Genomic DNA, 56,395 nt, shown 5'->3' on the forward strand with positions numbered 1-56,395 from the left:
CGGTGAGGGTAAAGCAGATGCCGGGAGCGAGTTCCGGCAGGTCACTCTCGGCCTCGGCGGTGGTGGCGTCGGCGCGCAAGGACTCTAACCGGTGGCGGGTAAACGGCTTGCCGGAGGCGTCCTTCTTGTAGCGTCCGGGGTAGTCAAAGTGTTCGTAATCCTCCCGCTGGGCGTGTTCGCCCAAGTTGGGAGCGAGGTGCTCGTGGATCTGCGCATAGGCTGGGTTCTTAAAGGTGTAATCCTTGAGCATCGCCGAGGCGGGGCGCACGCGGTTGGCCTGACGCAATTTACGCAGGTGGCGTCGGGGCGGGGTGCCCCCGGCGCGGCCGTGGTAGGTACGCTCGCCCACGCTGGGCAAGACCACCGTGGCGTCCGCAAACACCAGCTGGTGTTTGCCGCCCTCGGCGTTCTCGAACTCATGGAAATAGAAGCAGCCCTCTTCAGCGGCTAAACGCTCGATAAAGGCCAGGTCGGTCTCTCGGTACTGAACCAGAAACTCCCGGTCAAGGGGCGTGCGGGTGGTGGCAAAGCCGATATCGGTGAGGCTGCGCTCGTTGGCTAAAGTGGTGATGGCATCAAAAGGCGAGGTGTCCTGGAAAATACGCGAGTTGTGGCGCAGCGATAACCGCCACAGCGCAGGACGAATCTCCACCCGATAGAAGCTGCGCCGGTGTCCCCTATCGCCGCGGTGAAGCTCTGCGATTATCCCATGCACGCGGCGTAGCGGCTCGCCATCCTGCCAAATGGTAAGGGTGGCGTTTTGATCCAAGCAGTCGCTGGGCGACAGGTTGTGGGTGCGGCTGGCAAACTCAACCGAGAGCGCAAACGGCTCAGAGAGGGCCTCGCGATGGGTAAAGCGCACCACGGCGGTGTCATCGGCCCCGGGTAGGGTCAGGGTAAACTGTAGGCCCGTTTTGTCCGCCATCGCTCCGCTCCTTGGATCATCAACTGCTAATGAGAGGCAGTCAGGATAGCGAGCCAGGGGCAGAGGGCAACCCCTTGAGGGCACGAAGCGTCAATGTCTTACACGCTTGTAAGAGATCTCTTACAAAATAGGGCCGAAGACTCATCAAACAGGCAGCCAGCATTCAATAAGCCACTGACGTTGTGACCAACAAAGTTGCTATGCTTATTGGCTATTTTGACTATGTACACTGGAAGAAACCTTCGTGAAGACAGAATCAAGCACTTTAGCGTTCTCCGCCTTTATGGCGCTGTTAATTGGTTGTGCAGGCATCGTGGCCACACTCGCCTCCAACTCCCAGGCGATCCTACTGGATGGGCTGTTTAATCTGATCTATTTCAGTGTTGCCCTGGTGACGATCAAGGTGAGCAAGTTAGCCAGCCGCCCCGATAGCGAATCCTACCCGTTCGGCTATAGCTACTTTGAGTCGCTGGTGAATTTGTGCAAAGGGCTGCTTATTTTAGGCGTGTCTATTTTTGCCTTGGTCGATGCCATTGCCGCCCTGCTCACCGGCGGCCGTGAGATCGCGGCAGGCTTGGCGGTGCTGTACGCGCTATTCGCCACCGCGGCTTGTTCACTTACGGCTTGGGTAATGCACCGCAGCCAGCGCCACGTAAGCAGCCCACTGGTGGCGGCAGACAAACTCAACTGGCTAGTCAACAGCGTTATCTCTGCCGCTGTACTCGTCGCCTTCTGCCTGGTGATGCTGTTTGAGCGCCTAGGCTGGCAGACTATTCTGCCTTACGTGGATTCGGTGTTGGTCATTGCGGTGGTGTTGCTGTGTTTAGGCGTGCCGGTGCGGATGGCCTCCCAAGCCTTGAATGAGCTACTCAACAAAACTCCGGAAGAGGCTATCGCGGTGCCCATTCGCCAAGCCGTGGCGAATGCCCTGGCAGATACCGACACTCAAGAGGTGCGGGTGCGCATGGTTCGCCCTGGGCGCCTGCTGTATGTGATGGTGCATGTGGTACTGCCCGACGCATCCGATGTTTCGGTCTCCACTCAGGATTTACTCAGGGCACGCGTCGATGACGAAGTGCGCCGCTACTACTCTCCCGTGGTGTGTGACGTGGTGTTTACTGCCGACACCCGCTGGGCAGCGCCCTCCTGTGGTCTATTGGTAGAGAAGCAACCATAGATCAGTTGTCCAAGCTACCGAGCCTTGCGCAATAGAACTAGCGTGGCGATCACGCCCACCAGTAGCGCAAGGCCAAATAGCGTTAACGCCAAGGTATGCCCTACAGCATCAATGAGTACCCCAGTAGTGATCACCGGGATACTGAAGCCCAGATAGGCCATCAGAAAATAGCCCGCGCTGGCTTGGGTGGCTTGTTGGCTAGCCGAGCCGTCCGCAATCGCCAACACGCCGCTTAATCCCCCCAGGTAGATAAACCCATAGCAGGCGCTGCTTGCAGCTACCGTGCCCAGCAGCACCGCCACAAGATTTCCGTGAACAGCGCCCCAAGCGATCAACCCATAGGCAATTGGCAAAATCACCAGACCCAGTTGGGTAGCGCTGCGCGGCGCAAGTCTTCTCGCCCAGGGCTGAAACAGCACCCCGCAGCTGCAGATACCGAAGGTGGCGAAGCCACTCCAGGCGGATAAACCGTGTTGGCTTAATGCCGAAGGCAGAATCGCAATCACTAGCCCCACCAACGCCCAGGCCAACAAAATCGCCAACCCATAGGAGATAGCCCCTTGGGGATAGCTGGGCAAACGCAGCATAGGACTTTTAGTGGTGCTCGGTGCACGATCCTTAAGCGTGGTGACCACCACCAGCGCCAACGAAGCGGTAGCCAAATAAATCCACAGGCTGGGTGGCGATACGCTTGGGGTGTGGAAAACAAACAGGCTAGTCACCGCGGCCCCTAGCCCAAACCCGAGAGCGGTACTGGCCGTTACATAGTTAGTCGCCACACGGTTGTCCTCACCACCCAACAGCATCTGCATATAAGCGGGAGCTACCGCAGACGTTAGCCCCGTACTGATACCCAGCAGAAAGCGTGCAACACCCAGCGCCAGCAAACCGGGCGCTATCAGGGTGATCCCGGTCGCCAAGAGACATAACAACAGCGCAGTCATAATTAGTGGCTTGCGCCCTACCCGATCGGCCAAGCCATTTAACCCCAGCAGCACCGGTATAATACCCACCACATAGCAGGCAAAGGCGATGCTGGTGGCGCCAACGCCCAAACCATCCCGCGCCGCCAGCGCATCGTAAAGTGGAGCCTGTAAATTAACCGCCGTGGTAATCATACATAGCGCAAACGCCAGGCAGGCTGCGCTCCTTCTATTGATCGCGCGATTGACAGTGCGGCTCATAGCTAAGTCCTAAATAAGTACGTCATTGAACCGCTACCCTCCCACGCTTACCTCGCGGCGGTAAGGTACACTTAACCTCCACTTTCCAGACACTGTTCCGCCCTTTTAGCGAACAGTTGAAAGCCATAGGGAACGTTATGAAACTAGAGGTTAATCGGCACGCCACGACGCCCATCGCCCAGCAGCTCGAAGTGGGTATTCGCGCTTGGATTGCAGCGCACGGTGCAGGTGGTGGCCGTCGTTTACCCTCTATTCGTCGCTTAGCCGCCACCCACCACATCAGCCGTAATGCGGTGATTGAAGCCTACGAACGGCTTGTCGCTTCTGGCTTAGTGCGCTCACGACCCGGTTCAGGTTTTTATGTGGCGGATAGCGCGGCAGCACTGGTATCACAACCCGCAGCTACGAGCGGATTGGAAGAGGTCACCAACGGGCTATGGGGGCTTTTCAGTGCAAACGAGCACGCGCTCAAGCTGGGCTGCGGCTGGCTGCCCAGTGATTGGCGCGAAGGCGATGACCTCACTCACGCCATTCGCCAAGTGGCACGTAAAAGCCGTTCGGGGATTTTCGAGTACAGTACCCCTCAAGGGCCGCAGGATTTACGCGGCTTAATCCAGGAACGCCTGCGCCCACTGGCGATTACTGCGGACGCCCAGCAGATCGTGATGACCGGTGGCGGTAGCCATTCGCTGGATCTACTAGTGCGGATGCTTCTTGAGCCTGGCGATGTGGTCTTCGTGGAATCACCAGGCTATTACAATCTGTTCGGCCTGCTGCACTTACAGCGAATCCGCGTGATTGGCGTGCCGCGATTAGCCGATGGGCCTGATATCGAGCGCTTGGAGGTGTTGTTGGCCGAGCACCGCCCAAAGCTGTTCTACATCAATAGCGTTTTTCACAACCCCACGGGCAGTACGCTCACCCCGGCGGTGGCGCACCGAGTGTTACAGCTCGCCGAGCAACACGATTTTCAGATTATTGAAGACGATATCTACGCGGATTTTCAGCACACCCCCACCACCCGCTTGGCAGCGCTAGACGGTTTGAGCCGGGTGTTCTACCTGGGCAGCTTTTCGAAAAGCCTCTCCTCTTCACTGCGAGTAGGCTTTGTCGCCGCCCCCGTGGCTTGGGTGCAGCGCCTTGTGGATATCAAGATGTTGACCAGCATCTCCGCTTCGCGGTTTGCCGAGCAAGTGGTCACGACCCTGCTGCAAAACGGCAGCTACCGGAAGCTTACCGAACGGCTGCGCATCAAGCTCGCCAATCAAATGGCAATGGCACTAACGATGCTGAAAAATGCCGGCTGGGAGGTGTATACCCAACCGGCTGGTGGGATGTTTGTGTGGGCAAAACCACCGGTAGCCATCGCCCCTGAAACCCTGAGTGAACTGGCTAACCGGTGGAAAATCACGCTATCGCCGGGGCATCTGTTTTTCGCCGATCACCAGCCAACGCCCTGGCTCCGGCTTAATGTAGCCTATATACAAGATCCCAGAGCCAAAGGGTTTATTGAGGCGGCAAGTTAGGATTAAAGCGGCTCTTCTGATATCGCTGAAGGGGGCTGGTAACCCCCCGTTAATTACAGCTCGCGTTTGCCGTCAACTAACCGCGACACCTTCAGCGGGTTGCCCTCTTTCAGCGCATCGGGCAGTAAGCCTTCTGGCAGGGACTGGTAACAAACCGGACGTAAGAAGCGGTGAATGGCCGCCGAACCGACGGAGGTCGAGCGCGAATCAGAGGTGGCCGGGAACGGGCCACCGTGCACCATGGCATGGCACACCTCGACACCCGTGGGCCAACCATTGGCGAGAATACGCCCTGCCTTGCGCTCAAGCGTAGGCAGCAGCGCTTTAGCGGCATCCAAATCGGCGTCGTCCATATGCAGTGTGGCGGTGAGCTGGCCTTCCAGCTGTTCAGCAACACGTTTTACTTCCGACGCGTCTTCGCACTCAACAATCAACGAGCTGGCACCGAACACTTCCGCTTGCAGCGCTTCAGATGCGAGGAAATCGCTCGCTGAAGCGGCAAACAGTCCTGTCTGGCACTGATAGTCGCTGCCCGTCTGGCCGCGGGCGATTTCGCGCACTTTAGCTGCGCCGCTCAGGCTGGTCACGCCCTCTTGATAGGCGCGGTGGATACCCGGTGTCAGCATTGTCTGCGCGCCGCTGGCTTCCACGGCGCCTCGCGCTGCCTCAATGAAGGCATCCAACTCAGGACCTTTTTCCGCAATGACCAAGCCAGGATTGGTGCAGAACTGGCCCGCGCCCATATTGAGTGAGCCAACAAAGGCTTCGCCCAGTGCTTTACCGCGCGCTTTAAGTGCCGCCGGTAGCAAGAACACAGGGTTAATACTGCTCATCTCAGCGTAGACCGGGATCGGCTGAGGCCTTGCTTGCGCCGTTTTCATCAGCGCCATACCGCCACTGCGCGAGCCGGTGAAACCAACCGCTTGAATACGCGGATCATCCACCAGCGCCTGGCCAATTTCGTTACCGGCACCAAACAGCAGCGAGAAAACGCCTTCCGGTAAATTGCAGGCTTTTACGGCTTTTTGAATCGCCTGGCCCACCAGCTCAGAGGTGCCTGGGTGCGCAGAATGACCTTTCACCACCACCGGGCAGCCAGCCGCTAGGGCCGAAGCGGTATCACCACCCGCAACCGAAAATGCTAGCGGAAAATTGCTGGCACCGAAGACAGCGACAGGCCCCAGGGCGATATGACGCTGACGGAGATCGGCACGCGGCAGCGGTTGGCGATCCGGCATGGCCGGGTCGATGCGTACATCAAGCCATTCACCGGCACGCACTACTGAAGCGAACAGTCGCAGTTGCCCGCAGGTTCTACCCCGCTCACCCTCGATGCGTGCCTGGGGCAGGCCCGTTTCAGCCATGGCACGCTCAATCAGCTCACTACCGATCGCTTCTATTTCACTGGCGATGGTTTCTAAAAACGTAGCGCGCTCTTCGAGAGACGTTTCGCGGTAGATGGCATAGGCCGTTTCAGCCAGCTCGCAGGCTTGTTCAACATGGGCTCGACTGCCGCCAGTATAGACAGGCTCTAGTTTTTCACCGGTGGCTGGGTTAACAGCTTGAATATTGGCTTGGGTGCCGGTCACTGATTGTTGACCTATCAGCATTTCGCCTCGAATCGTCATATGTTGCTCCTTATATGGGTCAGTGGTATCACTGGTCGCGATACTGGGCGTATGTATTGCGCGCCCGATTAAGGTGCTGGTACATGGTTTCGCGAGCTGCTTGAGCATCACGAGAAAGAATAGCTTCGAGAATGTAGGCGTGCTCTTCCTGAACTCGCTCTAAATAGCGCTCTGAGGAGATCGGGTTAATATCAATACTCAGCAGCTTGGCGCGGGGAATCACGCTCTGACTCCACTGCTTGTAGAAAGATTGAAAGAAAGGATTTTTGGTCGCCGTGGCAATCGCAAAGTGAAACAAATAATCCTCTTCTCGAGCTTGGGTTTTTGCAGCATACGCATTGCTAAAAGCAAGGTGCTGCGCTTCGAGCCGTTGACGATCTTCATCATCATGGCGTAAGGCAGCCAGTTCAGCTGCCGCTGGCTCTAAGGTTAGCCGCAGTTCCAGCAGGTGCAAGATATCTTCCACGGTGGTCGGGTTTATGCGCTCTGCAGGCCGCGCCTCTACCGTAGAAGAGCGCAGCACCGAAGTGCCTACACCACGTCGGGTCTCAACAAGCCCCAGGGATTTAAGGTGTGTGATGGCCTCACGTATGACTGTGCGGCTAACGCCAAAGGAGTCACAAAGACTGTTCTCAGTGGGCAATTTTTCTCCCACGCCTACTTTCCCCTGGGTGATCAACGCTTCCAACTGGTCGGCCACGTGCACGGACAAGCTTCCCTGCTGTGTCACTTTACTTATTTGAAGCGGTTTTAGGGCGGATGCCGCTGCGCTGGTTTTGACCATGGAAGCTATCCTTCATTAATATCCAAGTTGTATTATATCGTACAACCTAGGTCTTGAAAGTACCAATAAACGGCTTCTGAATGACCCCAGACAGCCTGTTTTCTATTTTTAATGCCATCACGAGTAATAACAAATATTTTTTCATACCAGATATAACACATCATACAAGAAAAAAGGTAGGTCTGGTTATTGTGCCAAGCAAGCATAACTAACGAAATCTAAACCAAAGTTAAAGTAGCACTTTGATAAAAATCAAGCTCATCAACATTACGGTCTCACATACCTTATCCCCCCTTGCTTATGGCGCAATCGGTGCATGCTTTTTGTTGCAGTATTGTATGATGTAATACAACATATGGTTAATAGAGGGATCCAAAGGCGATAAGGCTTTACGTAACCCTCATACCGGCGAGATCACACAAGGTTCTTTACTTGCATAGCGCCACCTTGGGTGGATAACCCGCAGCCCTTAATAGAGTAATCATCAAGGAGTATCACCATGCTGTATGACCACCGTACCTATACCTGCACACCTGGCACGTTGAAGAAACAGATGGCGCTCTACGAAAAGCATGGCTGGGCTATCCAAAAACGTCACCTTGGCGAACCTCTGCTATATGGACCGGTAGAAACAGGCAATGTGAATTCCTATGTGCATATCTGGGTGTTTAAAGATGCCGCTGACCGTAGCCAGCGGCGCGCCGCCATGCAGAGTGACCCAGAGTGGGCCGCCTATCTCAAGAAAAGTGCCGAGGCGGGTTATCTAATTAGCCAGGAAAACAAGATTGTTGTCCCCGCCCCCTTCTTTAAAGACTGATTTCTTGATTAGCGGGTCTCTTCATGAAGTGGTTCCTTTATGAACGAGCTTTAGCTGAACGCAGTGCTGTGACGGTAGTGCGTGTTGAAATACGTTCCGGGTCAGTCACAAGCTCGATCACGGCAGAGCGACCCGAGGCCATGGCCCGCTCCAGAGCGGGCTTGAAAGCGGCCGTATCGATAACACGTTCGAAATGCGCGCCAAGCCCTGCTGCCAATTGGCCGAAATCGGGATTCACCAGGTCGGTTCCCGAGACGCGGTTGGGATGTTCACGCTCCTGGTGCATACGAATCGTACCGTAAGTACCGTTATTGAACAGCAGTACGATGGGCCGCCCGCCATGCTGTACGGCGGTGGCAATCTCAATACCGCTCATCATAAAACCACCATCGCCGACAAACGCCAGCACACACTTTTCGGGTTCACGTAAAGAGGCCGCCACGGCGGCAGGAACCGAGTACCCCATCGCACCGCAGGTTGAGCCGATGATCCGACCAGGCCTCTGATAGGCCAAAAAACGCTGCGCCCACCCGGTATGGTTTCCAGCGTCTAGCGTGACGATACACTCCTTCGGCAGGCTATCGCGCAACGCATGCATTGCCGCGCCCATATCGAGCGGGTAATCGTGTGACGGAGGCAAAATATCGGCAAGATACTCATCTCGCAACGTTTTGCACCACTCACTCCAACGGCTGCGCTGCCCCCAGTCGTGAGCGGCTAACGCTGCAGCCAGCTTATCAGGGGCCGAAACAACGCCCAGCGCCGGACTAAACACCCGGCCTATCTCATCCGGGTCAATATGCACGTGTATCAGCGTCTGGCTGGGGTTTGGTGAAGTCAGCGTGGTGTAGGTTCGGGTGGTCATCTCGCCTAACCGGGCTCCGACGACCAACAGCAGGTCTGCCTCCGCAAGGCGCTTAATCAGTGACGGCACCACGGCGGTACCGAAATCACCGACATAGCATTCCGAGGCATTATCGAGAATATCCTGACGGCGAAAGGAGCAGGCGACGGGAATACCGTTAGTTTCAGCGAAGGTGCGTATCTGCCCGCAGGACTCATCTGTCCAGCCCGATCCACCGACCAACATCATCGGACGTTTGGCACAGGAGACCAGGGCAGCGATTTTCTCGATTTCCTCCACGGCAACGCCCGGCCTTGACGGCGTGTAGGGAACAGCGTCTTCGACTTCGACGATATCGGTTAGCATATCTTCAGGTAGCGCCAGCACCACCGGGCCTGGGCGGCCTGACGTCGCTACCCGGAAGGCGCGCGCCATGTATTCGGGAATTCGGCGAGCATCCTCAATCTGTGCCACCCACTTAGCCATACCGCCGAACATCACCCGATAGTCAATTTCCTGAAACGCTTCCCGATCCATCGAGCCACGGTCCACCTGACCGATTAGCAGGATCATTGGCGTCGAATCCTGCTGGGCAATATGAATGCCAATAGCGGCATGGCAAGCGCCAGGCCCGCGTGTCACCAGGCAAATTCCAGGGCGCCCCGTCAGCTTGCCATAAGCCTCGGCCATATTCGCCGCTCCGGCCTCGTGCCGCGCATTGTAGAGGGTGAAGTGTTCACGCTGATCATAAAGCGCATCAAGCACTTCCAGGTAGCTCTCTCCAGGCACACAGTAGCCACTATCAGCCCCGTGGATCAGGAGTTGGTCAACCAGTACTTTTCCCCCGGTACGCGGTAGTGGGCGAGTTTTTGTTGTCATGTTGGCATCCTAATGGCAGAGAAGAGCGCCCCCAGCCGTTCGTGATGATCAATACAGGAGGCGCATAGCGAGTAACAGAAACCAATCTTGTTGTGTACAAATGTTTATTAAGATCACGGAATGGCATCAAGCTTCGGCTTCTTGCGCAGAATCAGACAGGCGAAAACGACGGTTAATGCCAGGAAAGCAAGGCTGTCTAAACTCGTCAGAAAGACTATCGGGTTACCGTCATTGAACGATAAGGAGCGTCGCAAATACTGCTCCAGATCCGGCCCCAAGATGAAGCCTAGCAACATGGCCACAACCGAGTAGTTATGTTTGCGCAGGAAGAAAGCCAACACACCAAACAATAGGGCTAAAAACATCTGAAAAATTGAGTAGGTCGCCACATAACTTCCGACGAGCGCTACCACGGCGATGGCGCTGTAGAGCAGACCACGCGAGATTGAGACGATACGAATAAAGTACGGCCCGAACAGGAACAGCGTCAGCGGGATGAGGATCAAGGCGCTCACAAACAAAGAGGCAAACATGGGCGCTATTAGATCAGCCTGCTGTTCAATGAGACGTGGCCCTGGCTGTAAACCATTGATAACCAAAACGCCAAGTACAATAGCCGTGGTAGGGTCGCCCGGAATCCCGAACATCAGCATTGGCACAAAAGCACCGCCGCACATGGAGTTATTCGCCGATTCAGCCGCGGCAATACCTTCTCGACTGCCGTTGCCATACTCCTCAGGCTTCTTCGAACCGCGTTTGGCATCAGCATAAGCCACAAAAGCGGCCATCGAGCCACCCGCGCCGGGAAGGATGCCAATCGCATAGCCAATGAAGGCGCTCTTAATATAGGTAAAGAACCCCACCTCACGAACTTCAGACCACGGGGGAATAAAGTCGCGCCGACGAATTTTTAAGCTTTTCGCTCGCTTCAGAGTACCCTCTAAAGAGAGGTTCCAATTCTGCGCCTGTACCAGTAGCTCACTGACTGCAAACGCACCGATTACCACCGGCATTAAACCGATACCTTCGACCAGCAGTTCAGTGCCAAACTCAAAGCGTGGAATCGGCTGGAGTACATCAATCCCCACGGTGGCCAGCATAATCCCCAGCGTCGTAGCGACAATGCCCTTAGCAATGGCGCCCTTGTCGACAATGATGATTACCACTAGGGCAAAGAGTACAAGTGAGAACTTGCCGGGCGTGCGAATCAAAAGCGCCAGCTCACCTGCGATCGGCATGAACGCCATCAGCAATAAGGCACCGATTGAACCACCAATCATTGAGCCTAGCGCCGCATGGCCTAGCGCATTGGCACCATGCCCTTTTAACATCAAGGCATTGCCTTCCACAGCGGTCATCATTGAAGAGGGTGCGCCGGGAATATTGATCGTCGTGGCCGTTATGCTGCCGGAGTACATTCCCGCCATAAAGATAGACGCACACATGACCAGCGCGGGTACAACGTCAATCGTGTAAGTAATGGGTAATAGCAAGGCGATCGCCAGCACTGAGGTAAGACCAGGCATCGCACCGAAAAAGGTACCAATTAAGAAGCCGGCAATCATGAAGCCCAGCACTTGCCAACTCAGCAATGCTTCAAAACCGCCCAGGAAACTAACAAAGGTCTCCATTAGAATCCTCCTAACACGGGAGGCAGACGCACCCCGAAAATACCGGCAAATAGTCCGTAAAAGAGCGCTGTAACAGCGATCACATAAAATATAAAGAAGGCGGGACGATGTTTCTCGAAGTCAAAGATAAGAAAGAGCGCTACCACGAAACCCAGTGTCGCTGGCACATACCCCAAGGGACGAAACACGCCGATGTAGATGCCAGTCGCCACTACAATCAACAATGGCCTTAGCAAAGAGCCACCAGTGGTCGCCTCTGCTTCTTTGCGCCACTCCCCTACTATTACAACAACCAGCGCTACATACATGATGAAGGCCATCAGAATAGGCATGAAGCGTGGCCCCACGATGGTGTCACCACCAAACTGCGAGCGTATGCTTAAGGCTTCCGCCAGATAGATCGTGGTCAATATCAGCAAGAAAGCTGGAAACAGTACTGCCGATCTTCTGCAGCGTTCGACGTTGTTCATTGACTCAAAATCCTCTTATTGAGCTAGCCGTGGCACCGGCTACCGGTGCCACGCTCTTTGAGCTGCGAGTTACTTGGACATCACGCCTGCTTCAACAAGCGCATCCATTTCGCTGAAAAGTGACTCAGCCGTTTCATCAGCCCAAGTAGTCACCTCATCGGTACCCAGCCAGTTCGGCGTTACCCCGACGTTGGCAACCCACTCTTGAAACTCATCGCTGTCGTATGCCGTTTTGTAAGCGCTTTCCAATGCGCTAATGGCTTCTTCCGGGGTGTCTGCTGGTGCGGCGAAGACAATAAAGCTGCCAATCTGGAGGTCGACCCCCTCGTCAGCTGTGGTGGGAACATCTGGATACGTCGGGTTTTGCGTATCGGAGAACTCAACGAGACCGCGCACGGTGCCATCTTCCAGGAGATTGGAAAAATCGCCCAGGCTGGTGAGTGCCACATCGACCTCATCGGACAGAATGGCTTCTTTCTGCGGGGCGGCACCACCAGGATAAGAGACGATTCTGAACTCAGTATCGGTCAACTCTTGAAGCTGCAGAATGGCTAAATGGATACGCCCGCCCAGATTCTGAATGGCAACACGAATCTCACCGGGATCAGCCTTAGCCGCCTCGATAAGGTCATGAATCGTTTGATAGTCGGAATTGGCGTCAACGACGATTGCATCAGGCTCGCTGGTGACCCGTGCAATCAGCTTCAACTTATCGATATCGTAACTGGGCAGCATGGCCTGCCAGGGCACAGTAATTAGGCTGTCGTAGGTTAACGCGCCAATGGTATAGCCGTCGGGGCGGGCACTCATAAGCTGGCCAATACCGGTGGCACTCACGCCACCCTCGATGTTTTCTGCATACATGGAAACATCAAGATTTTCTTCAGCGATGGTGGTCAGTTTTCGAACGATTCCATCGGTACCCCCTCCGGCCCCCCAAGGCACAATCACGCGAATATCGCGCTCGGGGTAGTCAGCAAGCGCCACGCCAGTTAGTGAGGATAAAGCGACGGCAGCGGACAGTGTTAGCAGGGCTTTGTTGTTTTTGTACATTGTGTACTCCTTGGTTTAAAACCTATCAGCAAACTATTTCTTATGATCAAGTCATACATCATACAACCTGAAACTTAGAGTGTTCTTGTTAGCGCTACAATAGAGAGATGTAAAAACTAGACCAAAGTCGAGCGCTTACCTAACTGACCACATCTCTCTATCGGTAATACGTCTGGCTAAATCCATCATCATCGAGAAAGTACTTTAACGAACGAGTGCGGGACGCTTAGGATCAAACTCCCACCCAGGAATCAAAAACTGCATCGCCATGGCATCATTTCGCTGTGTGGTATCCAACGATTTATAAAGACTATGCGCCTCCATAAGCTTCTCTTCATCAAGCTCAACCCCCAGCCCTGGGGTGGTGGGCACCTTGAGTTTGCCATTGCGAATGAGCAATGGGTCTTTAGTGATTCGCTGCCCGTCTTGCCAAATCCAGTGGGTATCAATCGCGGTAATCTCACCCGGGCAAGCCGCTGCAACGTGAGTCATCATGGCGAGCGAAATATCGAAGTGGTTATTACTGTGAGAGCCCCAGGTCATGCCCCACTCGTTGCAAAGCTCACCCACTTTTACCGCACCTTGCATGGTCCAGAAATGGCAATCTGCCAAAGGTATATCGACGGAATTTAGCTGAACGGCGTACTGCAGCTGTTTAAAATCTGTCGCAATCATATTGGTGGCGGTAGGTAGGCCGGTGCGTTTCTTAAACTCGGCCATGGTCTCGCGCCCTGAGTAGCTCTCTTCCTGGCCACAGGGGTCTTCGGCGTAGCTCAGCAAGTGTTTGATGGGCTCCAGCACGCGCACCGCTTCATCCAGTTTCCAGGCTCCGTTGGGATCAAGCGTGAGCCGCGCATCGGGGAAGGCATCATGGAGCGCCCGGATGCAGTCGGCTTCGTCTTCACCACGTAATACACCACCTTTTAATTTAAAGTCTTTAAACCCATAGCGCTCATAAGCGGCTTTGGCCAACTTAGCCACGGCCTCGGGTGTTAGCGCTTCTTTGTAGCGTATTTCATCCCAGCTATCTTGTGGGTTATACGCGTTAGGGTATGGCAGGTCTGTCTTGCCCGGGTCACCCAGTAAAAACAGGTAGCCCAATGCCTCGACTTCATCACGCTGACGGCCGTACTGTCCCAGCAGGTCGGCGACGGGTAGCTGTAGTGCTTGCCCATAGAGGTCTAACAGCGCCGACTCAATTCCGGTGATCACGTGTACCGCTACGCGCAAATCAAACGTCTGACGCCCCCGCTCTTCGCGTCCGTTCTGGGCTAAACGCAGGCGAACCTGGTTGAGGGTGTGCTTAATATTATTGATCTGAGAGCCTTCTACCAGCTCACGGCACTGTTCCAGTCCTTTAAGAATACCGCCGCTGGAAGGAATCTCACCAACGCCCTGATTACCCGCGTCATCCTCAAGGATGACCACACAACGGATAAACCAAGGGGCATGACCGCCACTGAGATTTAATAAGAAGCCGTCGTAACCTGCGACTGGTACCACTTTCATTGATTTAATTTTTGGAAACATATGTCGTACACCTCTCTTATTATTGACCCAAGTTGAAACTTTATTCAGGTGATCAAGTCACTGGCGCAGGATTAAACAACACCAAATCGTTATGAATTCCCAGTCGGTCGGCAGCGGCCTGTTGGCGGCCGCTGGCCACGTCCAGGATGAGGTGGAAAAGCTCCCAGCCCACCTCTTCGATACTGGCATCACCGGTGGCAATGCGCCCCGCATCGAGATCGATAATGTCGTGCCACCGTTTTCCCAGAGCTGAGTTGGTGGAAACTTTCAACACCGGCACCATGGCTAGACCATATGGTGTACCCCGACCTGTGGTGAATACCTGCAGATTCATGCCTGCGGCTAACTGAAGCGTGCCACAGATGAAATCGCTGGCCGGGGTCGCGGCGAAGGTCAGCCCCTTACGGCGTAGCCTTTCACCAGGGCCGATGACATCGACAATCGGCGAGTTGCCCGACTTGATCACCGAGCCCAGCGCCTTCTCAACGATATTGGAAAGCCCCCCCTTCTTGTTGCCCGGTGAGGTGTTGGCGCTACGATCAGCCTGGCCTTGAGCCAAATAGTTGTCGTACCACGCCATCTGCTCAATCAGTGCCCTACCCACGTCTTCGTCAATAGCCCGCGGGGTTAACAGATGTATGGCATCGCGCACCTCGGTAACCTCTGAGAACATCACACTGCCACCCGCTCGCACGATCAAATCGGTCGCAAAGCCCACTGCGGGGTTAGCTGTCACCCCCGAAAAGGCATCGCTGCCGCCACACTGCATGCCGACGACGAGCTCGGACGCCGGGCAGGTTTCACGCTGGCGTCGATTGAGTCGCTCAAGGTGTCGTTCGGCCATGGCCAAAATACCCTCAACCATCTCGCCGAAGCCCTGAAAAGAGTCATCCTGAAGGCTCAACACGTTGGCTTCCGGGTCGGCCGCCTCGGTGTTTTCATAAATTTTCACCGGTCGATCGGAAAGCAGTGTCGAGGGTTGCAGCTTCTCGCACCCCAAACCGATGATCATTATTTCGTTGCCGAAGTTGGGATTCAGGGCGATATTTTTAAGCGTTCGAATGGGCACAATAGCCGCAGGCGCATTAATGGCGACCCCACAGCCATAAGAGTGATTAAGCCCCACCACATCATCCACGTTAGGAAATCGCGGCAGCAGCTCGCGTTTGATCCGCTGCACGACGAAGTCGACGGTACCCGCGACACACTGCACGCTGGTGGTGATACCCAGTACATTTTTGGTGCCGACGCTACCGTCAGGGTTACGAAAGCCCTCGAAGGTATAACCTTCAAGCGGGTCGGTTTTCGGTGCTGGCCGAGTCGCCAGCGGTAGATCCGCAAGCGGCGGTGGTGTCGGCATGTGCAAGTTGGTCTCACTGACGTGGCCGCCTTGGGGAATAGGCGTAGCTGCCGTACCGATGACTTCACCGTAGCGAATGATGCGCTCACCCTCCGCCAGATCGACAAGGGCCACCTTATGCCCCTGCGGGACAGCCATTGTGGTGGTAACTCCTCCCTCAATGACGGCACCCTCAGCAAGACCGCCCGGTTCAACCACGATGGCGACATTATCGTTGGGGTGTATGCGAATCACGCGCGTATTAGTCGTTGTCTGTGTCATGACCCTTTCCTGAGGCTGTGCGTGTACTGCCAGTTACCTGGGTCAGCTCCATTTTTTGCCTGGCGCGGGATTTGAAGCCCATGACGATGGCGAACATTACCGAGGCGACAATCAACCCCCACAGCACCATGGCGATGGGACTCTTGGTGAAAAAGATCGAGAAAGTGCCGAACGACTCCAGGCTCTTGACGAAGTAGACCTCGGCTTGGCTGCCCAAGATAAAGCCAATAATTAGCGGGGCCACTTCCAAACCAATTTTCTGCACCAGGTAGCCTAAAATGCCGAAAATAAGCAGCGTCCAGACGTCAAACATAATGCCGTAGTTGATGGCATAGGCCCCCACTACACACATCATCACAATGATGGGGAAGAGAATATGCTTTGGCACCATCACCACTTTGGCGATGTACTTAATGGCATAGAACATTAAGAAGAACATCACGATATTGGCGAACACCAAAGCCGTCATCATGACGTACCAGGTCTCGGTATTCTCAGGAATAAATAGCGGCCCTACCTGGATGCCCTGCAGGGTGAACGCACCAATCAGTACCGCCGTAGTCGAGTCGCCAGGAATACCTAGCGATAGCAGTGGAATCAAAGCCCCACCGGTCAACGCATTATTGGCGGACTCCGAGGCAATAAGCCCCTGAGGCGCCCCTTTACCCATTTGCGATGAATCACGGGTTAAGTTTTTCTCTTGGGTATACGCCAGCACGGAGGCAGCGCTGCCACCGACCCCTGGCAACATGCCAACGAAGGTGCCAATAAACGACGAACGCACCAGATTGGTCAGGCGTCCATTAAAGATTGAAAGCGAAAAGCCGCCTCCTTTGCTGATCTTTATGCGTTCGTTGACTAGCCCGCTCTTTGCCCCCTTTTCCGCCTCAAGCAGAATCGTGGAAATACCAAAGACACCGATCAGCACCGGCAGCAGGGAAAACCCTTCAAATAAGTAGGGTTCCATAAAATCGAACATCAGCCGGGTCTTGCCATTTCCGCCATCAGATATGCTGTAGTCGCCAATCAGGCTCAACCAGATGCCGATAACGCCACTAAAGATGCCAATCAGCATGCTGCTGGACAGCGAAGCAATGACACTCAGCGCTAATAAAATGATCAAAAACTTCTCTACATAAGAGAACTTGATCGAGAAATCGGCCAGCAGAGGCGCAAACAAGAACAGTATAGCGGCGCTAATAAGCCCGCCGACGACTGAAGCGATGACACAGATCTTCAGCGCTTTCTCACCCTCACCCTTTTGAGCCATCGGGTAGCCATCAAAGGTGGTGGTAATGGAAGAGGGAGTGCCGGGAATATTGAGCAGAACGGCGGGCACCATACCGCCCGAGATACCCCCCACGTACAGCCCCAGTAGCAGCGCCAGACCGTGGTGTAGCCCAAGGGCATAGGTGAGCGGTAAGCAAACAGCGACTGCCATGGTGGCGGTCATGCCGGGGATCGCGCCGAAGATGATGCCGACCAGAGCACCGAACCCGGCGAGTAAAAAGAAGGTTATATCGAGAAGTGAGAGGAATTCCATGGTGGCACTCGCTCCGGTCACGGTAAGGTGATAGTGAACAGCTTGGCGAGAACGAACCAGGCCAGACTAGGGGCGACGATGGCATTGACCACGACGATGGTAAGCGCCTTTTTCGTCCAGTCATGCAGATAGAGCAGTGACATCAGGAGAACGAAAACCATCGATACCAGCAGGAAGCCATAGCCTGTGTAGGGGAACATATCGCCCACCACGGCCATGAAGTAAAAATACGCCGCGATCAAGACGAGAGTGCCAATAAAACGGAAATTATCTCGAGCCTCACCCACAATGGGCAGTGTGCGCTCTCCTCGTTTCACTGATGCCATGAAGGGAGCTACCTTTGTCATTAAAATCAAGACAAAGAGTCCCGCCATGATCCAGTGAATAATCCTCGGGAAAAACAGGTGGGAGGTCTCGAAATCGATGGAGACACTAAGCAGACTTGAAAGACCTGATTCCATAACAGCTCCGGGCATTAGCAGCAGATACCCTGCTTACTATTGTTCTATAGCGGCTCATGCATAGGAGAGGCAGCCGCCGCTCACGCAGCGGGCGCCATACCTTTACTTGATGTTGCTGATGATTTCTTCGTAGCGAGCCATTTTATCGGCGAGATACTCAGAGGCTTCATCAGAAGGCTTGAAGTTGGGGATAAAGAAGGCGTTCTTCTGAGTCTCCTGTATTTCACCTTCCGCATAGATATCCGTTAGCGCTTCATCGATTTGCTCAACAATCGCTGGATCCATGTCTTTGTTGTAGAGGAAGAAGAACTCCTTATCGAATGTAAAACTCTCGTCATCGCCCATTGTGACGTGCACGTTTGGCTCTACATACTCCAGCAGTTGCTCACGAGACGTTTGGCCAAGCCCCTCTTCCGGGGCCTGTTCAATGGTATCTTGCCGGGCCGTCAACCAGACAAAACGCATCGCTTTCTGGTCGTCTTCAGGTAACCGCGTGTACTGCTCGTTAGCCTGCACAGTGCCATTAATTACATCGGCTTGGCCGTCAAAAAGCTGCTGGTTTTTGTCGGATTGAGAACCGGTATTGACAGCGACCAGGTTGTCTTCCTGACCAGGATGCTCAATAGCGATGGCATTTTTCAGGGCACTGAAACCAATCTCCGATACGCCACCCGGCTGGATAGCGACCCGCACAGTCTCACCATTGCCTACTGCAGCAATGATGTCGTCAAGGGTTTGGTAAGGTGAGTCTTTAGGCACCAGGTAGGCATTGCCTGGGTTGATTGCAAGCGTCGGCCCGACGGTATATTTCTCAAAAATATCGTCGTAGCCCTCAACCCCATACAGATGGCCAAGATAGGACTGATCGTGGAAGATCATCAGCGTATTGCCACGAGAGTCCCGGTCAAGTGTGCGAAAAGCAGAGCTTGCACCAACGGCATCCACCTTCATGTTGAGATCCAGCCTTTCAGCTAGCTGATCCACCACAATAGTAGAGTTTTGATACGTATCCCCGCCGGTGGACGTTGAACCGATAACCACACGAATATTGCCCCGCAATGGGCCATCTTGGGCCATGGCTACGCCAGCGCTGACGCTCAATGCTGCCATCAGCGCTGCTGAACCGACACGTGTCATTAATCTATTGGAAATGCGCATACTTTCACCTCTTTCGCTCGTTGTTAAATTGTTATAGCTCAGTGGTTTAATGGCTTAGTGAGCTGGCGCTTTATTACTATTTAACGCGATCGATCAACTTTTTAAGCTCCTGACACTCCGCCTGGGTTGGCATTGTCAGCGGCGCGCGAACACTGCCGGCGGGACGGCCAACAATGTCTGCGCCTGCTTTGATCAGGCTAACGGCATAGCCCGCTTTTCGATCCCGGAGGTCTACGAAAGGAATAAAAAAGTCGTTAGTGATCTGTTTCACAACGTTTTTATTACCTTTGCGCAACTCCTTGTAGAACTTCACTGCCATCTCCGGCACGAAGTTGAAAACAGCCGATGAGTAGGTATTTACGCCAATGGAGACATAGGCCTCGGCAAAAATTTCAGCCGTGGGAACGCCGCCGATATACACCAAACGGTCACCCACAGTTTTGACGATTTTGTTGAGCGCCTGAATATCGCCTTTGCCATCTTTTAGCCCCACCAAGTTGGGACACTGGTCGGCGAGCTGCTGAACAGAATGAGCATTCAAAATGCCATTACCGCGGTTGTAATAAATCACGTTGACTGACGTGGCATCACAAATCTGGCGGGCATACTCCACCAAGCCATCCTGCGGGCACTCGGTAAGGTATGGCGGCATCAGTAGAATGCCGTCAGCGCCCGCTTCTTCGGCCGCTTTTGCAAAGGCCTTGCCGGCTTCAACGCTTAAGCCCGCGCTAGCAATAACGGGCAAGCGACCGTCGATTACTTCGACAGCGACGCGAACAATCTCGCGATACTCATCAAGTGACAGGTTAAAAAACTCCCCCGTGCCACCCGCGACGAAGACCGCCGAGATCTCGTGGCTGATAAACCACTCAAGCCGCTTGCGGTAGCTCGCTTCATCGAAACGACCTTGACTATCGAAATCGGTAATCGGGAACGATAGCAGACCATCGCCGATGGCTTTTGTTACTTCTTGTCTTGAAAACGTCACTTTGCGCCCTCTTTAAAATGTGTTGACCACTGAATGAGCAGACATCACTAGCTAGCCAACAACCTTATGTCATACATCATACAACTTAGAAGATAAGTATCCTGCTAGCAGGGTGCAAGCAGAACTCTCGAAATTTAAACCAAAGTAGCAGCCATACCCTGTAAACCTGTTGAGGATTAAAACGCCTTTAACTAATCACCCGCCAGCTCGCAAACAGAGCGCCATAGCATGTCATCGACAACAATCGGCCTCTCTCCATATCGCTGATTAGCGGTCGACTCGCCCGGCCAGCGCACTGTGCGCCCCGGCTCGGCAGGCGTGGTTGCGGCCAGATGAGACTGAATGCCTTCGACAATGCTATCGCAAGCTTCGCGACCACCAAGCTGTTCAGGGTCAAAGACCATAAACACCTGGCTGCAACCGCCGCCACTGCCACGCTGAACCTTATCAATAGCATGGCTAGGACGCCCTTGAGCGAGCAGTGCTGCTAACGCATCCAGTAGAATCGACAACCCAGAGCCTTTCCAGTACCCGGTCGGCAGCAAGCGCCGCGTCGCAGCGATCGCCGCAGGATCACGGCTCAACTCTCCACGCTCATCAAAACCGCCATCAACGGGCAAATGTTCGCCCTTCAGCTGAGTCGTCTGCAGCTTCCCATAGGAGAACTGAGACATCGCCATATCGAGCACCAGAGGCTCGGTGTTATGCGGTACGGCCATCACCAACGGGTTATTGCCAATCGATTGGGAAGCACCACCCCAGGCAGGCATGCACGACTCGGTATTGGTCCACATAATCGTAGCGAACCCCTGCCCAGCCGCATGCCAGCCATAGCTTCCGCCCCGCATCCAGTGGGTTGTATCGCGTAACGCCACCAGCCCCATACCATGTTCACGCGCCAACGCCATGGCACGCTCTGTGGCATGAAGTGCATTGACCACACCTATTCCAAAGCCTCCATCAAGCACCTCAATCGCGCCCAATCGCTGGACAAGGCTTGGCTTAGCGTCGATATCGACCCAGCCTTTCCCGACGTACTCAATGAAACGCGGAACCCGCCCGATACCATGCGAATGTACGCCGTCGCGGGTACTTTCAGCATGGATTTGCGCGCAGGTCTCAGCATCAGCGGGCTTTAGCCCCGCCTTCAATAGTGATTTCTCAATCGTACTGCGCAACGTCTCAAAATCGATATTAGCCATCACTTCCCACCATTAAAAAAGCCCACTCCGCGAGTGGGCTTCAACACCCCAGCCGCCTCGAATGGCGGCCATGGACTTCAAGCAGCGTCAGGCGCCGCGTCTTGTTGACGAGTACGGTAGTTCTGCCACAGTGTCAGCGCCAGCAACCCACAGGCGATGACTAAAAAGGTAACGCTGATGGGCCGGGTGAAAAACGGTGTCCAATCACCACCGAAGGTCTGCAGCCCCCGCCTCAGGTTAGATTCCGCTATAGGCCCCAGAATTAAACCCAGTATTACCGGAGCGGTTCCAAAGCCATATCGGTTGAGAAAATAGCCGAGCAATCCAAAAGCGAGCATTATGTAGAGGTTAAAAACATCACCATCAACTCCGTAAACACCGATGAAACAGAAAACAATGATAGCCGATATCAACTGCTTTCTTGGCACTAGCAGTACACGAACAAACAGCTTGATACCTAAACACATGATGATAAGCATGAAGAAGTTAGCGACTAAGTACGCTAAAAATATCCCGTAAATGATGCCGCTCTGGCTTTCAAATAGCATCGGCCCCGGCGTAACGCCTTGAATCATTAAACCACCCAATAGAACAGCCGTCGCGGCCTCGCCGGGGATGCCCAGCGCAAGCGTAGGAATTAACGCCCCACCTAATAAAGCATTGTTCGCGCTCTCAACGGAGACAATGCCTGCACCATGCCCCTTACCAAACTTTTCAGGTGTTTTAGAAAAACGACGTGCTTGGTCATAGGCTACCAGTGAGGCGATACTGCCCCCAGCGCCAGGCACTGGGCCCACGACAGAACCAGACACAATCCCGACAAGAAGGGCGCGCCAATTGCGCAGCGTTTCAATAAACCGCGGGCGTGCAATATCGACCTTATGGGGGCTATTCTGAAGTTTATTGGAGGGGTCATATTCGAAGGCATCTTTCAGCACTTGTGATACAGCGAATAATCCAATCAGCGCCGGTAAAAGGTTAATCCCGGTCAATAAAGACAGCTGTCCAAACGTAAAACGGTCGACCCCCGCAATAGGATCTGTACCGATGGTAGAGCAAAAGAAACCTATTAGGCCTGCAATCAAACCTTTAAGGAGGGACTTGCCCGCAACAGAAGCAATAATGACTAGCCCGAAAATGCTCAGCGAAAAATACTCCGCAGCACCAAATCGCAATGCAAACTCAGCGATGGGTGGTGCGAGAAGACTTAACACCACCATACTTGCTACACCGCCAAAGAAAGAGGCAACAATTGCCAGCCCCAGGGCTCTCCCCGCTTCCCCCTTTTGAGCCATTGGGAAGCCATCGAACGTAGTCGCGACCGAGGATGGCGTTCCTGGAATATTCAACAATATGGCGGGTATCGAGCCACTGGCACCAGCACCACACAGGGTACCCAGCAGCATACCAATACCCATCACAGGCGGCATTCCAAAGGTTACCGGCAATAATAGGGCTATCGCCATGGCCGATGTTAAGCCTGGCAATACCCCCATGATAATGCCTAGGAAAGTCCCACCGGCAATCGCCAATAATGTACCCAACTGGAAGACCAGCCCCAAACCATCAATATAACCCGTTAGCATCTCACTTCTCCTTCTTCAATCCGGCAGTGGGATATTGAACAGTTCGGTAAATACATAATAGATAACCAATGATAAAGCGAACGCAAAAACTGTATACGCTGCTAGGTTTCGAAGTTTTCGACTATTGCTTAATTTTTGAAATTCACCGCTAGTTATGACAAGGCAAACGACATTTAAAAAGCAAAATATCGCTGTGCTTGCGATATACCCCAGCCGCTCGAAAGAATTGATATAAACAATAATCAAAGCCACGATGGTCAGCCATTGCAAAATGCCTTTCTTCGGAGCAGTGGCATTAAGGGCTGTTGCGTCTTCCCGCACTCGCCTTGCAGCAAGCCATTCGTAAGAATCACGTATTAAGCAGGGCACAGCACACACAAAAATCAAGCCAGAAATCAACTTTGGAAAAGAAGCGGGGGAAAGCCCCCCCGCCATGCTGACGGCTGGCAGCGTAGTGGCCATATAAAACCCAATTGCCGATGCCACCACAAGAAACAGATCAAAGATCGGTTTACCTATATCCTTTGCCATCAGTCGCTAACTCCTTATTTTATTTAGCAGCTAAGTCGCCAGCACTGTCTTTCATCACTTCAGCAGATTCAGCGATAAACGCTTCTAACTCATCTCCATACAGCGGTACAATATCCAAGCCCAGATTCGAGGCAGTCTCTTCGAAGGATCCTTCGTCTACAATTTCTTTAATGGCGTTGACCCACGCTTCCTTAGCCTCTTCCGGTAGGCCATCAGGGCCCGCGATGCCGCGCCATACTGTCAGAGACAGGTTGTAGCCTTCCTCTTGGAAAGTAGGGACATCGGGCAGCGACTCGCTACGCTCTGCGTAGGACATACCCAAGGCTTTCAGACGACCGGACTCTAGCGCCGAGCGAAGTTCCGCCCCACCTAGCACCACGGCATCCACGTGCCCGCCCATAGCAGCGGAGATAGTCTCAGAACCACCGGGATAGGGAATGAAGTTAAAATCGACTTCAGCGGTATCAGCAAAGGCCACCGCCGCGATGTGAGCTGATGACCCTACCCCCGAAACCCCAACTTGCACCGAGGTGCCTTCCTTCGCAGCCTCGACCATAGCGTCCAAGTCGGCGTATTCACTGTCTTCACCAACAGCGATGACGTAGGGTTCTTCAAGAATCTTGGCGACAAAATCAAAATCTTCGTAGGTAAAGTCAACATTACCCAACGCCTCCAAGGTCAGCAGTGCATTGCTGGCGGCAGCTAAGGTATAGCCATCTGAATCTGATGCCTGAGCACGTGTCAGCCCCACGGCTCCGCCGCCGCCCGAGATATTGCGAATGACCAAGTTGGTATCGAGTTTTTCTTCCAGAAGCGGCTGTAGTGCGCGGACGAAGGTGTCGTTGCCGCCACCGGCTGAGAAGGGCACGATCATATCGATGTTTTGCTCAGGATATTCAGCAAATGCACCAGCACTGGCCATCATTGCTGTTGCCACAGATAAGCTTAGCGCTAACTTTTTCATTGTAATGTCCTTCTTTGTCATGTTTAGAGTATTCACTCAGCGCACTAACGCTGGCTTTTTCGGATCAAACTTCCAATCATCTATCAAATATTGCATTGCCATCGCATCATCCCGAGCACCAGCAGGCAGTGAACGATAGAGCTTATTAGCCTCCTCTATGGCCTTCATATCGATGTCGACCCCAAGCCCCGGCGCATCGGTTACGGCCACTTTGCCACCCACAATCTCCGGCGGATTGCGAGTCAGGCGAGCATCGCCCTCCTGCCATATCCAGTGGGTATCAAGCGCGGTTGTGCGCCCCACGGCGGCGGCCCCCACCTGGGCGAACATGGCAAGCGAAATATCGAAATGGTTGTTGGAGTGCGAGCCCCAGGTCATACCATGATCCTGGCAGAGCTGGGAGACACGTACAGCACCGGAAAGTGTCCAGAAGTGCGGGTCGGCTAATGGAATATCGACTGAGCGCAGCATCAGCGCGTGGGCCATTTCCCGCCAGTTGGTGGCTACCATGTTGGTGGCGACAGGCAATCCGGTGGCATGGCGAAACTCAGCTAAAATCTCGCGACCGGAGAAGCCTTGTTCCGCCCCGCATGGATCCTCTGCGTAGGCAATCACACCGTGGAGATCCTTGCACAGTCGGATCGCCTCTTCTAGCGACCAAGCACCGTTAGGGTCAATGGTCGTGCGCGCATCCGGAAACGCATTGTGCAGCGCCGTGACGGCCGCTATTTCTTGCTCGCCAGCCAGAGCCCCGCCCTTTAACTTAAAGTCTTTAAAGCCATATCGATCATGCGCCGCCTGAGCTAGCTCAACAATGTGCTGAGGGGTCATGGCCGCCTCGTCGCGCAAACGGTACCAGTCGTGATCCAAGCCCCCGGTGCCACGTCGAAAATCCAACGGCGTAGCGTGCCCATCACCGATAAAGAATAAGTACCCCAGCACGTCAACGCTGTCACGCTGCTTGCCGTTGCCTAGGAGCTCTGCCACCGGCACTCCCAGAAACTTCCCCATCAAATCAAGTAACGCCGCTTCAAGCGCGGCAACTGCATTGATGCGTAGCTCAAATGTCCAGGATCCTTTACCGAAATCTTCAAAATCGGCACTCCGTCCGGCATTGTGCAACGACGCAATCATGGAGCGCATTTTTCCGATCGACTGACCGACCACCATCTCTCGCGACTGCTCAAGAGACGTTTGAATCGTCTCGCCACCGGGGGCTTCGCCCACCCCTACATTACCGTGACTATCCTTGAGGATAACCAGGTTGCGGGTAAAATACGGCGAGTGCGCTCCACCGATATTGAGTAACATGCTATCGCGCCCTGCCACGGGAATGACCTGCATATCGGTTATCGTGGGAGTGTCGTGACTCGACATAAAACAATTCTCCATATAGGCGGTGTTAGCGCGCAGATCAGCATCCCGCTCATTGCCGCATTAAAATAACGAAGGCGGACAAACGCAGCCCTTGTTGGTCAATCAAAGACTTTTAAACTCAAACCCACTCTTCGCTGCTTGGCATAGGCGATCTAATTATCCGGATCAATATGTCATACATCATACAAATAAGAAGATAAGTAGCATGACTTTCAGACGCAAGCAGCAGTAGTGAAAATTAAACCAAAGTAGCACTTGCTGGCATGACTGCCAGCAAGTGATTAACAACCTAAAAAAGACATTAAATAACTGATTTTATTTATTTTTTATACTTCAACCACCCAGCCTGGCTTAAACACCGCTGGAGTAAACTCATCAGGGTATCCACCAGGGTTGGCAATGATACGCGTGCCGTTACGCAGAATATCCACGGGTTCGTGAACATGTCCGTGCACCCATACATCCATATTGCCCATTAAATGAGGCAAATTGGAGGCAAACGCGGGGGATAACGCGTCGCCCAGATATTGGCCTGGGATACAGTCGTGTAGCGGGGCATGATGGCTAACCACCACCTTAGGGCCATCAAACGGCTGGGACAGCTCTTTTTCGAGCCAAGCAAGCGCTTCAGCATGCACCTGCTGGCTTGCCTGAGGTGTGAATGTCTCCCCTGGCGAGGTTTGAACGATTTTAAAGTCGGGCATGTAGCGCAACGCCTTAGACTCAGTATCGGCGGGGTTTTGCGTTGGGTCACCGGCGTACAACGCAAAGTCAGTCCATAGCGTTGTACCGTAAAAGCGTACGCCATTGAAGGTGACAGCACGATTATCCAGAAGCTCAATGTCGAGCCGCTCGGCTTCGAGCGCCAGCTCATCACGCAGCAGCGGCATGCAGGTACCGTAGAACTCATGGTTGCCTGGTACATAGATAATCGGCGTGTCTGGAAACTGGTGGCGCGCCCAGGCAAGGCCTTCGCACTTACGGTGAATATCCCCCGCCAGAACCACTACATCTGCCTCCACCTCAGGCAGCTCGCGGTTCCCGTCAAAAAACTCCAGGTGCAGGTCAGACAAAATACGCAGACGCATAGGGCTCCTCGTAACAAATACCTATTTAAACGATCTTACCCGGCCTAGGACACGTTGTCGCAGGGCATCGGTGTCACGCCAAGGCATGCTGCATTGCAGCAAAAATAAGCTATAATAACGATGTAGTCCCAATAGGAGGACCGCACAATGACTTTTTTAATAACCCCCCCTGCACGCGATAATGAAGTTCTAGAGTTCTGGAGCTTGAATGCTCAATGGCATCGTGCCGCAGTTGAAGCGCTGAAAGCCTATTTAGGCTAATTCAGGTGCTTTTGCGCCCTTTAGACCAAAAGCTAATCACCGAAGCCGGAATATTTTCCGGCTTTTTTATGACTATGAAAACCTTTTCCATTCAAAGACCTAATATCCAAACACAGATATTTGTAAGCCACGGCTTACGAAAAATGGCAAATCACCTACATCGTTAGGACTAGCCCTGAGTAAAAAAAGCTCTTAATATCCGACCACAGCTAAATTGCTGCTATGCACAACACAGGCTGTGTACAACATAAGCTTTCTACAACTTGAAGGCTTTACAACATAAGTTTTACAACAAGGTCTCATCGCATTCCCTGTCCCCTGAAAGAGGAGTGAACGCCATGCAACACTTAGTCACCCCAACACAAGCGTTGGAAGTAGATGTTATGGAAGTATGGGCACAGCGTGCCCGCCAACAACGTGCGGCACTTGACGCTATTAAAGCTTACCTGCGCTAAGTCCCCAAACGTCATATTGGTTCAACGCCGCTCAACGCCTCGTTTCAGCGAGGCGTTTTTTTACCTAGTTAAATGGACAAGCATCACTATCAGGTCTAAATATACGACCTCCAGGCTATAACTATGCTTTACGCAGCCATGCATTACCCTGCAACATAGTCTCTTGACACAAGACGCCTGTATAAGATAACGCTCTTCTGCTTACCCGCACCCCTTACCAGATGAACCGCTTTAATGCTCGCTACCATTAGGCTTAATTATATTTGTCACCTCTTTAAAAAAACAAATAGTATTGCAATACCTAGTGGATTAATGATAACCACCTCGACGCTTCAGTATACATAGTCCCCCCAAATCATTTACTTCACGGCTGGGTATGGAGTTATATAAAGAAATAGTCTAATATTAATTCGGCTGATAAAGGCGCAATACTCAACGTGCAGACTCTTCTTGTTATGCACGCACATTGACGAAGGAACGGACGATGCAAACACCTTTTTTGGTTCGTAAAACATCTTATGCTTTAGGTTTAGTGGCGACACTCGCCCTTAGCGGCTGTCAATCAGGCGCTGATCTCGGAGGCTTAATGTCTGCGGGCTCCAGCTTAGCCGGCGCTGCCACGATGTCAGATCAGCAAATGCAACAACTAGGCGATCAAACCATCGCCCAGCTTGACTCCCAGAACCACCTTGTTGCAGACGATAGCCAGTATGCAAAACGCTTGGCCGAGTTAACCCAAGGCTGGGAAACAGTCGACGGCCATACGCTTGACTATAACGTTTATCGAATAGAAGAAATGAATGCTTTTGCGGTACCCAACGGATCCATTCGACTGCATAGCGGGCTGATGGATGAGATGACCGACGATGAAGTGCGTTACGTTATCGCCCACGAGATCGGCCACGTCTCGTTAGGACACTCCAAGCGTGCTTTCCAGGTTGCCTATGCTGCTTCCGCTGCACGTGAAGCAGCTGCGGCCAGCGGCAGCACTACCGCCGCCGCACTATCAAGCTCTGAGCTTGGTGACCTGGGCGAAAAACTGATCAATGCTCAGTTCTCTCAAAGCCAAGAGAGTGCAGCTGATGACTATGCCATTGAGCTAATGCAGCGCCACGACATGAATGCAGAGGCTTCAGTTGCAGCTCTACGCAAAATGGAAGCCAAATACGGCAACAACAGCAGCGTCTTCTCCAGCCACCCAGCAGCGGGTGATCGTGCAGAGCGCCTAGAAGCTTCGTTCCAGTAAAGCTCAGGCACTGGTACTCCTGCCAAGTTAGTCTTGATAATGAATGGCAGGAGTATTGGTTGCTTAGGTTTACCGATTTTTCTTACCCCCACTAAGCCCACTCGCCACCCTCTTCTTGCTGTGCGGACAGTTGCGTCAGGTAAGTGCCCTGCAAGATATACATTCGCTTTACATCGCGGTATTTGCCATTGATAAAGAACTCCTGCACCAAGTGGCCCTCTTCTATAAAGCCACTCTCCTCGTAAAGATGAATCGCTTTGACATTATCCACCGCCACAATGAGATATACCTTGTGCAGGTTTAGAATGGTGAACGAGTAATGCAGCGCTTGGCGAATTAACGTGCGCGCAAACCCTTTGCCCTGATGCTCCGGGGTAATAATGATTTGAAACTCGCCGCTGCGATGGATGTAGTCGATCTCGATCAGTTCTACCAGACCGATGGCATTTCCATGGCTATCTTCAGCGACAAAGCGCCGTTCGGCGTTGTCATGGATATGCTTGTTATACAGCTCCTCCAGCTCATCAAATGACTCGTAAGGCTCTTCAAACCAGTACGACATAATGCTCTGGTTATTATTTAGCTCATGAACAAAGCGCAGGTCGTTGCGCTCCAGTGCACGCAAATAAAGTGTATGGCCCATTGCCCGCTTTCCTTATGAATATCCGTTAAGAATACTCGTTTTAAACTTGCCCGCCACTCGGTTCTTGCCTTTAGGTTAGGCCATTTTGGCCAGGCGTCTAAATGAAAACAGCTCCGCCAAAGGGTGTTCTCTACCCTCTATAAGCGCTCGCAGCAGTTTGGCGCCTATCATGCTATAGCTAATGCCGTTGCCGCCGTAGGCCATGGCAAAATGAACGCGTGGGCCTAGGGCGTCATGTGGGCCGAAAAAAGGTAGACCGTCGTCGGTTTCAGCAAAGGTGCCACCCCAAGAGAATGTTGGGTTGATATCGAGCTTAGGCCATAGCGTTGCTATTTTAGCTGTTAGCCCTTCGGCCTTTTCTTCTACCCTCGCATCGCGGCGCTTGGGAATATCTTCATCGTCGTCGTCTCCCCCTACGAGAAGTCGTCCATCGCAGGTAGTGCGCATATACAGGTAGGGGCGCGATGATTCCCACATCATGGTGTGGCGCAGTTTGCCCAATGCCTCTGGCGGTAGTGGGTCGGTAATCAGCGCATAGCTACTGCGATTGACGGACACCTTTTCTGGCAGCCAGGCTTGAGACTCATACCCTGCGGCCATCACTACGTACTGGCAACGCAGCTTGGCGCCATTGGCCAGAGTGAGCGTGACGCCTTGATCATCCGGCGTCATCGTCTCCATCTGTGTGCGGTCATATACTTCTCCCCCACGCGCGACCACCCTGGAAAACAGCTGATATGCCATGCGATAAGGATCAATAGTGGCGGCTAGCTGAGTAAGAATAGCGCCGGGTGCCTCAAAGCCGTACTCCGCCAAAATAGCCTCGCGTTCAAGCCACTCGGCTTCAAAACCGTGTTTTTGACGCAGCGCCAATTCCTCCTGAAGCGATGCGACATCCTCTTCGCTACTGGCATAGTAAAGGCTTTGCTGACGCTCAAAGTCCACATCGCCCAGCCCTGCCGCCAGGGACTCAAGCTCGCCAATGGCCTCTGCACAGGCGCGGTAAGCACGCACTGCATCGGCTTCGCCATAGCGCTCGGCTAGTTCTGTCATATGGGTGTCAATTTCGTACTGCAGCAAAGCAGTACTGGCGGCTGAACTGCCCCACCCAACATCCCGGCGTTCAAGCACCACCACATAGTGGCCACTGCGGCTTAGCTCATCAGCAATCAACGCCCCCGTAATACCGCCACCAATCACAACAACCTCGCATTGGTGATCGCGAGTCAATTGAGGAAAGGTTTTCAACAGGCCATTTTTGACTGCCCAAAAGGGATAACCACTTTTCAGATCCATCTGTTTGCCTTTGCTTGAGAGACTTGCAGTATGCTGTTAACCATAGATGGTTCCCCAGAACTTGCTTGAGAAAACGCTTCCGAGTGATTGCTCCACACAATAAAGGAGATGCGCATGATTGATTTACGCAGTGATACGGTGACCCGTCCGACCTCTGCCATGAAAGACGCCATGATGGCCGCCCCGGTTGGCGATGATGTGTGGGGCGATGACCCAACGGTCAACGCGTTTCAAGCCAACCTGGCCGAGCAGGCAGGTAAAGAAGCGGCGCTGCTGTTTCCTAGCGGGACTCAAAGCAACCTGGTGGCGCTAATGGCCCACTGCGAGCGCGGCGATGAGTACATTGTTGGGCAGTCAGCCCACACTTATCGTTATGAAGGCGGTGGCGCAGCGGTGTTAGGCAGTATCCAGCCACAACCCATCGAGAACGACGCCGATGGCACGCTGCCACTGGAAAAAATCAGTGCCGCGATTAAAGCCGACGATTTTCACTTTGCGCGTACTAAGCTGCTGGCATTAGAAAACACCATTGGCGGCAAAGTGCTGCCCGTAGACTACGTATTAAAAGCCACAGAGCTTGCTCGCGAGCGTGGCCTGGCAACGCATTTAGACGGGGCGCGCTTATTCAATGCCGCTGTCGCAACCGACACCTCGCTCAAGCAGCTCTGCCTACCGTTCGATAGCGTGTCGCTGTGCTTCTCAAAAGGCCTGGGTACGCCAATAGGGTCGGCGCTGGTGGGCTCACAAGCATTGATCGACCACGCTCGGCGCTGGCGTAAAGTGGTGGGTGGTGGCATGCGCCAATCAGGTATTATCGCCGCCGCCTGCCAGTATGCGTTAGATCACCACGTGGCAGACTTAGCCGACGATCACCGCCGTGCAGAGCGCCTTGCAGCGGGCTTAGCAAAGCTGCCAGGAGTCGAGATCAGCGCTCAGGCAACCAATATGGTATTCGCGCATTTTCCCGACGAGCATGTAAAGCCACTCTCCGCCTGGCTAAAAGAACACGGCATTTTGATTGAGCTGCTTTACGCCACGCGTTTCGTTACCCATCGTGATCTTGATGACGCAGATATCGACAAAGTCATCGCGGTGATGGAGGCCTATTTTAGTCGCCATTAAAAACGAGTCGTCATTAACCAGTAAATAGCTTAGCTAAGAGATGACGCCCCTAAAGCAAGATGCACGGCGATGCCTGCCATCATCAAGCCAATCAGGCCATCGATAATGCGCCATGCGATGGGTTTTGAAAGCCAAGGCGAAAGCGCAGCGCCGCCCCAGGCCAGCAGGCTGAACCAGAGGATGGAGGCAGTCGAGGCTCCCGCCACAAAAACACCGGCGCTCTCCTGCTGGGCGCCAATGGCGGGTATCAGCAGCAGCGTATCCAGATACACCTGAGGGTTAAGCACGGTGACGGCAAGGGTGGCGAAAATCACTTTGGTTAAGCTGCGCGCTTTGCCCGCTTCGGCACTTAACCCTTGCCGCCCGCTAAAGGCTCTAAACAGCGCCTGAGCCGCCAGCCAGCTTAAAAACACTACGCCCACCCAGCGCATTGCCTCCAATGCGTTGGGCATCGTCAGCAGAAAAGCACTCACCCCAAACATGCCCGCCGTGAGCAGGATAATATCCGCGCTGATGCACAACCCTGCCGACCACCAGTGGTACTCACGACGAATAGCCAGCCCTAGGATATAGGCGTTTTGCGCCCCAATCGCCATGATAATCCCGCCGCACACCACTAGCCCGGTGATATAACTTTCCCACATTGCCCTGCCCCCATTGCCGGAATTAGCGTCGCGTTAATTAATCTGGCAATAAAGTAACCGGGAATGCTGATTGCTAAAAATCATCCTGCTAATGGGGTATTAGTTTTTCTTATACTCACCCTCTTACACACAGCCTATCTATTTTGATTCCAAGGCTATGGTTTGTTGGAACGTTTGAACTGAAGCGCACGCTCAACACCACGAATTTCCGCCATGCCGCGCAAACGCCCGATTGCCGGGTAGCCAGGTTTAAAGTCGCTGCGCAAATCACTCAACATCGCATGACCATGGTCTGGACGGAAGGGAAGTTGTTCGCCCCTTTTTGCTTCAATGTCCAGAATGATATCGACCAGGCGAACCATATCGGTATCACCCTCTAAATGGGCATCTTCGTGGAAACTGGCCCCATCTGCTTCCAAGGTAGTATTTCGTAAGTGCAAAAAGTGCACTCTATCCGCCTGTTCTTGCAATATTGCAGGCACATCGTTATCAGCTCGTACGCCCAGTGATCCAGAGCAGAGCGTGAAACCATTTACCGGCGAATCGACCATATTCGCAATATCTCTTAAGTCCTGGGCGGTTGAGACCACTCTCGGCAGCCCGAACAGAGAATACGGTGGATCGTCTGGATGAATCGCTAATCGAACGCCTGTATGCGCTATCTTTGGAATGACTCTTGAGAGAAACGAAGCGAGGTTTTCTCTCAAAACCTCGGCGGTAATGTCTTTGTAGGCAGCGAGCCGCTCGCTGAAGCTATCGAGACTGTAGCTTTCTTCAGCACCTGGTAGGCCAGCAATAATAGTATTCGTTAATTCCTCAACCTGATCTGCGTTCATTTCAGATAGGCGAGCCCGGGCTGATTCCTGCGTTTTCTCGTCATAATCTGACGCTGCGCCGGGGCGCTGCAGTATAAGCAAATCAAAAACGACGACGCTAAGCGCGTCATACCTTAAGCATAAGGCCCCATCAGGTAACTCATGGCGCAAGGACGTCCGGGTCCAATCAAGGACGGGCATAAAGTTGTAACAGATGGTTTTTATGCCAGCCTCGGCAAGGTTAATGGCACTTTCAGCCCAGGCATCGGCCAGTGTTTCCCAACCATGGGCGTGAGTCTTTATATCCTCATGAATTGGAATGCTTTCTGCTACTGTCCACTCAAGCCCAGCAGCTTCGATAATAGCTTTACGCTCCATGATTTCACTCAAGGGCCACACACAACCGTTCGGTAAGTGATGCAGAGCCGTCACAACACCAGTCGAGCCCGCTTGTCGTACATCCGACAAGCTGATTGGATCGTCCGGCCCAAACCAGCGCCATGTATGTTTCATCAATCTTCTCCCCCGTATTATTAGTGTTAAATAATGCTCTTATTAAATCGTGCTCTTGTTAAACAGATAACCGTCAAAATTCGGGTCTTCCACGTCGGAAAGCTCCATTAGGGTGTCTCGGACGTTATCTAAATGAACCCACATCGCCTTACGCGCCCCTTCGGCATCTTTTAGCTGCAGTGCAGAGAGAATATCCTGATGATCCTTTAGCCATTTTTCTCGGTAGTTGGTATCAAATATCCGCTCATGCAGTCTGGCCCACATCAAGCTTTGGTCTCTTTTGGCCCACAGTTCAGAGACCATATCGACCAGCACACTGTTTTGCGTCGCCTCTGCTATCAGGCGATGGAATAGCTCATCACTGGAGTAGTCGTTATTCTTTTCTTCAATGCCCTTGCGCTCCATATCAAGCGCTTCCCGCATACGTACAATATCGTTTTTGGTGACTGACACCGCGGCAAAGCCGGCGATGCTGCTTTCCAAAAGCTGCCTTGCCTGTAACAGTTCAAACGGTCCTATATCATCCACAACAGGCTGTGCTACCGAGCGACTGTCCGAAAGCAAATAGATGCCAGACCCTTTTCTCACTTCAACCAGCTCTTCAATTTCAAGCATGAGTATGGCTTCGCGCGCTGCGGATCTGCCCACGCTCAAAGCCTCTGAAATCTGACGCTCAGTCATAATACGATCGCCGACTTTATACCCTTTCTGCTGAATCAAAATCTTTAAGTCGCGAGCCAGCTCTTGGTAACGCCGTAAACCTTTATGCATTAGATTTCATTTCCATTTTTAATCTTTTATAGAGTGGTAAAAAGAAGCTAGAACATTAAATGCTTCTTTTTTTGTAGATTTATCAGCAGCAATTAACCCTTTTCGATTGAATCCTCTCTGGAAGATATTTTGTCTTCGCTCAACTCTAAAATCGTATAGAATCCAAGGCGACATGCCTTTGATATACGCTAATTTTTGCAGCGTATCGATCTGCCGCCGGTAAACATCCGCCATATACTTTTCGCTGAACAGGCCTCCAGATGGGCCTTGAGACGAGTTATCGCCATCCGCCCCCGTTTCAGAAATGATGACGGGGCGATCAGGGTCGGAATTTTTTCCGATGGCGTACAGGTCGTCGAAGTTTTCATCGTACCAACCGTAGTACTCATTAATGCCTATAACGTCTAAATGGTCGACTAACCGATCCTCAATTTTCAATTTTGCATGATTAATCAGGCACGCTGCGGCGACTAAGCGCGTGGGGTCATATAGGCGTGCAGTTTCAGCCAGGTCTCGCATAAAAGAGAGGCGACTATCCGTATCCGGATTCTCGTTGCCAATCGACCAAATAATGACGCTAGCTCTATTGCGATCACGCTTTATTAACTCAATGAGTTGGTTTTTAGCGTCTTTAAGCGTGTTGTGATTATCAAAGTCAATGGCCCAGTAAACGGGTATTTCTTGCCACAGTAAAAAGCCCATCTCCTCGGCTAGTTCAGCTGCGCGTTCATGATGGGGATAGTGCGCGAGGCGAAGAAAATTGCACCCGAGCTCTTTCGCATGAGCGAGCCGTCTGCGAATGTCTTCGTCGGACGTCACTTTCCCTAGGATGTCATCGTCTTCATGGACAGAAATGCCGCGTAGCCAGATAGGCTCACCGTTTAGGAGAATATCGACCCCTTGGCGAACGATGGAGCGGAATCCAACATTGTCAGTGATACGGTCTTCGCCAGCCGTCAGCACCACTTTATATAGGCGTGGGTTTTCAGGCGACCATCGCTCTGGCTCTGCTGCTATTCGGCAAGTACCTTTGCCATGTTCAATGTTAATCTTTTGAGCAATTCCTAATTCAGGTATCTCAAGGTGAGCATGGTGAATGCTGGGGCCATCAACAGCGCTATCAACAGCTCTATCAACAACTACATCAACCTCTATCGCCCTTCCATCCTGAGAAAGGCGAATGAACATATCGCGAATGAATTCTCTGGGTAAGCTAAAGAGCTCGACCTCGCGGTAAACGCCACCGTAATTAAACCAGTCTGTATTGCGCATCGGGACGCGATCCAGCGTACGGGTATTATTGACACACAGCATCAGCCAATTGGTTTCTTCGGCAAGGTCATCCGTCAACTCAACGTAGAAGGGCGTCGAGCCGCCATAGTGATTGCCTAGGAATTTTCCGTTAAGAAATACTTTACAGTCGTACTGAGCCGCACCGACCCTAAGGATGTAGCGTTGGTCTGATTCCGCGTCACTCTCTCGCTTTTTAAAAAGCTCTGGGGGCAGCTTTTTGGTGTACCAAGCACTGCCCTCAAAGAAGTACCATTTTTCCTTTAACATGGCCCAGTTTGAGGGCACCGGGATGGACTCACCCATAAATGGGTCGTAGTCCCAGGGTTCAACGCGGTCGACAGGGTTGGCCGGCTGCATTTCATACCACTTTTGACGCAGACCTGTATCAAGCAAATCCACGCAAAAATTCCAACTGCCGTTAAGCGACGTTGACGTGCGGCCTTTCGTGAACACCATGGTGGAGTGGTTCAGATTTTGCAGATTCAACGGCACGTCGTACTCTTCGTCATGTAACGACGTTAGGGCATTCTCAGCCAAGGATGATCGCTCTAGCATCTCCCACCTCCCCTGCAGCGGTTTTAGTTAGCCTCTGCCTTGATTCGGCTGATTAGGTCGGCCAATTCAGCAGATTGGTTGGCCACTTCATCGTGCATAGGCATGACCGCTTCAATAAAGGGCGCTTTATCTACTTCATTAATCTCAACCCCCATCTCAGTCTCTGCGGTTTCCAATGCTGCCATTGCCGCTTTATTCCAGGAATCGGAATGGAATGCCTGAGCCTCTGATGCCGCCTGTCTCATCGCCGCTTGCTGATCCTCCGACATACGATCCCAGGCGCAGCTGGAGATGACGACCACGGATGGGATGATGGTATGTTCATCAAGCGAAAAATGGCTTGCTACCTCGCCATGACGCGCGTTCGTCAGGGCCGTTGGGTTATTTTCTGCCATCTCGACCACCCCTTGCTGCAGCGCACTGTAAAGCTCGCCCCAATCAATAGGTGTCGGATTGCCTCCCAACAGCTCAACCATTCTTACCGCTGATGGGCTTGGTTGTACTCTTACATTCAGGCCCTCTAGGTCTGCTGGCGATTGAATGGCCCGGTCACCATAAAAGGAGCGAGCCCCCTCGGTTAAAAAGGCAACCCCTATGAATCCTTTATCACGTGACGCGTTAAGAATATCTTGGCCAATATCTCCGTTAATGACCCGTTCAAAATGCTCTTCGCTTTCAAAAATGAAAGGTAAATTCATGGCGCTGTACATTGGCTCGAACGCTTCCAGTTCGGCCGTATTGCTGCGCGCCATATCCAATGTACAGTTTTGTACTAACTCCATGGATTCACGCTGCGAGCCAAGCTGTGCGTTGGCATAAATGCGGATATCCAGTTCACCATCGGTGAGCTCTGAAAGACGTTCACTCATGTACTGCATGCTGACATGAGTAGGATGGTCTTCAGGATTATTGTGGTTCAGCCGCAGTGTCTGGGCTTGAGCTGAGGCCGCTGACACGAACAGCGCCGCACTGATTAGAGCCGTATGTCGCAAGGCTTTTGTTGTCATCAGCTGTTTCTCCTGCTTGTTGTGATTGTTGTCGTGAAAGCCGACTGTCATTGAGGCACTCACTTTCTAGGTTACAGATGCAAGATGGCTTACCGACCATATCATGTCAACCAATAAAACAAATTGGTTGACATCTTTTAGAGTAGAAGCGACTCTCTGCATAATGACTAGGGAGTAAGAAGCTAGTCACCAATACACAAAAATAAAACCAGAGGTCTTACGTATGAAACGCACAATGGACTATGTGCTTGGCACGTCTGTGTTTTTAATACTGTTGATCATCGTCGTCAGTGTGACGTGGCAAGTATTATCCCGGTACGTACTAGGCACCCCAAGCACAGCGACAAGTGAAATCGCTCGCTTGTTGTTCATGTGGTTAGCGCTACTTGGAGGTGCTTACACCTTTGGCCAAGCTCGGCATCTCGCCATCGATATATTGCCCCTTGCCTTAAACGGGCGCTCACGTCAGTTACTAAATACACTCATATTGTTAATCGTGGCTGGCTTTGCCTTCTTTGTAATGGTTTGGGGTGGTTGGCAAATGGTCTCCCGAACGCTGGCATCGGGCCAAATCACACCCACGTTGAGGCTCCCCATGGGCTATGTATATGGCCCCATTCCGATCTCGGGACTGATCATCATTTTTTACTGTTTTATCTTTTTAGGGCGGGTTTGGCTTAACCCTAAGTCGGAGGGCGGCTTCACTATCGATCCGCAACAAGCACCTGCTCCACAAGAGAGAGATTAATATGAATATAACCGTCCTGGTGCTTTTTGGGTCGTTCGCGCTTTTAATGGTCTTAGGCATACCCATTGCGTTCGCAATTGGCGTATCTGCGACACTCACCTTCCTGTTATTCATGAGCGTCGACCAATCCCTCAGCATTGTTGCCCAGCAAATAGCGTCGGGGCTTGATAGCTTTACGTTAATAGCCATCCCCTTCTTCATTTTGGCTGGCAACATTATGAATCGAGGCGGCATCGCACTTCGCCTGATCGATTTAGCAAAAGTGCTTGCCGGAAGGCTTCCCGGCTCGCTTGCCCACGTCAATATCATTTCCAATATGCTGTTCGGCGCTTTATCCGGCTCAGCCGTTGCGTCGGCGGCGGCCGTTGGGGGCGTGATGGCGCCCATCCAGAAGCGTGAGGGCTATGATCCTGCTTTTTCGACAGCCGTTAACGTCACCTCCTGTCCTACGGGTCTGTTGATTCCTCCCAGCACAACACTCATTGTTTACTCGCTGATTACTGGCGGCACGTCGATAGCCGCGCTTTTTTTGGCGGGTTATATCCCCGGCATCATCATGGGCTTATCCCTGATGGTGGTGGCAGGGATCATATCTAAAAGAAAGGGCTACCCCGTCGCGGAGAAACCCTCCCTTGCTGAAGTTAAATCAGCAGTACGCCGGGCGATATTACCTTTAGGCCTTATTATTGTGGTGATTGGCGGGATTATTAGTGGCGTATTTACGGCGACCGAAGCCTCGGCGATCGCTGTTGCTTATTCACTTTTCCTGTCTTTATGTTGGTACAGAGAAATAGGGGTAACGGATCTTCCCAAGATCTTTATCGACTCGGTCGTCACAACGTCTATCGTATTATTTTTAATCGGCTGCTCCATTGCCATGTCCCGCGCCATGGCGTTCGGCGACATACCTTTAACGATCTCTTCTTTTATGATCGGTATATCTGATAATCCGATCATCATTCTACTGTGCATTACCGCCGTACTGCTGGTGATTGGTACTTTTATGGATATGACACCAGCACTGCTTATCTTCACCCCTATCCTTATGCCAGTGATGCAGGATATCGGTATAGACCCGGTTCACTTCGGCATCATCATGACAATCAATCTCTGCGTCGGTATCTGTACCCCGCCAGTGGGCTCAGCACTGTTTGTCGGCTGCTCCATCAGTGGCGTGAGTATTGGTCAAGTGATGAAACCCATCCTGCCATTTTATTTAGTCTTGATAGCCATTGTTCTACTGGTGACCTTCGTTCCACAAATCAGCTTATTTTTGCCCCAGCTTATTTTAGGTTATTAACGAGTTGGTTCCAGGTGATGACCACCGTTAAATCCTGAATTCAGGAATCAAAGGATAAACAATGAAAACCTTAAAAAACTGGCGCCTGGAGCACCACGACGACACGACAGTGCAACTGAGAGTGCACGATAGACATTTAATCTGCATCAACATTCTCGACAACAAATTGTTCCGAGTGCGACTGCTAAAAGATGGTGCATGGCGCCTTAACCGCTCATGGACGGTAAACCCGGATGGCAACACCTTACCAAAGGGCCGCTCACGTGATTCGTTGGCGGGGTTCAGTTGTCCCCAGTACAAGCTTGGGTGGTCGGATGGGCAGTTGCAGATCGAGACAGATGCCTTACGGCTCATCGTCTCTCAGCCACTGCATTTTAGGTGGGAAGCCTTCGTGGGTGAGGGCTGGAAGTATTTAACTGAAGACAGACCCACCGGCGCTTATATGCTGGGCGTTAAGAACCATGCCCACGCCCACTATTTACGCCGACACCCCAATGAGCGGGTTTATGGCTTGGGCGAAAAAGCCGGGCTGTTAGAGCGGACGGGGCGGCGTTTCGAAATGCGCAGTTTAGACGCTATGGGGTATGACGCAGAGCGCACCGACCCGCTGTATAAACACCTGCCGTTCACCCTTACCCAAACCGCGTCCACCGGTAGTTTTAGTATCTTCTACGACACCTTGAACACCTGTGTATTGAACATAGGGCAAGAGCTTGATAACTACCACGCCCCTTATCGCTCCTTTACGGCCGATGATGGCGACCTGGATTACTATTTCCGCTGGTCTCCACAGCTTCTAGACTTGGTGAAGAGCCAGTTGGCCTTAACCGGGGGGATGGCATTTCCGCCACGCTGGTCGCTGGGCTATTCCGGGTCAACCATGGCCTATACCGATGCACCCGACGCTCAGGATCAGCTCATCGGCTTTTTGCGAAAGCTGGAGAACGAGGCTATCCCCTGCGACAGCTTTCATCTGTCTTCGGGTTACACCTCCATTGAAGATAAGCGTTATGTGTTTCATTGGAATAACGACAAGGTGCCCAATCCAACCACGTTGACGAAAGCCTTTAATGATTCCGGGGTGCGATTGATCGCCAACATCAAGCCCTGCTTGTTAAGGAACCACCCGCGCTACGCAGAAGTGGCAAACAATAAATTATTTATCCAAGACAGTGAATCTGACACACCGGAGCTTTCAAGCTTCTGGGACGATGAAGGCTCTCATCTCGACTTCACCAATCCCGATACGCTCAGTTGGTGGAAAGAGAACGTCACTCAACAACTGCTGAACCTCGGCATCACTTCCACTTGGAATGATAACAACGAATTTGAAGTGTGGGATCATGGCGCTCGCTGCGTTGGCTTTGGTGAAGAGGTCGAGGTGGGGCTGATACGGCCCTTGCATTCGCTGTTGATGGTTCATGCTTCATGGGAGGCGCAGTCACAACATGCGCCCCAACATCGCCCATACGTGGTGACCCGCTCAGGCTGTGCTGGCCTACAACAGTTTGCCCAGACCTGGACGGGAGACAACAAAACCAGTTGGGAGAGCCTGCGTTGGAATATCCGCATGGGGCTGGGCCTGTCGCTTTCGGGAATCTACAACATTGGGCATGACGTCGGCGGGTTTGCTGGCCCCCAGCCTGGGCCAGAGCTTTTACTCCGTTGGGTTCAGAACGGCATTTTTCACCCCCGGTTCTCCATTCACAGTTGGAATAACGATGGCTCTGTGACCGAGCCTTGGACGCACCCCAGCGTTGCCGACGGCATCCGTGCCGCTATCCAATTCCGCTACCGCTTGTTGCCTTATTTTTATACCTGCCTTTGGCAGGCGGTAAACAACCACGAACCCATGCTAAGACCCACCTTCCTCGACCATGAGAATGACGCACAGACTTATGCAGACACCGACGATTTTCTTCTAGGTCGAGACCTACTCGTAGCGTCTGTGGTTGAGCAAGGCGCAGATAAGCGGCGCATCTATCTGCCCGACAACCACGCAGGATGGTGGGACTACTGGACAGGCCAACTGCATGCCCCAGGAACATGGTTAGAGAAGCCGGTTTCATTGGCGGATATGCCGCTGTTTGTTAAGGCTGGATCAATACTACCGCTTGCTAATGAAGCCATAAAAGCAACGCCGGAGGCGCAAGTTGGCCGAACGTTGGCACTGTTTCCACAGCCTGGATCGTTTTCCTGCACCTCACTGATTTACGATGATGACGGCGAGCGCAAAGATGGCCCGCACTGCATCACCACTCTGCTGCTTACCGGCGATGAGCATAGTTTGGAACTGCAAATCAGCCATGCTGGGGATATGCCTTTTCCTTTTTCACAACTCAATATAGTGCTACCAGCAGGTGAAAATCGCCCCTTGAATTACGGTGGTCGCGTCATAGAGCATGGCGGGCTCATCACCGTGGGAGAAGCATCGTGAGCAGCGATAACACATTACTTTGGCGCTTTTGCACGAGCCGCTATCGCTGAAATGGTAAACCAGAAGGCTTTTCTATGAATAATTACCTACACACTGATTTCTTGCTGGATACAGAAACAGCACGCCGCCTCTACCATGATGTAGCTGCGGACTTGCCGATTATTGACTACCACAACCATCTTCCGCCCGAAGAAGTGGCTCACAATCGCAGCTGGGACAACCTGGGCGATCTATGGCTGAGCCATGACCATTACAAGTGGCGTGTCATGCGCTGGGCGGGCGTCCCTGAATCTCACATTACCGGTAGCGCAACAGATAAAGAGAAGTTTCTGGCGTTTGCCCAGATTCTGCCTAAGGCAATTGGCAACCCCATGCACCACTGGAGCCATCTCGAACTGTGGCGCTACTTTGGTGATGAAGGCAAGTTGATCAACGGCGACAGCGCAGAGGAGATTTGGCAAAGCACGCAAGCAATGCTGAGCCAGCCTGAGTTCCGCGCCCAGGGTTTGCTAAAAAAGATGAAGGTCGAACTCATTGGCACCACCGATGACCCGCTCGACCGCCTTGAGCACCACCAAGCATTTGCTGCCTCGCCACACAAAGGTGAGCTTTCCATGGTGCCTACCTTTCGCCCGGATCGCGCGCTGGCAATCGAAGGCGCAGGTTTCAATAACTACCTTGAAAAACTGGAGACCCTGACCGGACAGCCCATCAGCACCTTCGAGCATCTGGTAAGCGCACTCACGGATCGCCTGGAGTACTTCATTGCCAACGGCTGCCGTGCCGCCGACCACGGTATTGGCCAGCTAGAACAGGCCGATGAGCTAAGCGCTAGCCAGCTTGACGCCATTCTTGGAAAAGGCCGCCAGAGCAAAGCCTTAGAGCCAAAGGAAGCAGAGAGCTTCCGTATGGCCGTATTGGTAGCACTTGGCCGTGCGTACGCGCGGGCTGACCTGGTGATGCAACTTCACATAGGGCCACTACGTAATAACAGTACGCAAATATTAACGGCGGCGGGCAGCGACTCAGGTGCTGATTCCATTCAAGATAAGCCCATTGCCGAGCCGTTAAACAAATTGCTGGATCGCATGGATAGCACCAATGAGCTACCGCGCACCATTCTTTATGCGCTGGATCCCAGTAAAAACCCCATCATCGTCACCACAGCGGGTAACTTTCAAAGCGGTGGCATAGCAGGCAAGGTACAGGCGGGGACTGCATGGTGGTTCAATGATCAAATTGACGGCATGGAAAACCAGATGAACCATCTGGCGCAAATGGGCCTGTTGTCTACCTTCACCGGCATGCTAACGGACAGTCGCTCCTTCTTGTCCTTTCCCCGACATGAGTATTTCAGAAGGTTGCTTTGCCGTATCGTCGGGCGTTGGGTTACTGATGGACTGGCACCGAATGATCACAAACTGCTTGATGAGATCATTGCGGATATCTGTTACCACAACGCCCGCCGCTGGTTCATTGAATGAAATCATTGAAAATCTTTTTAACGCTTGGGATCACTTGCTCGAACAAGGCTACCTTTTTTGCAAATGTGCGAGCAAGCTTTAGCAGCGATGCTTAGCTGGACAATTTTCAGGCTTCAAAGGGCAGGCGCCGCACAACGGCTCATTTGGAAGGCGATACTTGATGCAGCACAAGCGTCGTACGCGATTGGGAGTATCGCCACCCAATTCAAGATAACGCACTGGTTGATAGAGTGGATTACGCCGCCCATCCGGTAACATGGGTGTATCAAGAAAGCGAAGTAGCGGTTCACCGGCATTGTAAAAAGCTGAATGTCGCGAAAAAGATTGGCCCAAAATTTCCACGTAGTGGCCGAGATTACTCCAGTACACTTTGGGTGAAAGCCCCGATAGCTCAGCTAGCACATCGACTAACGGAGCGCACAGACCCTCGAAAAACGGCGCAAACCGTTCATGAAGAGCCTGAGATGCCAGAGGTTGCCCTCCATCACGTAGCCACAGCCGTTTCACTTGGCTTCGCCCACCCAGTTCCACTCGCAGCTGATCTGGCTGTAACGGAAACTCTTGCCCCAATAGGAGGTTAGCTACCAATGTAGGCGTCGATACCAAACTAAAAAAATGCTTTGACCATATTGATGCTGCCGCCTTGCAATCGGCACTTTCGCCATAACTTGCAGTATGCTGTCGCAGCAACCCATCCATAGTTTTACGTTTAAAGAGCGCCGCGACCGGAAGCGTCGCAGCATCCGGTCGGCCAAAACCAGGTGCCTTCATTTTATCCATGGGCTGTTGGCGATAGAGCGCCAAAAGGGCCTCAATCGGATCACCAAGCCGAATGGAGTCTTCCTTCATTTCCATCATCACACTCCTGCTGGCTTGCCAGAGAATCGTTAGCCACGCATGAACTACTGATCTGTTCACCGACCTCATCAGCGGCTAAGGCATTAACCAAGGATTCGGCGAAGCCTAGAGCAGAAGGAAGAGCACCGAAATGGTTAAAGGCCGCCGGTAGGAAAATAACATCACCGCGTTTTATGATGGGTAAATGTTGCCACATACCATTTGCGGCGAATTGCTCACGACTGGGATTAGTAGAGTAAGGACTTTCTAATATTACTAGGCGGGCATTGATATCCACTAAGGAGTCGATACTAACCATTGTGATTCCAAAGTGACTCTCGGGGCCTTGCCAAGCATTTGACAGCCCCAGCTGTTCAAGGGAACCTTGGAAAAGACTGTTACTACCAAACACCCTGGCATGTTTATGATCCATCAAGCGAACAATCAATAAAGCTGGCATGTGATCACCAGCTATCCTGCTTCTCAACGATTGGAAATGCGACTCGGTTTCCTTAATCATGTCCTCCGCAAGATCCGTAGATCCGATGGCCTCTCCCACCCGTCTTGTGAAAGAGATCATTCGTTGCCAGCTACTTGCTCCGCTTTCTGAGCTATAAGGAGCTAGGCTTTTTACCTTGGCAATACCTGACAGCCGAGGGACCATGTACGTGAATTCCGGCGATGTCAGAACCAGCTCGGGTGAGACTTGATCAAGAAGTTCAAGGTTGGGCTGGATAATGGTTCCGAGATTGATGGCTTGCGCCGCTCCCTCTAGCGTGGAGTAGGGAGTGTCCGGATCTATGACAGCGCTAGGTACTATTCCCATCGACAATAATGTTTCAGTACAACGATAATCAAGAGAACCAATGGAGGGTATGTCACGGGAAGCAATTGCCAAATCAGGAGTAGAGAGTGCAAGGCACGAAGTTGGGATCATTATCACCATGCAGCGATATAGAAGCATACGTAAGATACAGATACGGAGCATGACAGTCCTTGCTTGATCTTAGTAAAGCAACTGCAGTCTTTATCCTGCAGAAAGCGGCCTCTCTAAGCCCATAAGGGTAGGAGCCATTTATCGTTACAGCAGCAACATCTAAGATTTATTAACGATTCGCTACCCCACCGCCATCAGCGGGGTAGCGACTTAATACTAAAACTCCATAGTTGCAGACAGCACCACACTTCTTGGCTCACTGAGGCGAAGGCGTCCGCCGCTCCCCCCAGCAGATTCCCAGTAATCCTTATCTAAGAGATTATTTACATTAGCTCTTACTATTATAGGTTGATCATCAAATTGGTAACCTGCCCCAATATCCCAACGTGTCCACCCTGGGATCTCTAAGGTATTGCTGGCATCAATATATTGCGAGCTGCTGCTGACAACACGTGAATTCAGAGTCAATCCAGGGATAGGGGCATCCCATTCAACACTGACATTACCTAACCATCTTGAAGTGCCCGGTGCTTGGTTTCCGTCATTAACACCATCTTGTGTTTCAGTTAGAGTCGGTTGTAGATAAGCTATACCACCTAAAAGCTTTAAGGTTGATGTGGGTTGGCCAAAGACATTTATTTCGACGCCACGGTTGCGCTGCTCACCATCTTGAGTCGATATAAATGCTCCATCAGTAGAGCCTGGAAGAGTGATTGTGCTCGGCTGCCGAATCTCGAAGGCACTTACTGATCCCCCAAAATCACCGCGGTCTAGCTTTATACCTGCCTCTATTTGCTGTGTTTTAGACGGAGCAAACGTTTCTCCAGCATTTTCCGCTGTTGCTGGGGCTGTATACCCAAGATCCAGCCCTTCAATATAGTTACCATAGATAGAAATATTATCAGAGGGTTTTATGGTTATTCCGATAGCTGGTGCAATAGCACTTTCATCATACAGAGAAGTTCTATTTCCGCTTTCAGTGTCAAAGTTTTCAATCCTGACATTCTGATGACGCGCACCTAGAGTGACAAGTAGTTGATCATCAAGTAATCCTATGACGTTTGCTGCTGCTATGGATGTTAGCTCTCTTTCAAAGGATTTTGGTATGTCTCTGGATAGCTCAAATTGATTAGGAAAGCCAATAACGCCAACATTGTGGAGGTTGGAAAGGCTTATATCGCTGTCCTCATAAAGATATCCGCCTTCTTCCCTTAGTTTGGAAACGTTTATATTGAAGTTATGGGTGATATCACCAGTTGTGAAAAGACCACGAATTCCTGATGTGGCGCTCCTTGTGTCAACATAGTCTGGGTAATAGACAGGAAATGAGGCCAAAGGGCTTGACGCATCTATCAGTGCGTGATTAGTTCTAAGGTTGTAGCGCGTATTGTTACGCCCCCCTAGCCCTCCGTAGAGAGTCCAGTTGGGGGATAGGTCATATTCACCTTGCAAAGCTGCATAAGTGTCTTCATTCTCTATTTCTTCCCATGACTGCGCTGTTTGCTTGCTTGCATCGGGTGCAGAAGGAACTTCTACTCCTTGTCGAAGCTGAAGCCCTGAGCCAAAACCGCTCCCAGCATCTGTTCTATCTTTTTGATAGCCTAGGTCAGCCGATAAACGATAGTTATCCTCTTGGTAATCAAGGCCAAGGCTGGCAACGCTTAACGTCGAGGATTGGCCATCGACCGTCGTGTCCCCTTCTCTGAAGACCCCATTAAAACGTACACCAAGTTGATTGGCCTCTCCAAATCGGCGGCCAGTGTCTATGTGAGTGCCTAACTGTGAGTCGCTTTGATAAACGGCTGAGATTTTTGTTAGAGGAGTATCACTTGCTCGCTTTGGGACAATATTTATTGCGCCACCAACCCTGCCACTAGGTGATACTCCGCCCAATAAGGTGTTGGGCCCTTTAATGATTTCCACACGCTCTACAGTTTCCATGGATATAGTGTTTAGCGGCATCACACCATAGAGCCCATTAAGAGAAATATCACTGTTGAAAAGATCAAAGCCACGAATGTGAAAGGTATCACCTCCCGTGTTGGTGCCTCTTCCGCGCGTGCTAATCTGAATTGAGGGATCATTATCAGTAAGATCGGCTATGCTTCTGGCTTGCTGGCTTTCAATCAACTCGGAGGTGTAACTGGTGATGTTAAAGGGTGCGTCCATGATGTCCATGTTGCCCAGCAAACCAAGGCGCCCACCAGTTGCCACTTGCCCTCCAAAATAAGTAACGGGTAAAGCTTGGCTTGAAAATCGAGAGCCTGTGACTTCCATTAATGATAGTTCCACATCCGCCGCCCGCTCTTCCAGCCGATAACTACCCTCAGCGCTGCGCACTGGCTCAAGGCCGGTACCTGCCAACAAGCGCTTCAAACCTTCGTTCACTCCATAGCTGCCCTGCAGCCCAGCGGTTTGCTTGCCAGCGGTCAACGTAGCATCGAAGGCAATCTCGATGCCTGCACTGACCGCGAAACGGTTTAAAGCCGTATCGAGCTGTCCTGCTTCAATGGAATAGCGTTGCTGAGTCGCGGCACTCTGCCCTTCTGTTTGCTGGGCAAGCGCCGTTGCGGGCAGGGCCACCAAGCAACTGGCGAGCAGGCCATATTGAATGGCTCGCGGAATGGCGCGAGCCAAAGGCGTTCGGATAAAGCGTGAGTGCGCTTGCTGCGTCGTCATGAAGATCCCCGTTGATTTTTATGTCTACATCTTCTATTCCGAACGAGAACGAGAATCCCTCAATGTTTTCTGAAATTTTTCTTTCTAGCTTTCGTTAGTGTTACGCGACGCGACCGTAACCCATAATGGCGTTCGGTAGACCACCTTTAACGACAGCGCATCGGCCAGGCTGGCCAGGGCGCGGTCGGTATCTTGCAGCGAGAACACCCCGCTCACTCGCCGGTCGGCCACCTCCGGTGCACAGCGCACCACGCCATGGCGATATCGGGCCAATATCTCGACTACCTCACTAACCCGCATGTCTTCGGCCACCAGCCGCCCCTGAAAACGGGCTAATCCAGCGGGTTCCAAGGGCGCCGGTGGCGATACCCCATCGGCGCTCATGGCAGCCTGCTGACCAGCATCCAGCGTCGCCCGCTCATCACTTCCACGCCGCTCCAGGGCCACCCGCCCCTCATAAACGGCCACTTGGGTGCTGTCAGTATGCTGTTGCACGCTGAAGCGGGTTCCTAGCGGATAAGAAAGCCCTTCCTGGGTCATAACGCTGAATGCACGGGCATCCGGTGTTTTTGCCGTGGTGATCAGCACCCCACCACGCAGTAGATGGAGTCGTCTTTGGTGGGCATCGAACCTTATGTCGATGGCGGTATCGGTATCCAACACCAGATGAGTGCCATCGCTCAGCGTCAGTTCGCGACTCTCGCCAATACCGGTGGCGTAGTCGGCGAATTGGCGCTGCCACTGGGGCGTGCGCGGTAGCCCAAATCCCAGCCCACCTAGCAGCACGGCCAAGCCGCCCCACTGCAGCAAGCCCCGCCGGGAGACCTCCTGGGAAGACGAAAACAGCTCACTGCGGGCAGCGTGGCGCGGCAGCGCGGCCAACCGGCCATCAATCGCCTGCAACTGCTGCCAGGCGCGCTCATGTTCCGGCGATGCTTGTCGCCAGGCCAGGCAAGCGTCGCGCTGAGCCTCGCTGATGTCGTCGCTCCATAAGCGCGCCATCCACAGGCTGGCCTGCTCAAGCACGGTAGGATCGATGGTCTCATGGGAAGCGTCGGCGGACATGCGGTTCATGGCATTCACTTAAGGTTGAGATTCACTTATCGCGCGGTGGCAGGCCAGCAACGCCCGGGCGATATATTTCTCTACCGAAGAGATCGAGACACTCAGCACCTCGGCGATCTCGTGATAACTCCGGCCGTCCAGGCGACACATAAGAAAGGCCCGGCGAGGCTTGTCGGGAAGCTCATGGAGCAGCGTATCGATCTCTACCAGCACTTCGATAGTGAGTGCTTGCTCCTCGGGAGAAGGCGCGAATGTTTCTGGAAGCAGGCTGAGAGTTTCCAAGTAGGCGGTTTCGATTCGCCGACGGCGGTAATGGTCGACGACCAGCCCTTTAGCGATCTGGGTCAGAAAACGGCGTGACTGTTCGGGCGCTGGCGTAGTGCCTCGCACCAGTATGCGCAGGTAGGCATCGTGCGCGAGATCAGCAGCGGTATCGGAGCAGCCCAGCTTGGCGCTTAACCAGCGCCGCAGCCAGCTATGATGATTGTGATAGAGGGCGTCGAAAGGAACCTCGTTTCCGCCCTGTTGCTTTATCGATACCATCGCCCGTTGCCATTGATTGCCCGTGCCCATTGCCCCCCAAAAAAGGAGGCAAAACCAGACGCAAACAATAAGTGATAATACTTATCATTACAAACGAATTAGTGGTATCGAATTACTTAAGAAGCAGGTGATGTTAGTAGTTCTCGGGCGAGTTCAGTGCTTCGACAAGAGCCTTGGCGAAGCGAAGGGCGGAGGGGTGAACGCCGGCTATCCAAAAAGTAGATGGTAAAACGACATAATCGCCTCGCTGCACACTGGGAAGGTAACGCCACATACCACTAGTTTCGATATTGTTTTCTATACCTATTGGGAATGCACTTTCGAGGACAACCAGTCTCGCTTCTTCCACATTAAAAAGCTCCCTGATGCTTACCATAGAATACCCCCACTGATTGGTTTTTTCTGTCCATGCATTGCTTAAATCCAATTGATGAAGCACACCCTGAAACATACTGTTGCTGCCATACACGCGGGCATATTGCTCAGTGACTAGTTGGACAATAAGTAGTGGGGGCTGAAGGCCTATGTTGCTTTTCAAGGTGTCGAGATGAGATTGCGTGTCTGACACTAGCTGTTCGGCGTTTGCTCTTTGATTGACTGACGTACCAACTTCAAGGGTAAAATCCTCAAGGGTTTCCCAAAAACCGTCACTTCTGTCACTAACATAAGGGTAGGATTCGAGAATAGTGATAGGTGCAATGCCATTTAGCCTTTGGCCTAGGCGAGTCTGACTAGGCGAAAGAAGTATTCTCTCAGGTGAAAGGTGATTGAGAAGTTCCATATTTGGGAAAGTCTGTGTCCCAATATCGGTGATATTAGCATCTTTATATTCACCTCCAGTCCATGTGTGGAAAGCAGTAATATTACCCAGTGATGCAGAATCAGGTTCAAGCGAGAGAACTGTTTCTGCAATCGACCAATCAAATACTGAGATGGGTGAGGCCGCTTTAGCTGCCATTGATGAGTTGGCTATTAACGAAAAGCATATGACATAAGCGGTCAAGCGCCAGTTCCTGGTGATGAAGCTGAATGGGTTCACTTCAGGCCCCTTCTGAAACGGTGGTCTGATGCTTTTATAGAAATGCCATGTCTTTATTGGCTGTCTATAGACTTTAATTTTTGATGAAAATAGTATTCAGCCCTGTTGATACAGGGCTGAATATCAATCATATCAAGATGATTTTTTAGAAATCATACTCCACTGTCATTATGAAGTTTCGAGGTGCGCCGTAATAATTATGCTTTGTAGTCCCCCTAACGGTAGAGTAATACTCTTTGTCTGTTAGGTTATTGCCATTCAATGAAACATCCAAATTCTCATTGACGCGATAGCCGAGCATGGCAGAAACAGTGGTATACCCCCCCTGTTCAAAACGTGTATCACCACTTTCAGCGTAAATACTGCTGACAGTATTTACGCCAGCGCCAATACGCCAGCCTTGATCAGGCGCGTCGCTAAATCGATAACGTGACCATAGGTTGAAATTATGCTCAGGTGTGTCAGGCGAGAGTGTGAGCCCTTCTGAACTAGCATCTCTTACGAACTCAGTTTGGGTATAGGCATAACCTGCACTGATATCCCAGCGGGGTAGCAGTTGGCCGCTGACTTCGAGCTCGAAACCTTCGCTCTTGGCCTCGCCGATGGGAATTGAAAAGCCTGGGTTATTTGGATCTGTATAGGCGCGGTTAGTGTCTTCAATACGGAAAACAGCAGCGTGCCAGTTCAAGTTACCCTCAGAGTGTGAACCCTTAATACCGGCCTCGTATTGCTCACCCTCTCTTGGCTTAATAGGGTCGCCATCAGTTCCCACAGCTGTTTGCGGCGCAAAAATACCAGTATAGCTTGTATATAAGTTGAGCTCTTCGTTGAGGCGATAGATCAATCCTGCATAGGGGATAAATTCGGTGCCATCATCCCCGGACGTTTCACCACCAAGAAAGTTATTGGTTTCCCACCAATTGATACGGCCACCAAGCGCAAGTGTAAAATCATCTAAAATATTGAATCGAAGCTGGCCGTAGGAAGCATGTTGTTCGATATTAAGTTCTGTTCTCCCTGGGGTGCCGTCAAAATCTGGTTCTGTGCGGTTATGGATTGGGTCGTAAAGATTCTGGGGAAGGTATTGAGGAGCACCGTAGACCCACTCATTGCTTACTTCACTGTTTTGATAGCTGGCACCAAAGACAGCTTCATGGCTCGCCCCAGCCAATTGAAAAGGAGAGCTAACCTGTGTCTCTATATAATCGTCTTGCTTCTCTAGACCCCACGCGATCTGACGAATTCCAAAATCACCTGTACCTTTATCAGCAGTGAGAACTCCTTCACTACTTTTTCTTAGATTTGCATCACGGTTCAGGCGATTAGCTTTAAAGGTTATTTCGCCACCGTTAGCTAGGCGATGCTCAAGTTCTATAAAATAGCGTTGCGCATCTCCTGTCTGCTTATCCCAGTCGGATCCAAGATAGGTCGAGCGGTCTACGTTGGGCAGAGTGCCATCACTGTATGCCGGTAATCCAGAATGAGGACGAAACTCTTCATCTTGTACAGTAACACCCATTGAGAGTGTCGTTTCGGGGGATAAGTCAAACTCAAGCGTGCCGTAGCCGATTTGGTTATCTGAGTAAACGTGATCAATAAAAGAGTCTCTGTCATCGTAGACACCGACGAAGCGTCCCCGCACTCGTCCCTTGTTATCAAGCGAGCCGGTAACATCGACAGCACCCCGATAAGCATTATTTGTACCGGCAGAAAGGGAAACAGAGGCTTGGCTTTCAGCTAGCGCGCGTTTACGTACCAGGTTGATGGTGCCGCTGGGTTCACCGGATCCATGGAGAATTCCCGCAGGGCCGCGCAACACTTCAATACGATCAAGCAAAGCCGTATCGAATACTCCAGCGCTTTCCCAGGCGCTGCCCACATCCTGGACTGGACTGCCATCTATGAGAAAAGAATCGATATTATAGCCACGAGCCTTGATTGTGTACTGGTTCCCCCCGTATTCATTCACAGTGACGCCCGTAACGTTACGCATGGCCTCGGCCAGTGAGGTAGTCCCTTGATCATCCAGGCGTTCCCGCGTCACGACGCTGACGGACTGCGGCGTTTCCTTAACTGACTGCGAAAACAACCCGATAGTCGCGCTTTCACTCGTATAGGAATTACTGTTCTCGGTCATGCCGTAGGGCAGACGCGCTCCTGTCACCTCAACCGTCGACAGCGCCACACCATCTGGCCGCTCTTCCAACCGATAAGTACCATCCCCCTGCTTTACGGCCCTAAGGCTGGTGCCGTTCAGCAGTCGCTCAAGCCCTTCATCAACGCGATACTGACCTTGCAAGCCGGGGCTTTGACGCCCTTCTCCGAGCTCACCAGCACCGCTGATAAAAACTCCCGCTTCAGCGGCGAAGCGGTTGATGACGCTGCTTACCGGGCCGCTGGCAATGTCATAGTGGCGTGCTTGCTGCTGGGTGGACTGGGCCATGGCGGGCTGCGATAGCAGCGGTACGGCCAATAGTCCGGCGGCGGCGAGATGAACCGCCAGCGCCAAGGCGCGGCGGTTAAGCGTCGGTTGGTGCTTGGCAGTAAGCGGTTGAAGTGCAGTGCGCTGGTGGAGCATATCGGTTCCCCTTGCAGATACGTTTTAAGTGCTTATAAAGGGGAATCGAACCAGCGCGAAAAAAGGGAACCAGAAAAACCAATATTTGCTCTTTTTTATTCCTCGCTGGAGCTTGCTTTGCCTGCCTCGATTTTGATCCACCAGGGCATTACCCGGCGCACCTTCACCGGCAGCGTGGTCTCGACCATGTTAAGGGTGCGCTCTAGATCATTGAGCGGGAAAGCGCCAAGTAGCGTGAGATCCGCCACCGCCGGGTCGACCTCTAAGCGGCCGTGGTGATGCTGGCTCAGCTCTGCGGCAAAGGTTTTTAACGACATATTTTCTGCCAGCAAAACACCGTTGGCCCAGGCGGCCCGACTGCCGTCGGCGTGGCTGAGTTCGCCAATGCCGTCAGCGGCGTAGCTGGCCTGCTGCCCGGCGTCGACTACCAGGCGTTGGCCTGCATGGTTGGCATCACCAAGGGTCTGAATAGCCACCGCGCCTTCGAACACCGCCAGCAGTTCGTCGGCCTGGCGTTGGCGCACGCTGAAGCGGGTGCCCAAGGGGGTCAGTCGGGCACTTCGGGTATCCAGGTAAAAGGGGCGTTCGGGGTCTTTGCCGGTCTTAATCAGCACTTCACCCGCCACCAGTTGCAGCCGGCGCCGCTCCTGGTCGTAGTCGACGTCCAACGCCGAGGCGCTGCTTAGCCATACCTGGGTGCCATCCTCCAATTCGATGCGGGAGATTTCGCCGGTGGCGGAGCGGTAGTCGGCGCCCCAGTAAGCCACCCACTGGGGCAATGGTGTCCACTGCCAGGAGAGCCCTACCAGCACCGCCACGATTGCCAGGCTAGAGAGCCCACTCAGCAGATGCCACCGCCCCCGCCGTCGATGCCGCGCCGAGCTGATGACCTGGTTGGCAGCGTGGCGCTCAGTTTCATCCAGGTTGGCGGTAAAACGTCGGCTTACGCCCTCCACCTGTTGCCAAGCCCAACGATGGATGTCGTTGGCATCCCGCCATGCCTGCCAGCGTTGACGCTCCGTTGCCGACAGCTCCCCCGCTTGCCACTCGGCAAACCACTCGGCGGCCTCCGCCAACGCACGACGTTTGGCTGCTTCATCAGCGCTAGCCGCAGAAACCATTTAGAGGCTCGCCTCGAAGCCTGCTTCGATCAATGCGCACTGCAGCATGGCCTGGGCCATATATTTTTTGACCATGCGTTCGGAAACTCCCAGTTCCTCAGCAATCTGCCGATAGGGTTTGCCATGCAGTTGGGAGGCCAGAAAGGCGCTAGCGACTTTCTCGGGCAACCGCGCCAGCATGCGGTCGATTTCGCACAGCGTCTCGATGACGATCTGCTGGTGTTCGACAGAAGGCAAATGCGCCTCGGCGCTGGCCGCCAGGGCTTGCTGCCAGGCGCGCTCGATATCCTGGCGGCGCCAATGATCCACGCACAGCCCTTTGGCCATACGGCTGAGATAGGCCCTGGCACCGTCGAAACTATCCAGGTGGCGGGGCGTTTTCAGCAAGCGCACAAACGCATCCTGCGCCAGATCCGCCGCCGATTCACTGCATCCCAACCGGTGGCTGAGCAATTGCTGCAACCAAGGCTGATGATGGTGATACAACTGACCAAGGGAGTCTCGACAGCCGGTATGGTAAGCCGCAGGCTCGGCTGATCGGGGTGCCGCCGCCATATAAAAAGTGCCTCACTTCTACGAAAATGATTCTTATTCTTTTTCAATTCACAGACAGTGTCAATGCACAGTGCTCAACGAACCTCTCCACTTTTTGATATGGCACCCTGCAAAATACTACCCCCCAACAGCGCCATCACCGTCACCGCCGCCATGCCTAGCGCCAGCGCCGTGAACATAGCCGGGTAGCCCAGCCGGTCTAGCAAAATACCGGCTAGCACAGGTACAGCCAAACGCGACAGAGTAAACAGGCTCGCCTGTAGGCCGTAATCCAGCGCCTGATACCCTGACCGTGCGAAGTGCATCATCAGGCCGAACATTACGCCCGATAGCGCTCCCATGGCACAGGCCAACAGTCCCGCTCCCACCAGCCACAGGGCGTGCCCCGCAGCCATGTAACCCACTCCCCCCAGGGTCGCCAGGGCCAGCGTTGCCAAAGCGGCTAACAGCGGTAAAGCGCGGCCAAGCCCAACACTCCGTGCCAGGCGTTGCCCCGCTAGACTCGCCAGGGCGCCCGCTATACCACCGCCAACCCCCACCCACCAGGCAACTTGCTCCACCGGCATCCCCAGGTCGAGCAATAGCGGCTTTAGATAGACCCAACCGGCGCCAACGAAGGGAAAGAGTAGCATCAGCAGGGCGACCCAAAGGCCTGCAGCTGGCTGACGGACAAAGCCCATTGCCCCCTTATGGCTCACAGGTTGAACCGCTTCCGCTGCCGAGACATACCGTTGCCTGCCAGCCTCTGCCGGTACAGATATCCAGCGTAATAGGAGTCCTCCCACGGCCAATAGCAACGCCATCAGTACGAAGGGTACGGCTTCCCCTGAACGCTCGTGCACGACCAGCAACAGGCCGCCGCCCACCACCGCAGCCAGAAACAGCGCCGCCGAACGAATTCCCCCGGCGCGTAGTCGCTCTTCGACGGGCAGACAGCGAATCGCCAGCGCGTTCACGGGCACATCAGCCCAAGTCGCCAACCAACTGATCAGCAGCACCCAGGCATAGAAACGCGGCGGCTGCGCTAGTGGGAAGTCGTACGCTAACCCTAGCAACGCCAAACCCAACAGTAATCCGAGCAGGCCAGCCCAGGCGCGATAGCCTCCGCCACCCAGGCGGCAGCGCTCAACGGGAACCGCCATCACCAGTTTGAGCACCGCTGGCAGGCCCGCCAGTTGCAGTAGGCCAATCTGGGTACCGCTCCAACCCTGCTCGCGCAGTACCAGCGGCATTCCCAACAGCAGATAGATACTGGGCAGCGCCAGGGCGAAGTGGAGCCAGCCGAACGCCAGTTGCCGGGCGGTCAGGGCGCGCATCATTTCGTCCTCCTACGCGCCACCAAAGCCGTGGCAGGCGCCATGGGAAGTGCAATCGGCTGCGCCTCACACACTTCGAAACCCTGCGCCAGCAATGCCTGACGCAGCTCACCGGCCTGGGTCACCCGGCGCCCCTGCCACAGCAACGGCAGGTAATAGGACAGCATG

General features: G+C 52.9%; 46 protein-coding genes. 9 read left to right on the plus strand and 37 right to left on the minus strand.

Annotated elements, in window-relative coordinates:
* On the minus strand, positions 1 to 925 hold a 925-nt coding region (tssI, locus tag HALA3H3_RS01960), incomplete at its 3' end, for a type VI secretion system tip protein TssI/VgrG (RefSeq protein ID WP_144410442.1).
* 244 nt (positions 926 to 1,169) lie between these two features.
* On the opposite strand from tssI, the gene HALA3H3_RS01965 reads away from it, so the two are divergent.
* Positions 1,170 to 2,102, plus strand: coding sequence for a cation diffusion facilitator family transporter (locus HALA3H3_RS01965; protein ID WP_022521768.1), 933 nt, complete (start codon positions 1,170 to 1,172; stop codon positions 2,100 to 2,102).
* Positions 2,103 to 2,116: 14 nt separating this feature from the next.
* Here HALA3H3_RS01965 and HALA3H3_RS01970 read toward each other — a convergent pair whose 3' ends face one another.
* Positions 2,117 to 3,286, minus strand: coding sequence for an MFS transporter (locus tag HALA3H3_RS01970; RefSeq protein ID WP_022521769.1), 1,170 nt, complete (start codon positions 3,284 to 3,286; stop codon positions 2,117 to 2,119).
* Positions 3,287 to 3,423: 137 nt separating this feature from the next.
* Between HALA3H3_RS01970 and HALA3H3_RS01975 the strand changes: the two genes are divergently transcribed.
* Positions 3,424 to 4,812, plus strand: coding sequence for an aminotransferase-like domain-containing protein (locus tag HALA3H3_RS01975; protein ID WP_022521770.1), 1,389 nt, complete (start codon positions 3,424 to 3,426; stop codon positions 4,810 to 4,812).
* A gap of 53 nt (positions 4,813 to 4,865) precedes the next feature.
* On the opposite strand, the gene HALA3H3_RS01980 is transcribed toward HALA3H3_RS01975, so the two are convergent.
* Both HALA3H3_RS01980 and HALA3H3_RS01985 read right to left on the minus strand, forming a co-directional pair.
* Complete coding sequence (locus tag HALA3H3_RS01980; RefSeq protein ID WP_022521771.1) at positions 4,866 to 6,440, minus strand: aldehyde dehydrogenase (NADP(+)); 1,575 nt, start codon at positions 6,438 to 6,440, stop codon at positions 4,866 to 4,868.
* A 28-nt stretch (positions 6,441 to 6,468) separates the two neighbouring features.
* Positions 6,469 to 7,224: a FadR/GntR family transcriptional regulator gene (locus HALA3H3_RS01985; protein WP_022521772.1), complete on the minus strand. Its 756-nt coding sequence runs from the start codon at positions 7,222 to 7,224 to the stop codon at positions 6,469 to 6,471.
* Between the two features lie 499 nt (positions 7,225 to 7,723).
* Between HALA3H3_RS01985 and HALA3H3_RS01990 the strand changes: the two genes are divergently transcribed.
* Positions 7,724 to 8,041 (plus strand): NIPSNAP family protein, encoded by a 318-nt coding sequence (locus HALA3H3_RS01990; RefSeq protein ID WP_022521774.1) that lies wholly within the window; start codon positions 7,724 to 7,726, stop codon positions 8,039 to 8,041.
* Between the two features lie 37 nt (positions 8,042 to 8,078).
* Here HALA3H3_RS01990 and HALA3H3_RS01995 read toward each other — a convergent pair whose 3' ends face one another.
* From HALA3H3_RS01995 to HALA3H3_RS02070, 16 genes are all read right to left on the minus strand, one after another.
* The gene (locus HALA3H3_RS01995) at positions 8,079 to 9,764 is read right to left on the minus strand and encodes a thiamine pyrophosphate-binding protein (protein WP_022521775.1); all 1,686 of its coding nucleotides are present in this window, start codon (positions 9,762 to 9,764) and stop codon (positions 8,079 to 8,081) included.
* A 113-nt stretch (positions 9,765 to 9,877) separates the two neighbouring features.
* Positions 9,878 to 11,395, minus strand: coding sequence for a tripartite tricarboxylate transporter permease (locus HALA3H3_RS02000; protein WP_022521776.1), 1,518 nt, complete (start codon positions 11,393 to 11,395; stop codon positions 9,878 to 9,880).
* Positions 11,395 to 11,865 carry a tripartite tricarboxylate transporter TctB family protein gene (locus tag HALA3H3_RS02005; RefSeq protein ID WP_022521777.1) on the minus strand — a complete coding sequence of 157 codons (471 nt, stop codon included), beginning with the start codon at positions 11,863 to 11,865 and terminating at the stop codon, positions 11,395 to 11,397. Before HALA3H3_RS02005 ends, HALA3H3_RS02000 begins: the two co-directional genes overlap by 1 nt.
* 69 nt (positions 11,866 to 11,934) lie before the next feature.
* Entirely contained in the window at positions 11,935 to 12,918 is a 984-nt protein-coding gene (locus HALA3H3_RS02010) for a Bug family tripartite tricarboxylate transporter substrate binding protein (RefSeq protein WP_022521778.1), read from the minus strand.
* Positions 12,919 to 13,122: 204 nt separating this feature from the next.
* A complete protein-coding gene (locus tag HALA3H3_RS02015; protein ID WP_022521779.1) occupies positions 13,123 to 14,448 on the minus strand; it encodes an enolase C-terminal domain-like protein in 1,326 nt (441 codons plus the stop codon).
* Positions 14,449 to 14,500: 52 nt separating this feature from the next.
* On the minus strand, positions 14,501 to 16,069 hold the full coding sequence (gene garD, locus HALA3H3_RS02020; RefSeq protein WP_022521780.1) for a galactarate dehydratase: 1,569 nt from the start codon (positions 16,067 to 16,069) through the stop codon (positions 14,501 to 14,503).
* Positions 16,050 to 17,612 (minus strand): tripartite tricarboxylate transporter permease, encoded by a 1,563-nt coding sequence (locus HALA3H3_RS02025; protein ID WP_053856857.1) that lies wholly within the window; start codon positions 17,610 to 17,612, stop codon positions 16,050 to 16,052. Before HALA3H3_RS02025 ends, garD begins: the two co-directional genes overlap by 20 nt.
* A gap of 17 nt (positions 17,613 to 17,629) precedes the next feature.
* Positions 17,630 to 18,073 (minus strand): hypothetical protein, encoded by a 444-nt coding sequence (locus tag HALA3H3_RS02030; protein WP_022521782.1) that lies wholly within the window; start codon positions 18,071 to 18,073, stop codon positions 17,630 to 17,632.
* 102 nt (positions 18,074 to 18,175) lie between these two features.
* Entirely contained in the window at positions 18,176 to 19,231 is a 1,056-nt protein-coding gene (locus HALA3H3_RS02035; protein WP_009287144.1) for a hypothetical protein, read from the minus strand.
* Positions 19,232 to 19,307: 76 nt separating this feature from the next.
* Positions 19,308 to 20,219 (minus strand): 5-dehydro-4-deoxyglucarate dehydratase, encoded by a 912-nt coding sequence (gene kdgD, locus HALA3H3_RS02040; protein WP_009287143.1) that lies wholly within the window; start codon positions 20,217 to 20,219, stop codon positions 19,308 to 19,310.
* A gap of 191 nt (positions 20,220 to 20,410) precedes the next feature.
* Positions 20,411 to 21,421, minus strand: coding sequence for a 3-dehydro-L-gulonate 2-dehydrogenase (gene yiaK, locus HALA3H3_RS02045; protein ID WP_022521783.1), 1,011 nt, complete (start codon positions 21,419 to 21,421; stop codon positions 20,411 to 20,413).
* Between the two features lie 77 nt (positions 21,422 to 21,498).
* On the minus strand, positions 21,499 to 22,953 hold the full coding sequence (locus HALA3H3_RS02050; protein ID WP_238326059.1) for a tripartite tricarboxylate transporter permease: 1,455 nt from the start codon (positions 22,951 to 22,953) through the stop codon (positions 21,499 to 21,501).
* A gap of 69 nt (positions 22,954 to 23,022) precedes the next feature.
* Positions 23,023 to 23,538 (minus strand): tripartite tricarboxylate transporter TctB family protein, encoded by a 516-nt coding sequence (locus HALA3H3_RS02055; protein WP_053856858.1) that lies wholly within the window; start codon positions 23,536 to 23,538, stop codon positions 23,023 to 23,025.
* A gap of 19 nt (positions 23,539 to 23,557) precedes the next feature.
* Positions 23,558 to 24,502, minus strand: coding sequence for a Bug family tripartite tricarboxylate transporter substrate binding protein (locus HALA3H3_RS02060; RefSeq protein WP_022521784.1), 945 nt, complete (start codon positions 24,500 to 24,502; stop codon positions 23,558 to 23,560).
* A 36-nt stretch (positions 24,503 to 24,538) separates the two neighbouring features.
* Positions 24,539 to 25,879: an enolase C-terminal domain-like protein gene (locus HALA3H3_RS02065; protein WP_022521785.1), complete on the minus strand. Its 1,341-nt coding sequence runs from the start codon at positions 25,877 to 25,879 to the stop codon at positions 24,539 to 24,541.
* Between the two features lie 326 nt (positions 25,880 to 26,205).
* Positions 26,206 to 26,967 carry a metallophosphoesterase gene (locus HALA3H3_RS02070; RefSeq protein ID WP_022521786.1) on the minus strand — a complete coding sequence of 254 codons (762 nt, stop codon included), beginning with the start codon at positions 26,965 to 26,967 and terminating at the stop codon, positions 26,206 to 26,208.
* Between the two features lie 1,200 nt (positions 26,968 to 28,167).
* Between HALA3H3_RS02070 and HALA3H3_RS02075 the strand changes: the two genes are divergently transcribed.
* The gene (locus HALA3H3_RS02075) at positions 28,168 to 28,929 is read left to right on the plus strand and encodes a M48 family metalloprotease (RefSeq protein ID WP_022521788.1); all 762 of its coding nucleotides are present in this window, start codon (positions 28,168 to 28,170) and stop codon (positions 28,927 to 28,929) included.
* Between the two features lie 91 nt (positions 28,930 to 29,020).
* On the opposite strand, the gene speG is transcribed toward HALA3H3_RS02075, so the two are convergent.
* Together speG and HALA3H3_RS02085 are read right to left on the minus strand one after the other, a co-directional pair.
* Positions 29,021 to 29,572: a spermidine N1-acetyltransferase gene (gene speG / locus HALA3H3_RS02080; RefSeq protein ID WP_022521789.1), complete on the minus strand. Its 552-nt coding sequence runs from the start codon at positions 29,570 to 29,572 to the stop codon at positions 29,021 to 29,023.
* 75 nt (positions 29,573 to 29,647) lie between these two features.
* Positions 29,648 to 30,868, minus strand: coding sequence for an NAD(P)/FAD-dependent oxidoreductase (locus HALA3H3_RS02085; protein ID WP_022521790.1), 1,221 nt, complete (start codon positions 30,866 to 30,868; stop codon positions 29,648 to 29,650).
* 114 nt (positions 30,869 to 30,982) lie between these two features.
* Between HALA3H3_RS02085 and ltaE the strand changes: the two genes are divergently transcribed.
* Complete coding sequence (ltaE, locus tag HALA3H3_RS02090; RefSeq protein WP_022521791.1) at positions 30,983 to 31,990, plus strand: low-specificity L-threonine aldolase; 1,008 nt, start codon at positions 30,983 to 30,985, stop codon at positions 31,988 to 31,990.
* 29 nt (positions 31,991 to 32,019) lie between these two features.
* On the opposite strand, the gene HALA3H3_RS02095 is transcribed toward ltaE, so the two are convergent.
* From HALA3H3_RS02095 to HALA3H3_RS02115, 5 genes are all read right to left on the minus strand, one after another.
* Positions 32,020 to 32,634 carry a LysE/ArgO family amino acid transporter gene (locus tag HALA3H3_RS02095; protein WP_022521792.1) on the minus strand — a complete coding sequence of 205 codons (615 nt, stop codon included), beginning with the start codon at positions 32,632 to 32,634 and terminating at the stop codon, positions 32,020 to 32,022.
* 155 nt (positions 32,635 to 32,789) lie between these two features.
* The gene (gene uxuA, locus HALA3H3_RS02100; protein ID WP_022521793.1) at positions 32,790 to 33,962 is read right to left on the minus strand and encodes a mannonate dehydratase; all 1,173 of its coding nucleotides are present in this window, start codon (positions 33,960 to 33,962) and stop codon (positions 32,790 to 32,792) included.
* A gap of 42 nt (positions 33,963 to 34,004) precedes the next feature.
* Complete coding sequence (locus tag HALA3H3_RS02105) at positions 34,005 to 34,733, minus strand: FCD domain-containing protein (protein WP_022521794.1); 729 nt, start codon at positions 34,731 to 34,733, stop codon at positions 34,005 to 34,007.
* 18 nt (positions 34,734 to 34,751) lie between these two features.
* Positions 34,752 to 36,581: a glycoside hydrolase family 2 protein gene (locus HALA3H3_RS02110; protein ID WP_022521795.1), complete on the minus strand. Its 1,830-nt coding sequence runs from the start codon at positions 36,579 to 36,581 to the stop codon at positions 34,752 to 34,754.
* 23 nt (positions 36,582 to 36,604) lie between these two features.
* Positions 36,605 to 37,639 (minus strand): TRAP transporter substrate-binding protein, encoded by a 1,035-nt coding sequence (locus tag HALA3H3_RS02115; protein WP_022521796.1) that lies wholly within the window; start codon positions 37,637 to 37,639, stop codon positions 36,605 to 36,607.
* 172 nt (positions 37,640 to 37,811) lie between these two features.
* Here HALA3H3_RS02115 and HALA3H3_RS02120 point away from each other — a divergent pair, with 172 nt between their 5' ends.
* From HALA3H3_RS02120 to uxaC, 4 genes are all read left to right on the plus strand, one after another.
* Positions 37,812 to 38,336, plus strand: coding sequence for a TRAP transporter small permease (locus HALA3H3_RS02120; protein WP_022521797.1), 525 nt, complete (start codon positions 37,812 to 37,814; stop codon positions 38,334 to 38,336).
* Between the two features lies 1 nt (position 38,337).
* Positions 38,338 to 39,636 carry a TRAP transporter large permease gene (locus tag HALA3H3_RS02125; RefSeq protein ID WP_022521798.1) on the plus strand — a complete coding sequence of 433 codons (1,299 nt, stop codon included), beginning with the start codon at positions 38,338 to 38,340 and terminating at the stop codon, positions 39,634 to 39,636.
* Between the two features lie 61 nt (positions 39,637 to 39,697).
* A complete protein-coding gene (locus HALA3H3_RS02130; protein ID WP_022521799.1) occupies positions 39,698 to 42,073 on the plus strand; it encodes a glycoside hydrolase family 31 protein in 2,376 nt (791 codons plus the stop codon).
* A gap of 74 nt (positions 42,074 to 42,147) precedes the next feature.
* Positions 42,148 to 43,557, plus strand: coding sequence for a glucuronate isomerase (gene uxaC, locus HALA3H3_RS02135; protein ID WP_022521800.1), 1,410 nt, complete (start codon positions 42,148 to 42,150; stop codon positions 43,555 to 43,557).
* 78 nt (positions 43,558 to 43,635) lie between these two features.
* On the opposite strand, the gene fhuF is transcribed toward uxaC, so the two are convergent.
* The 10 genes from fhuF to HALA3H3_RS02185 all read right to left on the minus strand — a co-directional run bounded on the left by fhuF (position 43,636) and on the right by HALA3H3_RS02185 (position 56,230).
* Entirely contained in the window at positions 43,636 to 44,412 is a 777-nt protein-coding gene (gene fhuF / locus HALA3H3_RS02140; RefSeq protein WP_022521801.1) for a siderophore-iron reductase FhuF, read from the minus strand.
* Positions 44,378 to 45,382, minus strand: a complete 1,005-nt coding sequence (locus tag HALA3H3_RS02145) for an ABC transporter substrate-binding protein (protein ID WP_022521802.1) — start codon at positions 45,380 to 45,382, stop codon at positions 44,378 to 44,380. The genes fhuF and HALA3H3_RS02145 overlap by 35 nt, the downstream gene beginning before the upstream one ends.
* Positions 45,383 to 45,547: 165 nt before the next feature.
* Positions 45,548 to 48,010, minus strand: coding sequence for a TonB-dependent receptor (locus HALA3H3_RS02150; protein ID WP_022521803.1), 2,463 nt, complete (start codon positions 48,008 to 48,010; stop codon positions 45,548 to 45,550).
* Between the two features lie 84 nt (positions 48,011 to 48,094).
* A complete protein-coding gene (locus HALA3H3_RS02155) occupies positions 48,095 to 49,084 on the minus strand; it encodes a FecR domain-containing protein (protein ID WP_022521804.1) in 990 nt (329 codons plus the stop codon).
* Between the two features lie 9 nt (positions 49,085 to 49,093).
* Positions 49,094 to 49,618, minus strand: a complete 525-nt coding sequence (locus tag HALA3H3_RS02160; protein WP_053856861.1) for a sigma-70 family RNA polymerase sigma factor — start codon at positions 49,616 to 49,618, stop codon at positions 49,094 to 49,096.
* Positions 49,619 to 49,751: 133 nt separating this feature from the next.
* Positions 49,752 to 50,621, minus strand: a complete 870-nt coding sequence (locus tag HALA3H3_RS02165; protein WP_022521806.1) for an ABC transporter substrate-binding protein — start codon at positions 50,619 to 50,621, stop codon at positions 49,752 to 49,754.
* Positions 50,622 to 50,802: 181 nt separating this feature from the next.
* A complete protein-coding gene (locus tag HALA3H3_RS02170; protein WP_022521808.1) occupies positions 50,803 to 53,235 on the minus strand; it encodes a TonB-dependent siderophore receptor in 2,433 nt (810 codons plus the stop codon).
* A gap of 95 nt (positions 53,236 to 53,330) precedes the next feature.
* Positions 53,331 to 54,356: a FecR domain-containing protein gene (locus HALA3H3_RS02175; protein WP_022521809.1), complete on the minus strand. Its 1,026-nt coding sequence runs from the start codon at positions 54,354 to 54,356 to the stop codon at positions 53,331 to 53,333.
* Entirely contained in the window at positions 54,357 to 54,911 is a 555-nt protein-coding gene (locus HALA3H3_RS02180; protein WP_022521810.1) for a sigma-70 family RNA polymerase sigma factor, read from the minus strand.
* A gap of 74 nt (positions 54,912 to 54,985) precedes the next feature.
* The gene (locus HALA3H3_RS02185) at positions 54,986 to 56,230 is read right to left on the minus strand and encodes an MFS transporter (RefSeq protein ID WP_022521811.1); all 1,245 of its coding nucleotides are present in this window, start codon (positions 56,228 to 56,230) and stop codon (positions 54,986 to 54,988) included.
* Between the last annotated feature and the right edge of the window lie 165 nt (positions 56,231 to 56,395).

Origin of the sequence: Halomonas sp. A3H3 (assembly GCF_000982975.1) — a bacterium.
In the GTDB taxonomy this organism is placed as follows: Bacteria; Pseudomonadota; Gammaproteobacteria; order Pseudomonadales; family Halomonadaceae; genus Vreelandella; species Vreelandella titanicae.

Coding starts and splice junctions, on each gene's coding strand:
- HALA3H3_RS01985 (WP_022521772.1), bottom strand. CDS start 7,224: ATGGTCAAAACCAGCGCAGCGGCATCCGCCCTAAAACCGCTTCAAATA.
- HALA3H3_RS02025 (WP_053856857.1), bottom strand. CDS start 17,612: ATGGAATTCCTCTCACTTCTCGATATAACCTTCTTTTTACTCGCCGGG.
- HALA3H3_RS02000 (WP_022521776.1), bottom strand. CDS start 11,395: ATGGAGACCTTTGTTAGTTTCCTGGGCGGTTTTGAAGCATTGCTGAGT.
- HALA3H3_RS01995 (WP_022521775.1), bottom strand. CDS start 9,764: ATGACAACAAAAACTCGCCCACTACCGCGTACCGGGGGAAAAGTACTG.
- HALA3H3_RS02095 (WP_022521792.1), bottom strand. CDS start 32,634: ATGTGGGAAAGTTATATCACCGGGCTAGTGGTGTGCGGCGGGATTATC.
- HALA3H3_RS02175 (WP_022521809.1), bottom strand. CDS start 54,356: ATGGTTTCTGCGGCTAGCGCTGATGAAGCAGCCAAACGTCGTGCGTTG.
- speG (WP_022521789.1), bottom strand. CDS start 29,572: ATGGGCCATACACTTTATTTGCGTGCACTGGAGCGCAACGACCTGCGC.
- HALA3H3_RS02125 (WP_022521798.1), top strand. CDS start 38,338: ATGAATATAACCGTCCTGGTGCTTTTTGGGTCGTTCGCGCTTTTAATG.
- HALA3H3_RS02030 (WP_022521782.1), bottom strand. CDS start 18,073: ATGGAATCAGGTCTTTCAAGTCTGCTTAGTGTCTCCATCGATTTCGAG.
- HALA3H3_RS02150 (WP_022521803.1), bottom strand. CDS start 48,010: ATGACGACGCAGCAAGCGCACTCACGCTTTATCCGAACGCCTTTGGCT.
- HALA3H3_RS02155 (WP_022521804.1), bottom strand. CDS start 49,084: ATGAACCGCATGTCCGCCGACGCTTCCCATGAGACCATCGATCCTACC.
- HALA3H3_RS02105 (WP_022521794.1), bottom strand. CDS start 34,733: ATGCATAAAGGTTTACGGCGTTACCAAGAGCTGGCTCGCGACTTAAAG.
- HALA3H3_RS02065 (WP_022521785.1), bottom strand. CDS start 25,879: ATGTCGAGTCACGACACTCCCACGATAACCGATATGCAGGTCATTCCC.
- HALA3H3_RS02070 (WP_022521786.1), bottom strand. CDS start 26,967: ATGCGTCTGCGTATTTTGTCTGACCTGCACCTGGAGTTTTTTGACGGG.
- HALA3H3_RS01990 (WP_022521774.1), top strand. CDS start 7,724: ATGCTGTATGACCACCGTACCTATACCTGCACACCTGGCACGTTGAAG.
- HALA3H3_RS02145 (WP_022521802.1), bottom strand. CDS start 45,382: ATGCTCCGTATCTGTATCTTACGTATGCTTCTATATCGCTGCATGGTG.
- yiaK (WP_022521783.1), bottom strand. CDS start 21,421: ATGGCTAATATCGATTTTGAGACGTTGCGCAGTACGATTGAGAAATCA.
- HALA3H3_RS02110 (WP_022521795.1), bottom strand. CDS start 36,581: ATGCTAGAGCGATCATCCTTGGCTGAGAATGCCCTAACGTCGTTACAT.
- ltaE (WP_022521791.1), top strand. CDS start 30,983: ATGATTGATTTACGCAGTGATACGGTGACCCGTCCGACCTCTGCCATG.
- HALA3H3_RS02185 (WP_022521811.1), bottom strand. CDS start 56,230: ATGATGCGCGCCCTGACCGCCCGGCAACTGGCGTTCGGCTGGCTCCAC.
- HALA3H3_RS01970 (WP_022521769.1), bottom strand. CDS start 3,286: ATGAGCCGCACTGTCAATCGCGCGATCAATAGAAGGAGCGCAGCCTGC.
- HALA3H3_RS02015 (WP_022521779.1), bottom strand. CDS start 14,448: ATGTTTCCAAAAATTAAATCAATGAAAGTGGTACCAGTCGCAGGTTAC.
- HALA3H3_RS02085 (WP_022521790.1), bottom strand. CDS start 30,868: ATGGATCTGAAAAGTGGTTATCCCTTTTGGGCAGTCAAAAATGGCCTG.
- HALA3H3_RS02130 (WP_022521799.1), top strand. CDS start 39,698: ATGAAAACCTTAAAAAACTGGCGCCTGGAGCACCACGACGACACGACA.
- HALA3H3_RS02035 (WP_009287144.1), bottom strand. CDS start 19,231: ATGCGCATTTCCAATAGATTAATGACACGTGTCGGTTCAGCAGCGCTG.
- HALA3H3_RS02115 (WP_022521796.1), bottom strand. CDS start 37,639: ATGACAGTCGGCTTTCACGACAACAATCACAACAAGCAGGAGAAACAG.
- HALA3H3_RS02005 (WP_022521777.1), bottom strand. CDS start 11,865: ATGAACAACGTCGAACGCTGCAGAAGATCGGCAGTACTGTTTCCAGCT.
- HALA3H3_RS02170 (WP_022521808.1), bottom strand. CDS start 53,235: ATGCTCCACCAGCGCACTGCACTTCAACCGCTTACTGCCAAGCACCAA.
- HALA3H3_RS02160 (WP_053856861.1), bottom strand. CDS start 49,618: ATGGTATCGATAAAGCAACAGGGCGGAAACGAGGTTCCTTTCGACGCC.
- HALA3H3_RS02060 (WP_022521784.1), bottom strand. CDS start 24,502: ATGAAAAAGTTAGCGCTAAGCTTATCTGTGGCAACAGCAATGATGGCC.
- HALA3H3_RS02180 (WP_022521810.1), bottom strand. CDS start 54,911: ATGGCGGCGGCACCCCGATCAGCCGAGCCTGCGGCTTACCATACCGGC.
- HALA3H3_RS02055 (WP_053856858.1), bottom strand. CDS start 23,538: ATGGCAAAGGATATAGGTAAACCGATCTTTGATCTGTTTCTTGTGGTG.
- HALA3H3_RS01980 (WP_022521771.1), bottom strand. CDS start 6,440: ATGACGATTCGAGGCGAAATGCTGATAGGTCAACAATCAGTGACCGGC.
- uxuA (WP_022521793.1), bottom strand. CDS start 33,962: ATGAAACATACATGGCGCTGGTTTGGGCCGGACGATCCAATCAGCTTG.
- HALA3H3_RS02075 (WP_022521788.1), top strand. CDS start 28,168: ATGCAAACACCTTTTTTGGTTCGTAAAACATCTTATGCTTTAGGTTTA.
- HALA3H3_RS01975 (WP_022521770.1), top strand. CDS start 3,424: ATGAAACTAGAGGTTAATCGGCACGCCACGACGCCCATCGCCCAGCAG.
- HALA3H3_RS02120 (WP_022521797.1), top strand. CDS start 37,812: ATGAAACGCACAATGGACTATGTGCTTGGCACGTCTGTGTTTTTAATA.
- HALA3H3_RS02010 (WP_022521778.1), bottom strand. CDS start 12,918: ATGTACAAAAACAACAAAGCCCTGCTAACACTGTCCGCTGCCGTCGCT.
- uxaC (WP_022521800.1), top strand. CDS start 42,148: ATGAATAATTACCTACACACTGATTTCTTGCTGGATACAGAAACAGCA.
- fhuF (WP_022521801.1), bottom strand. CDS start 44,412: ATGGAAATGAAGGAAGACTCCATTCGGCTTGGTGATCCGATTGAGGCC.
- garD (WP_022521780.1), bottom strand. CDS start 16,069: ATGACACAGACAACGACTAATACGCGCGTGATTCGCATACACCCCAAC.